Annotated in this window: 50 protein-coding genes, 2 pseudogenes and 1 riboswitch (2 of these 53 cut by a window edge); of the genes and pseudogenes, 21 read left to right on the top strand and 31 right to left on the bottom strand. The window is 66.8% G+C overall.

Annotated features, from left to right (window positions below; genetic code table 11):
- Positions 1–1861: the 5' portion of a TonB-dependent receptor gene (locus AC1RRV_RS19175; RefSeq protein WP_492861239.1), read on the bottom strand. 998 nt of this gene lie to the left of the window's left edge; 1861 of the gene's 2859 nt are visible here — the first part of the coding sequence; it begins with the start codon at positions 1859–1861; its stop codon lies off the left edge, out of view.
- A 168-nt stretch (positions 1862–2029) separates the two neighbouring features.
- On the bottom strand, positions 2030–3070 hold the full coding sequence (locus tag AC1RRV_RS19180) for a LacI family DNA-binding transcriptional regulator (protein ID WP_492861240.1): 1041 nt from the start codon (positions 3068–3070) through the stop codon (positions 2030–2032).
- 234 nt (positions 3071–3304) lie between these two features.
- On the opposite strand from AC1RRV_RS19180, the gene AC1RRV_RS19185 reads away from it, so the two are divergent.
- Entirely contained in the window at positions 3305–4372 is a 1068-nt protein-coding gene (locus tag AC1RRV_RS19185) for an alginate lyase family protein (protein ID WP_492861241.1), read from the top strand.
- Between the two features lie 54 nt (positions 4373–4426).
- Positions 4427–5041: a DUF2939 domain-containing protein gene (locus AC1RRV_RS19190; protein WP_492861242.1), complete on the top strand. Its 615-nt coding sequence runs from the start codon at positions 4427–4429 to the stop codon at positions 5039–5041.
- A 16-nt stretch (positions 5042–5057) separates the two neighbouring features.
- On the opposite strand, the gene AC1RRV_RS19195 is transcribed toward AC1RRV_RS19190, so the two are convergent.
- Both AC1RRV_RS19195 and AC1RRV_RS19200 read right to left on the bottom strand, forming a co-directional pair.
- Positions 5058–6518 carry a cobyric acid synthase gene (locus AC1RRV_RS19195; protein ID WP_492861243.1) on the bottom strand — a complete coding sequence of 487 codons (1461 nt, stop codon included), beginning with the start codon at positions 6516–6518 and terminating at the stop codon, positions 5058–5060.
- 157 nt (positions 6519–6675) lie between these two features.
- Positions 6676–8628, bottom strand: a complete 1953-nt coding sequence (locus AC1RRV_RS19200; RefSeq protein ID WP_492861244.1) for a TonB-dependent receptor plug domain-containing protein — start codon at positions 8626–8628, stop codon at positions 6676–6678.
- 146 nt (positions 8629–8774) lie between these two features.
- A riboswitch (cobalamin riboswitch) is annotated at positions 8775–8964 on the bottom strand.
- 199 nt (positions 8965–9163) lie between these two features.
- Between AC1RRV_RS19200 and AC1RRV_RS19205 the strand changes: the two genes are divergently transcribed.
- Positions 9164–10546: an MFS transporter gene (locus AC1RRV_RS19205; RefSeq protein WP_492861245.1), complete on the top strand. Its 1383-nt coding sequence runs from the start codon at positions 9164–9166 to the stop codon at positions 10544–10546.
- Entirely contained in the window at positions 10521–11333 is an 813-nt protein-coding gene (mazG, locus tag AC1RRV_RS19210; RefSeq protein WP_492861246.1) for a nucleoside triphosphate pyrophosphohydrolase, read from the top strand. Before AC1RRV_RS19205 ends, mazG begins: the two co-directional genes overlap by 26 nt.
- 3 nt (positions 11334–11336) lie before the next feature.
- Here the strand turns inward: mazG and hflX are convergent, their stop codons facing one another.
- From hflX to dusB, 8 genes are all read right to left on the bottom strand, one after another.
- Entirely contained in the window at positions 11337–12677 is a 1341-nt protein-coding gene (hflX, locus tag AC1RRV_RS19215; protein WP_492861247.1) for a GTPase HflX, read from the bottom strand.
- Between the two features lie 12 nt (positions 12678–12689).
- Positions 12690–12938 carry an RNA chaperone Hfq gene (gene hfq, locus AC1RRV_RS19220; RefSeq protein WP_013079113.1) on the bottom strand — a complete coding sequence of 83 codons (249 nt, stop codon included), beginning with the start codon at positions 12936–12938 and terminating at the stop codon, positions 12690–12692.
- Between the two features lie 153 nt (positions 12939–13091).
- Positions 13092–13955 carry a D-amino-acid transaminase gene (locus AC1RRV_RS19225; protein ID WP_492861248.1) on the bottom strand — a complete coding sequence of 288 codons (864 nt, stop codon included), beginning with the start codon at positions 13953–13955 and terminating at the stop codon, positions 13092–13094.
- Positions 13956–15344 carry a nitrogen assimilation response regulator NtrX gene (ntrX, locus tag AC1RRV_RS19230; protein WP_492861249.1) on the bottom strand — a complete coding sequence of 463 codons (1389 nt, stop codon included), beginning with the start codon at positions 15342–15344 and terminating at the stop codon, positions 13956–13958.
- Positions 15341–17584: a sensor histidine kinase NtrY-like gene (locus AC1RRV_RS19235; RefSeq protein ID WP_492861250.1), complete on the bottom strand. Its 2244-nt coding sequence runs from the start codon at positions 17582–17584 to the stop codon at positions 15341–15343. Before AC1RRV_RS19235 ends, ntrX begins: the two co-directional genes overlap by 4 nt.
- 75 nt (positions 17585–17659) lie before the next feature.
- Positions 17660–19081 (bottom strand): sigma 54-interacting transcriptional regulator, encoded by a 1422-nt coding sequence (locus tag AC1RRV_RS19240; RefSeq protein WP_492861251.1) that lies wholly within the window; start codon positions 19079–19081, stop codon positions 17660–17662.
- Between the two features lie 2 nt (positions 19082–19083).
- The gene (locus AC1RRV_RS19245; protein WP_492861252.1) at positions 19084–20214 is read right to left on the bottom strand and encodes a two-component system sensor histidine kinase NtrB; all 1131 of its coding nucleotides are present in this window, start codon (positions 20212–20214) and stop codon (positions 19084–19086) included.
- On the bottom strand, positions 20211–21218 hold the full coding sequence (gene dusB, locus AC1RRV_RS19250; protein WP_492861253.1) for a tRNA dihydrouridine synthase DusB: 1008 nt from the start codon (positions 21216–21218) through the stop codon (positions 20211–20213). Before dusB ends, AC1RRV_RS19245 begins: the two co-directional genes overlap by 4 nt.
- A 132-nt stretch (positions 21219–21350) precedes the next feature.
- On the opposite strand from dusB, the gene AC1RRV_RS19255 reads away from it, so the two are divergent.
- Genes AC1RRV_RS19255 through AC1RRV_RS19265 form a run of 3 tightly spaced genes read left to right on the top strand, consistent with a single transcriptional unit; the run spans position 21351 to position 24142 of the window.
- Positions 21351–22499 carry a bifunctional 2-C-methyl-D-erythritol 4-phosphate cytidylyltransferase/2-C-methyl-D-erythritol 2,4-cyclodiphosphate synthase gene (locus AC1RRV_RS19255; protein ID WP_492861254.1) on the top strand — a complete coding sequence of 383 codons (1149 nt, stop codon included), beginning with the start codon at positions 21351–21353 and terminating at the stop codon, positions 22497–22499.
- 36 nt (positions 22500–22535) lie between these two features.
- On the top strand, positions 22536–23027 hold the full coding sequence (locus AC1RRV_RS19260) for a CinA family protein (protein ID WP_492861255.1): 492 nt from the start codon (positions 22536–22538) through the stop codon (positions 23025–23027).
- Complete coding sequence (locus tag AC1RRV_RS19265; RefSeq protein WP_492861256.1) at positions 23027–24142, top strand: FUSC family protein; 1116 nt, start codon at positions 23027–23029, stop codon at positions 24140–24142. The genes AC1RRV_RS19260 and AC1RRV_RS19265 overlap by 1 nt, the downstream gene beginning before the upstream one ends.
- On the opposite strand, the gene AC1RRV_RS19270 is transcribed toward AC1RRV_RS19265, so the two are convergent.
- Together AC1RRV_RS19270 and lipA are read right to left on the bottom strand one after the other, a co-directional pair.
- The gene (locus AC1RRV_RS19270; protein WP_492861257.1) at positions 24139–24591 is read right to left on the bottom strand and encodes a type II toxin-antitoxin system RatA family toxin; all 453 of its coding nucleotides are present in this window, start codon (positions 24589–24591) and stop codon (positions 24139–24141) included. The genes AC1RRV_RS19265 and AC1RRV_RS19270 overlap by 4 nt on opposite strands.
- Positions 24592–24595: 4 nt before the next feature.
- Entirely contained in the window at positions 24596–25573 is a 978-nt protein-coding gene (gene lipA / locus AC1RRV_RS19275) for a lipoyl synthase (protein ID WP_492861258.1), read from the bottom strand.
- A gap of 82 nt (positions 25574–25655) precedes the next feature.
- Here lipA and AC1RRV_RS19280 point away from each other — a divergent pair, with 82 nt between their 5' ends.
- From AC1RRV_RS19280 to AC1RRV_RS19290, 3 genes are all read left to right on the top strand, one after another.
- Entirely contained in the window at positions 25656–26720 is a 1065-nt protein-coding gene (locus tag AC1RRV_RS19280) for an alpha/beta fold hydrolase (protein ID WP_492861259.1), read from the top strand.
- Between the two features lie 84 nt (positions 26721–26804).
- Positions 26805–28358, top strand: a complete 1554-nt coding sequence (locus AC1RRV_RS19285; RefSeq protein WP_492861260.1) for an AMP-binding protein — start codon at positions 26805–26807, stop codon at positions 28356–28358.
- A gap of 111 nt (positions 28359–28469) precedes the next feature.
- Complete coding sequence (locus AC1RRV_RS19290; RefSeq protein WP_492861261.1) at positions 28470–28865, top strand: DoxX family protein; 396 nt, start codon at positions 28470–28472, stop codon at positions 28863–28865.
- Here AC1RRV_RS19290 and AC1RRV_RS19295 read toward each other — a convergent pair.
- The 9 genes and pseudogenes from AC1RRV_RS19295 to AC1RRV_RS19335 all read right to left on the bottom strand — a co-directional run bounded on the left by AC1RRV_RS19295 (position 28862) and on the right by AC1RRV_RS19335 (position 36973).
- The gene (locus AC1RRV_RS19295) at positions 28862–30322 is read right to left on the bottom strand and encodes a DUF6880 family protein (protein ID WP_492861262.1); all 1461 of its coding nucleotides are present in this window, start codon (positions 30320–30322) and stop codon (positions 28862–28864) included. The genes AC1RRV_RS19290 and AC1RRV_RS19295 overlap by 4 nt on opposite strands.
- Before the next feature lie 19 nt (positions 30323–30341).
- Positions 30342–31742: a dihydrolipoyl dehydrogenase gene (gene lpdA, locus AC1RRV_RS19300; RefSeq protein WP_492861263.1), complete on the bottom strand. Its 1401-nt coding sequence runs from the start codon at positions 31740–31742 to the stop codon at positions 30342–30344.
- Positions 31743–31828: 86 nt separating this feature from the next.
- Positions 31829–32305 carry a glutathione peroxidase gene (locus AC1RRV_RS19305; RefSeq protein WP_492861264.1) on the bottom strand — a complete coding sequence of 159 codons (477 nt, stop codon included), beginning with the start codon at positions 32303–32305 and terminating at the stop codon, positions 31829–31831.
- A 24-nt stretch (positions 32306–32329) separates the two neighbouring features.
- Positions 32330–33613: a pyruvate dehydrogenase complex dihydrolipoamide acetyltransferase gene (locus AC1RRV_RS19310; RefSeq protein WP_492861265.1), complete on the bottom strand. Its 1284-nt coding sequence runs from the start codon at positions 33611–33613 to the stop codon at positions 32330–32332.
- A 12-nt stretch (positions 33614–33625) separates the two neighbouring features.
- Positions 33626–33709: pseudogene (locus AC1RRV_RS19315) on the bottom strand (aldehyde-activating protein); the annotation flags it as partial.
- Between the two features lie 75 nt (positions 33710–33784).
- Positions 33785–34060 (bottom strand): annotated as a pseudogene (locus AC1RRV_RS19320) (GFA family protein); the annotation flags it as partial.
- A 55-nt stretch (positions 34061–34115) separates the two neighbouring features.
- Positions 34116–35477 (bottom strand): pyruvate dehydrogenase complex E1 component subunit beta, encoded by a 1362-nt coding sequence (locus AC1RRV_RS19325; RefSeq protein ID WP_492861266.1) that lies wholly within the window; start codon positions 35475–35477, stop codon positions 34116–34118.
- Positions 35474–36505 (bottom strand): pyruvate dehydrogenase (acetyl-transferring) E1 component subunit alpha, encoded by a 1032-nt coding sequence (gene pdhA, locus AC1RRV_RS19330; RefSeq protein ID WP_492861267.1) that lies wholly within the window; start codon positions 36503–36505, stop codon positions 35474–35476. Before pdhA ends, AC1RRV_RS19325 begins: the two co-directional genes overlap by 4 nt.
- Positions 36506–36670: 165 nt before the next feature.
- Positions 36671–36973, bottom strand: a complete 303-nt coding sequence (locus AC1RRV_RS19335; RefSeq protein ID WP_047405705.1) for an FtsB family cell division protein — start codon at positions 36971–36973, stop codon at positions 36671–36673.
- 139 nt (positions 36974–37112) lie between these two features.
- On the opposite strand from AC1RRV_RS19335, the gene AC1RRV_RS19340 reads away from it, so the two are divergent.
- Positions 37113–37907, top strand: coding sequence for a hypothetical protein (locus AC1RRV_RS19340; RefSeq protein WP_492861268.1), 795 nt, complete (start codon positions 37113–37115; stop codon positions 37905–37907).
- 21 nt (positions 37908–37928) lie between these two features.
- Here the strand turns inward: AC1RRV_RS19340 and eno are convergent, their stop codons facing one another.
- A complete protein-coding gene (eno, locus tag AC1RRV_RS19345; protein ID WP_492861269.1) occupies positions 37929–39209 on the bottom strand; it encodes a phosphopyruvate hydratase in 1281 nt (426 codons plus the stop codon).
- A 115-nt stretch (positions 39210–39324) separates the two neighbouring features.
- On the opposite strand from eno, the gene AC1RRV_RS19350 reads away from it, so the two are divergent.
- Entirely contained in the window at positions 39325–40095 is a 771-nt protein-coding gene (locus tag AC1RRV_RS19350; RefSeq protein ID WP_492861270.1) for an enoyl-CoA hydratase, read from the top strand.
- Between the two features lie 3 nt (positions 40096–40098).
- On the opposite strand, the gene AC1RRV_RS19355 is transcribed toward AC1RRV_RS19350, so the two are convergent.
- From AC1RRV_RS19355 to secG, 4 genes are all read right to left on the bottom strand, one after another.
- The gene (locus tag AC1RRV_RS19355) at positions 40099–41091 is read right to left on the bottom strand and encodes a retropepsin-like aspartic protease (RefSeq protein ID WP_492861271.1); all 993 of its coding nucleotides are present in this window, start codon (positions 41089–41091) and stop codon (positions 40099–40101) included.
- A 120-nt stretch (positions 41092–41211) separates the two neighbouring features.
- Entirely contained in the window at positions 41212–41394 is a 183-nt protein-coding gene (rpmF, locus tag AC1RRV_RS19360) for a 50S ribosomal protein L32 (protein ID WP_010919589.1), read from the bottom strand.
- Between the two features lie 124 nt (positions 41395–41518).
- A complete protein-coding gene (pyrG, locus tag AC1RRV_RS19365) occupies positions 41519–43171 on the bottom strand; it encodes a CTP synthase (protein ID WP_492861272.1) in 1653 nt (550 codons plus the stop codon).
- A gap of 114 nt (positions 43172–43285) precedes the next feature.
- Positions 43286–43834: a preprotein translocase subunit SecG gene (gene secG, locus AC1RRV_RS19370; RefSeq protein WP_492861273.1), complete on the bottom strand. Its 549-nt coding sequence runs from the start codon at positions 43832–43834 to the stop codon at positions 43286–43288.
- Between the two features lie 141 nt (positions 43835–43975).
- On the opposite strand from secG, the gene AC1RRV_RS19375 reads away from it, so the two are divergent.
- The 3 genes from AC1RRV_RS19375 to AC1RRV_RS19385 all read left to right on the top strand — a co-directional run bounded on the left by AC1RRV_RS19375 (position 43976) and on the right by AC1RRV_RS19385 (position 47242).
- Entirely contained in the window at positions 43976–44491 is a 516-nt protein-coding gene (locus AC1RRV_RS19375) for a GNAT family N-acetyltransferase (protein ID WP_492861274.1), read from the top strand.
- 106 nt (positions 44492–44597) lie between these two features.
- Positions 44598–46388, top strand: coding sequence for a hypothetical protein (locus tag AC1RRV_RS19380; RefSeq protein ID WP_492861275.1), 1791 nt, complete (start codon positions 44598–44600; stop codon positions 46386–46388).
- Between the two features lie 695 nt (positions 46389–47083).
- Positions 47084–47242: a hypothetical protein gene (locus AC1RRV_RS19385; protein WP_492861276.1), complete on the top strand. Its 159-nt coding sequence runs from the start codon at positions 47084–47086 to the stop codon at positions 47240–47242.
- A gap of 6 nt (positions 47243–47248) precedes the next feature.
- On the opposite strand, the gene mfd is transcribed toward AC1RRV_RS19385, so the two are convergent.
- The 3 genes from mfd to AC1RRV_RS19400 are packed head-to-tail and all read right to left on the bottom strand — an operon-like array spanning position 47249 to position 51817.
- On the bottom strand, positions 47249–50716 hold the full coding sequence (gene mfd / locus AC1RRV_RS19390) for a transcription-repair coupling factor (RefSeq protein ID WP_492861277.1): 3468 nt from the start codon (positions 50714–50716) through the stop codon (positions 47249–47251).
- A 34-nt stretch (positions 50717–50750) separates the two neighbouring features.
- Positions 50751–51044, bottom strand: coding sequence for an FAD assembly factor SdhE (locus tag AC1RRV_RS19395; protein ID WP_492861429.1), 294 nt, complete (start codon positions 51042–51044; stop codon positions 50751–50753).
- A gap of 41 nt (positions 51045–51085) precedes the next feature.
- Complete coding sequence (locus AC1RRV_RS19400; protein ID WP_492861430.1) at positions 51086–51817, bottom strand: class I SAM-dependent methyltransferase; 732 nt, start codon at positions 51815–51817, stop codon at positions 51086–51088.
- Between the two features lie 123 nt (positions 51818–51940).
- On the opposite strand from AC1RRV_RS19400, the gene AC1RRV_RS19405 reads away from it, so the two are divergent.
- The 6 genes from AC1RRV_RS19405 to AC1RRV_RS19430 all read left to right on the top strand — a co-directional run.
- Positions 51941–53683, top strand: a complete 1743-nt coding sequence (locus tag AC1RRV_RS19405) for a DEAD/DEAH box helicase (RefSeq protein ID WP_492861278.1) — start codon at positions 51941–51943, stop codon at positions 53681–53683.
- Positions 53684–53798: 115 nt separating this feature from the next.
- Complete coding sequence (locus AC1RRV_RS19410; protein WP_492861279.1) at positions 53799–54566, top strand: helix-turn-helix domain-containing protein; 768 nt, start codon at positions 53799–53801, stop codon at positions 54564–54566.
- A 72-nt stretch (positions 54567–54638) separates the two neighbouring features.
- Positions 54639–54779: a hypothetical protein gene (locus AC1RRV_RS19415; RefSeq protein WP_492861281.1), complete on the top strand. Its 141-nt coding sequence runs from the start codon at positions 54639–54641 to the stop codon at positions 54777–54779.
- A gap of 79 nt (positions 54780–54858) precedes the next feature.
- On the top strand, positions 54859–55305 hold the full coding sequence (locus tag AC1RRV_RS19420) for a hypothetical protein (RefSeq protein WP_492861282.1): 447 nt from the start codon (positions 54859–54861) through the stop codon (positions 55303–55305).
- Positions 55302–55733, top strand: a complete 432-nt coding sequence (locus tag AC1RRV_RS19425) for a hypothetical protein (protein ID WP_492861284.1) — start codon at positions 55302–55304, stop codon at positions 55731–55733. The genes AC1RRV_RS19420 and AC1RRV_RS19425 overlap by 4 nt, the downstream gene beginning before the upstream one ends.
- 97 nt (positions 55734–55830) lie before the next feature.
- Positions 55831–55947, top strand: the 5' end (the start) of a protein-coding gene (locus tag AC1RRV_RS19430; protein ID WP_492861285.1) for a hypothetical protein. Its footprint extends 156 nt past the window's final position; the window shows 117 of its 273 coding nt (coding positions 1–117); it begins with the start codon at positions 55831–55833; its stop codon lies off the right edge, out of view.

Below are 55947 nucleotides of genomic sequence, written 5' to 3' on the forward strand. Positions count from 1 at the left end.
GCTTACCCGGCTCGGTGCCGTTGATCACGATACCGGTCGAGGCCTGTTCCTGCTTGACCACCTGGACGCCCAGATTGCCGCGCAGGTCGCCGACCTGGAAGTTGGCGCGGCCAAACAGGGTCGTGACCTTCTCGGTGATGTCCCAGGTCTTGTCGTAGTAGTTGGCGTCGAGGATCGGCGCCCAGTTGTAGTACTTGCGCCAGGCGTCGCCGATATTGACGCTGAGCACACTGCCGAAGCCCGCGAAGCCCAGGCTGGTCGGGTCGACCAGGTCGGCCGCGTCGACATAGACCTGCTGGCGACCGTTCTTCAGGAACAGATCGTTGTCCGAGACGGTCTTGCCCTTGTCGCGCTTGGTGTGGTTCACGCCGGCGCTGACTTGGGTGATGAAGCCGTCCATCTCGTGCTCTAGGCGCACGTCGATGGTCGAGACGTCTTCCTTGACGTGCGGGAAGCGGATGGCGCCGTCGTGGCCCCAACCGCCCCAAGGCGCGCGGTCGCCCAGCGTGACCTTGCTGGCGTCGGCGTAGTTCAGCCCCTCATCATATTGCGAGAAGCCGCTGTCGGCGACCTGGAAGCCGATGGTGTCGTAGGTGCGGCCGATATCCGGCGTGGCCGGCGTGACGCCACCGACGCCGCGGCCGTAGCCCGCGTACGTCTCCATGATCTGTTCCTTCCGCTTGTTCGACGAATAGGACAGATCGGCGACCAGCTTGGTGCGCTCGGTCAGCTGGAACTCGTTGTTCAGGCCGGCCGCGAACAGCTGGTCCATGCGGGTGTTGTAGTCGTTGCGCAGCTGCGGGACGCCGTTGTGCAACACGCCGCTCCGAGCGAATTGCGAGCCGCCCAGATCCTCGGTCTTCACGTCGGTGAAGGTGGCGTTGTCGGCCCAGCCGTTCGAGAACCACTGCGCCCCGCGCGTCGCTTCCTTCTGGCGGAACGTCGAGTAGTAGAGATCCAGGGTCGAATGGATCTTGTCGTTCGGCTGGTACTCGAAGATGCCGATCGCCGCGTCACGCTTGTTGAAGCGCGAGGTGGCGAAGAGCTCCTGGCCGTTCAACATCAGGGCGTTGTCGGCGCTGTCGGGCGTGACGGCGAAGCCGAAGGCCTCGTAGCCATAGGCCTTGTAGTGCTTCACCTGCGACGGCGAATCCAGGTGGGCGTAGCCCAGGGCGACACCGATCGTGCCGTCCGCGAACTGGTTGATGTAGCTGGCGCTGTAGCGGCCGCCCCAGTTGCTGATGTCGTCGTTCAGCTTTTTGCCGGCGGTCTTCTCGCCCCGGATGTTCACGGCCAGGGCGCGTTTGCCGTAGGCCAACGGGCGCACGGTGCGCAGGTCGGCGGTGCCCGACAGGCCCATGCCCGAGACCTGGGCGTCCGGCGTCTTGTAAATCACGACGCTGGACAGCAGTTCGGAGGGATACTGGTCGAACTCGACGGCGCGGTTGTCGCCTGAGCTGGCCTGCTGGCGGCCGTTCAGCAGCGTGGTGGTGAAGTCAGGCGCGAGGCCACGGATCGAGATCACCTGAGCGCGGCCGTTGACGCGCTGGGCGGCGAGACCAGGCAGGCGTGCGATCGACTCGGCGATCGAGACGTCCGGTAGTTTGCCGATGTCTTCGGCCGAGATCGCCTCGACGATCGAGGTCTCGTTCTTCTTGATGTTGATCGAGTTCTCGATGCCGGCCTTGATGCCTGTGACCACGATGGCCTCGACGGTGTCGTCGGCCGGCTTGGCCTGATCGGCCGTCTGGGCCCAGGCCACGCCCGGGCCGGCAATGGCCAGGGTGATCGCGGCCGCCGAGGCCGTGGTGAAGAATCGCTGGATGGACGGACGCGTGCCGCTCGTCATGCGGTTTCGCATAAAGCTCTCCCCTCTGAACTCGCCCCTGCGGCGGCGATTTCTTGTTTTTGTCGTGAGGCCCATTACGGCCGTGGAAGCGCTTCCATGGAAGCGCTTCCAATAACGTACGGGCCCGACAACGTTGTCAAGATCGAAACAATTCCGAAACAGGAACGATCGGGAGTGACGTTAGTTCGCGGCGGTGGTCTGGCGCGAAACGACGGCGTGTTCCAGCAGGTGGAACACGGGTTCGGGCGCCGAATTGGCCCCGGTCAACCTGGCGACCAGAAGTTCGACGGCGCGCTGGCCCAGCACCTTCACCGGCTGATGGACAGTGGTGAGCGGCGGCCAGACGATCGCTGCGACAGGAGCGTCGTCAAAGCCTGTAATCGACAGGTCCTTGGGGATGCTGAGGCCCCGCGCGTGAGCCGCCGAAAGCACGCCCGCGGCCATGTCGTCGTTGGCGCAAACCAGGGCCGTCGGCCGCAGCGGATGGTCCAACAACCGGGGCGCCAGATGGGTCCCGGACCGGAAGGTGAAATCACCGCGAACCATGGCGTAGTCATCCGCCCCAAGACCATGCTCGGCCAAGGCGCGTTGGAAGCCTTCCAGGCGGCGATCGGCCGAAAGGTGTCCCTCGAGCCCGGCGATGAAACCGAATCGCCGATGGCCCAGGCGCAGTAGCTCGCGGGTGATATCGTAGCCACCGCCCTCGTCGTCGACACCGACGCCATCGAACCGACCCTTGGCCGGCCCGCCGGGCGACACCGTCACGACCTTGCAGCCCTGGGCCAGTACGGCTTCGATCAAGGCGACGTCGTCGCTGTAGGGGGGCGACAGGATCAGGCCTTCGCAGCGCTGGGTCGTGATCAGCTCCAGCACCCGCTTGTGGCAGTCGGGCGTCTGATCCGGAACGTTCTGGACCAGCACCTGATAGCCCAGAGCGAGGCAGGCCCGCAGGGCGCCCAGCTCGAGGGCGGATTCGTAGTACGAGTTCGGATCGTTCTCCGGGTCTGAAGCGAACACGAAGGCCAGCAGCCGGCTGGTGCCGCCGGCCAGGCTACGGGCCTGGGGGTTGACCTTGTAGTCCAGCGTCTCGACCGCCTGCATGACGCGGGCGCGCACCTCGTCGCGAACATTGGGCCCCCCGTTGAGCACTCGAGACACCGTCACGCGCGCCACGCCCGACAGGCGGGCGACGTCGTCGATGGTTGGTCTCTTACTCGTCAAGTGGCGCTCCCCTCAGAGGGCGGGAAGATGGTCAGGAAAACGGTTCAACACAAGCGGCTCAGCCTGTTGGATCGTTCGTTGGCGGCGGCCCGAGACCCGGGACCTCTGCTGCTTCGGTCGGACCAATAGCTCCATATTGGCATGACCAATAATTGACAAGCTTCGTTACTGGCCAGATATCTTGTCGCAACGCCGACGACGTATGTCGACGAACAAGTATCCTGGGAGGCCGATTTGAAGACCGCATGGCTCGCCGCGTGCGCCCTGACCACCATCGCGTCCGCCGCGCATGCCGCTGACTACGGCTTGCTGGGGCCGACCTTCGGCAAGGGCGCGGTTTCATCGGCGCTTTCGCAGACCGTCATCTCCCGCGCCACCGCCGCGCTGGACCGACCGCCGGGCGCGATTCCGCAATTGCACACGGAAGGCACCTTGCCGGGCAAGGGCATCCGCGAGATCAGCCTGAAGGCCAAGGAAGACCAGCCGATCGTCCTCAACCTGGCCATTGCCTGGCGACTGACCGGCGATCGCCGCTTCCTGGACGCGACCGGCCGCTATCTCGAGAACTGGGCCGACGTCTACCAGATGTCGTTCAACCCGATCGACGAGACGGGCTTCGACAACCTGATCATGGCCTATGACCTTACCGAGGACGACCTCCCCGCTCCTATCCGCGCGAAAGTCGACGTGTTCTGGCGTAGGATGGCGGTCGGCTATCTCGACGCTATGGATGGCAAGCCGCGCAACTGGAACACAAACTGGCAGAGCCACCGCATCAAGATAGCGACGATGGCCGCCTTCCAGACCGGGGACGCCAAGATCATCGATCGCGCCCGCAAGGCGTTCCAGGCGCAAATCTCGGCGAACCTCCACGCCGACGGCAGCATGTTCGACTTCCACGAACGCGACGCCCTGCACTACGTGACCTACAACCTCGACCCGTTGATGATGGCGGCCTTGTCGGCTCGGGCGCACGGCCAGGACTGGTACGGCTGGAAAAGCCCCTCGGGCTCCAGTCTGCCGAATTCGCTGGAGTGGTTGGCTGCCTATGCCCGGGGCGAGAAGACCCATATCGAATTCGCCAATTCCAAGATCCAGTTCGACCGCGATCGCGCCGCCGCCGGTCAGAAGGAGTACGCGCCACACCCGTGGGACGTCTCCAACGGCGTCGGCACCTACAGCCTCGCCAGCCTGGCGGACGCGCGCTACCTGCCCCTGCGGGACGACCTCGTGAAGCGAACGGGCAAGCGTCCGCCGGTCTGGGCCGAGATCCTGCGCGCCTCGCAAACGCCCGTGCGCTGAGCCGCGTGTTGACCCTGCTCCTCCCGCCTGCGCCAATCCTGGCGGGAGGACTTGATGACTCGCACTAAACGCATCCTGACTGGCGCGGGCCTCGGCTCGATCGTCGTGCTCCTTCTGGCCGCCTATTTCGGTTCGCCGGTGCTGGCCCTGCACAGCCTGACCGCCGCGGCCAAGGCGGGCGACCGGGCGAAGCTGGAACGCGGAATCGACTTCCCGGCCGTTCGTGAAAGCCTGAAGAGCCAGCTCAAGGCGGCGATGACGCGGTCTATCGACCAGGATCCGGGGCTTCGCGACAATCCCTTCGCGGCCCTGGGGCAACTGCTGCTCGGCGGCGTGGTCGACAAGGTGGTGGACACCTATGCCACCCCCGACGCGATCGCCAACATGGTGGCGACGAACCGCGCACCCCGCGACCTCCCGGTGACGACATCGAACGCGCCGGCCGCCCCGGTTGTCGAACAACCCGGGCCAGAGCCCGCGGCCACGCCGGACAAAAAGTCCAAGACCGAAGTCCACTACGGATACCAGGACCTCAACCACTTCCGCGCCACCTACCGCGACGGCGGCGACCCGCCTGGCGACGAATTCGGCTTGGTCCTCGAGCGTCGGGGTGTGTTCAAGTGGAAGCTGGTGCGGATCGAGCTATCGCCAGATCTCGGCAAGCGCTGAGCCGCGCCAAAGGGCCCTATCGGGATCTCTCCAAGCCCGCGATAGCGGCGAGCGCGGCGATGTCGAAGGTCTGTTCCAAGGCGGCGGCGATCTCATCCAGCGCATGGTCGACGCGAGCGGCCTGATCGACGCCGTCCGAGGCCGCCCCCAGTTGGGCCAGCAGCGCCGCCCTCGCCTCGCCTCGGTCGAAGAGGCCATGGACGTAGCATCCCCGCACGCGTCCATCGTCCGAGACGGCGCCGTCGAGGGTCCCGTCGGCGAAGGTCAGCATCGGGCTGACAGCGCCGGTCGTGCGGCCGACATGCATCTCGTAGCCTTCGAAGTCGCCACCGCCGGCCAGTTTTCCAGTGACGGGACCGAGCGTCTTGTCGCCGGTCATGATCGTCTCGACGTCCAGCAAGCCAAGCGCCTCGACCGAGTCTGGCGGGCCCTCGACGCCATCAGGATCGGATAGGCGGCGGCCCAGCATCTGATAGCCACCGCAGACGCCCAGCACGCGACCGCCCCGTCGAACATGCGCCCGCAGATCGATGTCCCAGCCCTGGGCGCGGAGGAACGCCAGGTCGGCCAGAGTGGCCTTAGTGCCCGGCAGGATCACCAGGTCGGCGTCTCCCGGCAGCGGCGTTCCCGGAGGGACGAAGGCGAACTCGACCTCGGGCTCGGTGCGCAGGGCGTCGAACTCGTCGAAATTGGCGATCCGCGAAAGCATAGGAACGACAACGCGGACCTTGCGACCGCCCGCGCCCGCCAAACGGTCCAGCACCACGGCGTCCTCGGCGGGCAACCGCCGCGCCGCCGCCAGCCAAGGAGCCATGCCGAGGTCGGCCCAGCCCGTGCGGCGGACGATCTCGGCTCGGCCGTCATCGAAGAGGCTAGGATCGCCGCGGAACTTGTTGATCAGGAAGCCGCGAACCATGGCGCGGTCAGCCTCGTCCAGAACGGCATGCGCGCCGACCAGCGCTGCGATGACGTGGCCGCGATCGATGTCGCCGACCAGAACCACAGGCGCATTCACGGCGCGCGCAAAGCCCATATTAGCGATATCGCCGACCCTCAGATTGATCTCGGCCGGGCTGCCGGCGCCTTCGACGATGACCAGGTCGCTCTCGGCTTCCAGCCGGCGGAAGCTCTCGACCACGGTGTCGAGCAAAGACGCTTTGCGCTCCTGATAGCCGCGGGCCTGCCAGGTCCCAGCCATTCGGCCGCGCACGATCAACTGAGCGCCGACGTCGCTCTGTGGCTTCAGCAGCACTGGGTTCATATCGACAGTCGGCGGCGTTCGGCACGCGATCGCCTGCAGCGCTTGGGCGCGACCGATCTCGCCGCCATCGGCGGTGACGGCGGCGTTGTTGGACATGTTCTGCGGCTTGAACGGACGGACCGTCAGCCCCCGGTTGGCGAACAGTCGGCAGAGCCCCGCGACCAGCACTGACTTGCCGACGTCGGAGCCGCATCCCTGGATCATCAACGTGGCCATGCGAATCCTCCCGCGACCAGCATCAACCAGACCCGCTCGTTGAAGCGAAGGTGGAATCCGGCGACCGCCACAGATCCGGATAGGCGGCCGTCGCCTCTTGGCGACGGCCACCCTGCCGACAGGCGTCGATTGGGGGAATCGACGCCACGGCCCGGGACTAGAACCGTGCGCGCAGGCCCAGGAAGGCCCCGCGTCCCGGCGTCCCGTAGTTCAGGATGGTCTGGTAGTCCTTGTCGAACGCGTTCTCGACGCGGCCGAAGACTTCGAGGCCCTCGCTGATGGGGTACGACGCCCGCAGGTCAACCGTGGTGTAGCTGGCCACGGCCTGGGTGTTGGCGTCGTTGTTGTAGGTCTTGCCGACACGGCGCGCCGCCACCGTGGTCGAGAGCCCCACCGGCCAGCGATAGGTCGCGGACAGGTTGGCCATGTTCTTCGGGCGGCGGGTCAATTGCTTGCCGCTCGTCGCGCCAGAGGCGGATTCGGCGTCCGTGTAGGTATAGTTGCCGGTAAGGGTCAGCCCCTGGACCGGCTTCAGCTCGCCAATGAGCTCCAGCCCTTGGGCCTTGGTTTTCTGCAGATTTCGGTAGTAGCCGAAGCGGAAGACGCCGCCTGGCGTGCACAGCGGATCGGTCGAACCCGACGAACACGAGAAGAAGCGGATCTCGTTGTCGGCCTCGCGATGGAACCAGGTCGCCGAGGCGCGGGCCTTGCCGCCGAAGAAGCGCTGCTCGACACCGGCGTCCCAGCTGTCGAACTCCTCTGGCGAGAGCGTCAGATTGCCGTACTCGCTATAGAGCTCGTAGAGCCCCGGAGCGCGGAAACCCTGGCCGAAGCTGGCGCGCAACACGGTGTTCCCGTCATTCAGCGCCCAGGCGGCCGAAGCCTGGCCCAGGGTGTGCGAGCCATAGGTGTCGTGATCCTCGTGGCGCAGGCCAGCGGTCAGGGTCAGGCCCTGGGTCACTTCGGCCTGCAGTTGGCCGTAGACGCTGTCGACACCGACGCGGCCGGTTCGGAACGCCGGATTGGGGGTAAAGGTCGACGGCGAGCGGGTGCGCATCCGCGATCGCTCACTTTCGGCGCCGAACGTCGCGGTCAGGGTCTCGGAGATCGCGAAGGCGCCCTGGTATTCCCAGCGCTTGTTCTTGCCGGCCGAGTCGAAGCTCAACGGAACGGTTGGGCGTGCCGGGTTGATGTTCTGGCGATCGGTGTCGGTGTAGGCGTAGCCGAGACGATTGTTCCAGCGACCATCCAGCAGGGCGAAATTCAGCCCGCTATAGACGACTAGTTCCTCGGTGCGGCCGAACTCCGGGCTATCGACATTGAAGCCGTCGAAGTCGTTCTTGCCCTTCGAATAGACCGAGCGAACCTCGGCCGAAACGGTGTCGCTGAGCGCCACGCGGACACGGCCGGAAAGGCCCGAATTCTGGTAGCCGTCCTTCTCCTTGCCCGGCTTGTACGAGGAGAAGCCGTCGGTGGTGTAGTAGCCGCCGGCGACGCGCCAGATGATCTTGTCGCTCGCACCGCCGACACCGGCTCGCAGATAGCCGGTCTTGCGCGCGCCGGCCTCGACGTCGACCGAACTGGCGAACGGCGCGGTCGGATCGGCGGTCACGATGTTCACCACGCCGCCGATGGCCTGGCTGCCCCACAGGGTCGACTGGGCGCCGCGCAGGATTTCGATACGCGAGATATCGCCGACGAGCAGGTTGCCGCTATTGAAGGCGCCCTGGGTCGAGGACGGGTCGTTCAGCTTGACTCCATCGATCAGGACGACGGTGTGCTGGGTCTCGGCGCCACGGATGTAGAGGCCGGTGGCCGCGCCCGGCCCGCCGTTGCGGGTGAAGCTGACGCTGGGGGCCTGGGCCAGCAGTTCCGACACTGAAATCGCCTGGCTCGCCTCGATAGCGGCCTGGGTCAGTACGGTGACGGAAGCGCCGACCTTCTCGATCGGCTGGGCCGTGCGGGTCGCGGTGACGACCAGTTCGGCGACGCCGTTGGCCCCGGTCGCCCCGGCGACGTCGGCTTCCGGCGCCTTCTGGTCATCGGCCATGGCCGCGCCAGCAATGAGGACGGTGGAGAGTGCGGTTGAGCTCAGAAACGCTCGGATCATGTCTTCTCTTTCCCAGTTGAACGACCCGCGCGCCGACCGGGACGCACTCGCAAGCTGGAAGCCACGCGTACGCCCCGGACCGTCGCGCGGTCCTTTGACTGTCGTTTCTCGGGAAATCCCGTTCGTTCGGCGCACCCCGGCCGAGCGATGAACGACTGCGCCGGGCAGGTCTCCTGGCTCACGGGTCATCGCTCTTGGCGTCGCCTTCCCAGGGTTTGAAGACCCCAGTGGCATGTGACGCTAGAACTCGCCGCTTACAGTTGCGGGGGCAGCCGAGGTGTTGAACCTCGTTCCCTTTTAATCCTCTTTCGAGGAGCCTGGTGCGTGTTCAGCCCTATATGTTGCGCTGCACACCGTCAATGTGGAGCTTCCATGACCGTGGCGCCCGCGCTTGGCGCGGCCCTTTCGGTTGACGCTCGGGTCATGCGCACGGGGGCTGGCGCTCGTCGAACAATGCTCGCACACTCGTTTGAAACAGCCGTCCAACGGCTTGGTGTGCGAGCGCGATCAACAGCGCGCGGGGAGGAGTAACAGTATGTCCGACCGACGTTCGTCCTGGACGCTGGCCGCGTTCGCCGCGCCTTGCATTCCCGTCGCGGCCATGGGCCTGCCGCTGGTGGTCTACCTGCCCGAGTACTACATCAACTCTCTGGGGCTTTCCCTGGGCGCGGTGGGCGCGGCGTTCCTCATCGTCAAGCTGGTCGACATCATCTTCGATCCGATCGTCGGAGGGATGCTGGACCGCACGCGCACGCGGCTGGGCCGCTTCCGGCCTTGGCTGATCGGTGGCACGCCCCTGATGGCGGCCGGCGTCTTCGCCCTGTTCATGGCCAAGCCGGGCGTTGGCCCATTGTACCTCTGGTTCTGGTTGGCCGTGGTCTATGCCGGCTATTCGATGGTGTCCCTGTCCCAGACCGCCTGGGGCGCGGTGCTTTCCAGCGACTACCAGCAGCGTTCACGCGTCTATGGCTGGTGGCAGGCCGGCAACGTGGTGGGCATGATCCTGGTGCTTTGCCTGCCGCCGCTGATCACGGGCGTCCTGAAGGGCGACCACATCGCCAGCATCCGCGCCATGGGCTGGTTCATCGTCATCCTGGCGCCCCTGACGGTGCTGCTGGCCGTCACCACCGTCGGCGAGCCTCCCCCGCCGCCCCGGCACGGCCAGACGGGCTTGAAGCAGTATCTGAATCTGCTGACGCGTCCGTCGGTTCAGCGCCTGTTGATCGCGGACCTGCTGATGGGCCTGGCGCCCGGCATCGCGGGGACGTTGTTCCTGTTCTTCTTCGAGCGCATCAAGCACTTCGACAAGACCCAGGCCGGGGTGCTGCTGCTGATCTACTTCCTGGCCGCCCTGGCCGGCGCGCCGTTATGGCCGATCCTGGCCAAGCGGGTCGGCAAGCACCGAGCGCTGATCGTAGCCGCGATCCTCTACGCCGCGGTCCAGGTCTCGGTGGTGTTCACCCCGGCCGGCAACTCGGCGGTCGGTATGATGGTGCTGGTCCTGGCGGGCCTGCCCTACTCCGCCGCGCCGCTTCTGGTGCGATCGATGATGGCCGACATCGGCGATGAGGAGCGCTTGGCGAGCGGCGTCGACAAGACCGGCCTGCTCTACGCGATCGTCACGGGCACGGTGAAGCTGGGCTATGCCCTGGCCGTCGGCGTCTTCATCATCCTGGGCTCGCTCGGATTTGATCCGAAGGCTTCGACGCCCGTCGGGGACGCGGCCTTGATCGGACTCTACGCTTTTGCGCCGGCGGCTCTCGGACTGCTGGTCGCGGCGATCATGCTACGCTATCCGCTGGATGCGAACCGTCTTGCCGAGATCCAACGCCAACTCGCGGCGCGGGACGCGGCGACGGCTTCGTCCGCGTCCGCAGCCGAGCCCGATCCGAATGCCATCATCGCCCCCGCCGAGTGAAAACCAGCACCCGCTCTTCCGCCTTATCGAGATCATGGCGCGGCTGCGCGACCCGGACGGCGGCTGCCCCTGGGATCTGGAGCAGACCTTCGCGACGATCGCGGCCTATACGGTTGAGGAAGCCTATGAGGTCGCCGACGCCATCGAGCGCAACGACCTGCCGGAACTGAAGGAAGAGCTTGGCGATCTGCTGCTGCAGGTCGTGTTCCATTCGCGCATGGCCGAGGAACAGGGCGTGTTCGACCTCAAGGACGTCGCCGCCGCCATTTCCGACAAGATGATCCGTCGCCACCCGCACGTGTTCGGCGACCATGCCTACGATGATTTGTCGGCGCAGGTCGCCGGTTGGGAACAGCTGAAGGCCGAGGAACGCCAGGCCAAGGCCAAGACAGGGGTCCTGGACGACGTCCCGACCGGCCTCCCCGCCCTCACCCGCGCCGTGAAGCTGACCAAGCGCGCGGCGCGTGTCGGATTCGACTGGCCGACGGCCGCCGAGGTCCTTGCCAAGCTGCGCGAGGAAACCGAGGAAATCGCGGTCGAGATCGAGGCCGGCGACATGGCCAAGGCGCGGGAGGAACTGGGCGACATCCTGTTCGTCTGCGCCAACCTGGCTCGCAAGCTCGACGTCGACCCCGAGGACGCCTTGCGCGCCACCAACGCCAAATTCACCCGCCGCTTCGCCTTCGTGGAAGCAGGGCTGGCCCAGCGTGGCAAAACGCCGGACCAGTCGGATCTCGCGGAGATGGACGCGTTGTGGAACGACGCCAAGGTGGCCGAGAAGGGCTGACGCCTATTCGCCGGCGGCCTCGACCACGGCATCTGGAAACTGTCGCTCGAACCGCCCCAGAGCCTGAGTGTCCAGGCGGGCCACCAGGCGAACCTCACCGGAGGGGCCGTCATAACGGCTCAGCACGCGGCCATTGCGATAGATCCAGGCCAAGGCCTGACCGTCATGAGCCCCGAGTTGCACCTCGACTGGCGGGGAGTCGTCGATCAGACCGCTGATCCGGCGAAGCAGCGCCTCGCACCCCTCGCCCGTGACCGCCGAGACCGGCGAAGCGCCGACGCGACGGGCATGGCCTTCGATGACCTCTCGGTCCTCTTCGGCCAGAAGATCAACCTTGTTCCAGACCTCGACGAGGGTCTTGCCGCTGTCGAGCGTGACGCCCAACTCCGCCAGCACGGTCTGGACATCGCGGGACTGAGCCTCGCTGTCGGGATTGGCGACGTCGCGGACGTGCAGGACCACGTCGGCCTCCTGCACTTCCTCGAGCGTGGCGCGGAACGCCTCGACCAGTTCGTGCGGGAGATCCGAGATGAACCCGACGGTGTCCGACATGATCGCCGGGCGGCCGTCCGGCAGCTTCACGGTGCGCAAGGTCGGGTCCAGCGTCGCGAACAGCATGTCCTTGGCCAGGACCTCGGCCTCGGTCAGGCGGTTGAACAGCGTCGACTTGCCGGCGTTCGTGTAGCCGACCAGCGCGACGGTCGGATACGGGACCTTCTTGCGAGCGCTGCGATGCAGGGTCCGCGTGCGCCGAACCTCTTCGAGCTCTTTCTTGAGCTTGAGGATGTTGTCGCGGATCAGGCGGCGATCCAGCTCGATCTGGGTCTCGCCAGGGCCGCCCGTATTGCCGGTGCCGCCGCGCTGCCGTTCCAAGTGAGTCCAGGTGCGGACGAGGCGCGAGCGCTCGTATTCGAGCCTGGCGAGCTCGACCTGCAGGCGGCCTTCACGCGTACGGGCGCGACGGGCGAAGATCTCGAGGATCAGCCCGGTGCGGTCCACGACCTTCACCTTCAGCGCCTTTTCGAGATTGCGCTGCTGGATTGGCGTGAGTTGGTCGTCGAAGACGGCGACGTCGATGTGCTCGACCTCGCAGATCGCGGCGAACTCTTCGATCTTGCCCTTGCCGAACAGGGTCGCGGGCGTGACCGCGCGCAGGGGCGCGATCATCGTCTCGACGACTTCGAGATCGAGCGCGACCGCGAGGCCAACGGCTTCCTCGAGCCGGGCATTGGGATCCCGGGCTTCGAGGGCCGCCTGGCCGCGCAATTGCCGCGACGGATGGATGACGAGCGCCTTCAGGATCGGCGCTGCGTGGTCAATCGACCTGGATGTGGATTTGGACAAGCGTCTCTAAATTCAGTCGTCGGAGTCGGCGCTGGGTTCGTAGAGCTGAACGGGCTGCGCCGGCATGATGGTGGAGATGGCGTGCTTATAGACCAGCTGCGACTGGCCGTCGCGACGCAGAAGGACGCAGAAATTGTCGAACCAGCTGACCACGCCCTGCAGCTTGACGCCATTGACGAGGAAGATGGTGAGCGGCGTCTTCGACTTGCGCACGCTGTTCAGGAAGGTGTCCTGAAGGTTTTGCTTCTTTTCGGCGGACATCGGGGGTTCCCCTCTTTTGTTATCGGAGGGCCACACGCCCCCCACACACAAGGTCATGCTAGATGATTTTCCGCTGAAAGCGACACGCTCTCAGCGAAAAATTCCGCAAGTTCGCGCAACGTCGAACCATCATCGCCGAATATTGATCCGATCTCAGACGGCTTTCTGTCGCGCGCGCTCGATATAGGACCGCCGGAGGCCAATAGCTATGGGGCCGGGTTGGCCATTTCCAAGTTTCACGCCATCGACCTCGATGATTGGCGTCACCAGTGAGCCGGCGCCTGTAATGAAGGCTTCCTTGGCCGCCTGGGCCTCGGCGATCGTGAACGGCTTTTCGCTGATCGGCAGACCGGTTTCGCGGATCACCTCCATCAGGGTCGAGCGGGTGATGCCGCGCAGGATGTTGGCGTTGGTGTCGCGCGTGCGCAGCATGCCTTCGGCGTCGATGATCCAGGCGTTGGACGAAGCGCCTTCGGTCACCAGACCCATGTCGTCGACAAACCACGCCTCGATCGCGCCCCGCTCGCGGGCTGCCTGCTTGGCCAGGGCGTTGGGCAAGAGACCGATCGATTTGATGTCGCAACGTCCCCAGCGGTTCTCCGGGACCGAGATCACCGACGCGCCCTTGGCGGCTTTGGCCTCGGTGGCGGCGCGATCCAGCGACTTGGCGGTGATCACCACCGATGGGGGCACTGACGGGTTCGGGAAGGCGTGATCACGACGCGCCACGCCGCGCGTGACCTGGATGTAGCACAGGCCTTCGCGCACCTTGTTACGCCGGACAGCTTCACGCAGCACCAGGGTCAGGGCCGCCTCGCTCATCGGATGGGCGATGCGCAGTTCGTCGAGGCTGCGCCAGAGGCGGGTGAAATGCCCCTCGGCGTCGGCCAGCTTGCCGTCGAACACGGCCCAGACCTCGTAGACGCCATCGGCCAGCTGGTAGCCGCGATCCTCGATATGAACGGCGGCCTCGCCGTGGCGTACGAACCGGCCGTTCACATAGGCGAAGCGCGACATCTACTCTTCCTCTTCAGCGCGGGCGCTGGCCACGCCCAAGGACTTCAGCTTGCGGTGCAGCGCCGAGCGCTCCATGCCAATGAAATTGGCCGTGCGCGAGATGTTGCCGCCGAACCGCAGGATCTGAGCGTTCAGGTACTCGCGCTCGAACAGTTCACGGGCCTCGCGCAGCGGCAGGGCGATAATCCGTTCCGCGCCGATCGCGCCGGCATTGCCGGTGCTGGGCTGGTCCGAGGCCGACAGCATCTCGGCGGTGATCACATCGCCTGGTTCGCCAGAAGCCAGGATCAGCATGCGCTCGACGTTGTTGCGCAGCTGGCGGACGTTGCCCGGCCAGGTCTGGACCTGCAGCGTCGCTAGAGCGTCCTCGCCCAGGCGACGACGCGCCAGGCCCGTGGCTTCGCTGATCCGCTCGACGAAGAAGTTGATCAGCTCCGGGATGTCCTCGCGACGCTCGGCCAGGCCGGGCACGCGCACCGGCACGACGTTCAACCGGTGGAACAGATCTTCGCGGAACCGGCCGGCGGCGATCTCGTCGCGCAGATCGCGTGAGGTCGATGAGATCACCCGCACATCGACCTGGACGTCATTGTCGCCGCCCACCCGGCGGAAGCGTTGCTCGACCAGCACGCGCAGGATGCGCCCCTGGGTCTCGCGAGGCATGTCGGCGACTTCATCGAGATAGAGGGTGCCGCCGTGAGCGCGCTCGAACACGCCGATCTTGCGCGGACGACCGTTTTCGCCCTCCTCGCCGAACAGTTCGACATCAAGGCGTTCCGGAGCCATGCCCGCGGCGCTGACGGCCACGAACTCCTGCCGAGACCGCGTACTGGCGCCATGGATCAGGCGCGCCACCAGCTCCTTGCCAGCCCCTGGAGGACCCGAGACCAGCACCCGGCTATTGGCCGGGGCGACCTTGAGGATTAACTGACGCAAGGCCTGGGCCGGCGCCGACTTGCCGATCAGGCCATCCGGAGCCAGGGTCTGGGTGCGCAGGCGACGGTTCTCGCGGCGTAGCCCGGCAGCTTCCAGCGCTCGCTCGACGACCAACAGCAGACGGTCGGACTTGAAGGGCTTTTCCAGGAATTCATAGGCGCCGCGCTTGATGGCGCTGACAGCGGTTTCGATATTGCCATGACCGGAGATCATGATCACCGGTAGGTCGGCGTCCAGCGCCTTGACCATGTCGAGCAGTTCGAGGCCGTCCATGCCGCCGCCCTGCATCCAGATATCCAGGACAAGCAAGGCGGGCTTGCGGGCGCGGATCGCGGCCAGGGCCTGGTCGGAATCGGCGGCCGTGCGCACCGCATAGCCCTCATCCTCAAGGATGCCGGCCACGAGTTCGCGGATGTCGGCCTCGTCATCGACCACAAGAACGTCGGCGCTCATATCATCTCCTCAACGCCACTCTGGGCCGCGACGGGCAGGCGCGCGGTCGTTGGAAACTTCAAGATCACGCGGGCGCCGGGGAGCGCGCGCGCGTCGGTCAGGGCCAGGCCGCCGCCATGGTCCTCCATGATCCGCTTGACGATGGCCAGGCCAAGGCCCGTGCCCTTCTCGCGGGTCGTTACATAGGGTTCGGTCAAGCGGTCGCGATCCTTGGTGGGCAAACCCACGCCATTGTCTTCGATCGTCACGCACAGCTCGTCCTCGCTCGAGAGCAAGGTCGCGGTGATGCGGCCCGACAGGTCGGGTTCGGCTTGTCGGCGCGCGCCGACCGCCTCGCCCGCGTTTTTAAGGGTGTTCGTCAGGGTCTGGCCGATCATGCGCTCGTCGCAGGTGATCCAGACGTCCTCGCCTCCCTGAGTTTCCAGCTTCACCTCGATGTCGGCGTCCTGGAAGCGCTGGGCGAACACGGCCTGGCGCAGCATCTCGGTCAGGTTGGCCGGCTCGAAGCGCGGCGCGGGCATCCGAGCGAAGGACGAGAACTCGTCGACCATGCGGCCGATGTCGCCCACCTGGCGGATGATGGTTTCGGTACAGCGGTCGAAGGTCTCAAGGTCGCTGGCGATTTCCTTGCGGTACTTGCGGCGCAGGCGCTCGGCCGACAGCTGGATCGGAGTCAGCGGGTTCTTGATCTCGTGGGCGATGCGGCGCGCCACGTCCTTCCAGGCCGCGTTGCGCTGGGCGGCGACCAGACGTGTGATGTCGTCGAACGTGAGCACCAGGCCCTCGGCGACGTGACCGGCGGCGCGCACCCGCAGGCGACGTGTCTCGCCCTCGCGCATGATGTCGACCTCGACGTCCGTGTCGGGCCGGCTCTCCTGAAGGGCCTGCATCACCGTTTCGAATTCCGGCGCCAGCTGGATCAGGTCGACGCCCAGGGCGTCGCCCGGCAGGCCTAGCAAGGCGACCGCGCGGCGATTGACGGCGGAGACGCGGCCGAGTTCGTCGAGACTGACCACCCCTGCGCTGACGCCCGACAGCACGGTCTCGATGAACTGGCGGCGTCCCTCGGCGTCGAGACTGGCCGCTTTCAGCGCCGCCTGCTGCAACTGCAGTTCGCTGGTCATCATGTTGAAGGCGTTGGAGAGCGCGCGGATCTCCTCGGGGCCCGTGTCGGCCTCCACCCGGGCGTCAAGATCGCCGCCGGACACCCGACCGGCGGCCTCGACGAGACCGGCGACCGGCCCCGCGATCGAGTTGGCGGCCGCGATGCCTACCCAGATCGCCGCGACCAGCACGAGTAGTGCGGTTTCCAGATAGCTGAGCCCGAAGATCGCCTGGATGCGTCCGCGGCTGCGCTCGGCGTCGCGATACGACACGAGCGCGTCCTGGGTTTCGATCAGGTGGTTCAGAATGCCCTTTTCGATCGGACGGACCACATAGAGATAGGCGTCCGGAAAGGCGTTGAGCCTGTACAGCGCCCGGAAGAGGTCGTCGGAGACGAAGCGCTGGGCGCTGACCTCGCCGCTGTCGGTGGCCGCGAAGCTAGACGGCGGCGGTGCGAGGAACGGCGGCACGTCGCCGATCTCGGCGCGCGCCAGGATCCGGCCGTCGCGATCCAGGACATAGGCTGCCGCGAAGCCCGCGTCCTTGGTCTGTTCGGACAGATAGTGACCGAACGCCACTGGAGACTGGCCCAGGCTCGGCGCGGCCTGGTTGAGGATGCCGGCCATCGGACCGATGTGCTCGGAGATGTATTTCGTCTGTTGCTCGACGTACGAGTTGGCGACCTTGGCCGAATTGCCGACCACGGTCTGGACGCGTTCGCTGAACCAGCCGTCAACGCCGCGATTGACCAGCACCCCAAAGAACAGCGCCACGATCACCGCCGGGGCCACGGCCGCCAGCGAGAACAGGCCGACGAAACGCAGGTGCAGGCGGGCGCCGGCGTCGCTGGCCCGCGCGTCGATCAGGTCATAGAGGCGAAGCCCCACGACGGTGGCCACGCCCAGGATCAACACCAGGTTCAGGCTCAGCACGACCAGGATGACCGTGCTCGCGGTGCTGATGGAGTCGGTCTTCGGCGGCGAGGAAGCCAGGGCGACGCCCGCGACCGTGAGAATCACGGCCAGGGCGTACCCGCCGCCGGTCAGGTAGCGCGATCGCAGAAGCTCTCGCCACCAGGCCCGGCTGAACCGGGTCGGCGGGTCTTCCGATCCCGTCGCGTAAGCCACTGAAGACATCGTCGTAGAGTTTAGGAGCGTGTGTCCTAAATTCAACAGCTATGTGCCGCGAAAGCTTCAGCTGACCGGAGCGGTCTAACGGCGGCCGCGGGTCATCTCCACGCCCAGGTCCTGGATCTTCTTTCGCAGCGTGTTGCGGTTCAGGCCGAGGATCTCGGCCGCTCGCACCTGGTTGCCACGCGTGGCGGAGAGCGTCAGCTGAATCAGCGGGCGCTCCACCTCCTCCAGAATCCGGTCGTACAAGCCTGCTGGCGGCACGCCGTCGGGCTGGTCGGCGAAGTGTGAGGCCAGGTGGCGTTCGACCAGGGTCGACAGGGTGATCGGTCCTTCCTCGGACCGAATGGCCGGCGTGTGGTCCTGCAGCTCGCGATCGACGATGCGGGCGGTGATCAGCTCCTCGGCATAGAGGGCGCACATCCGGCGCATCAGGTTCTCGAGCTCGCGGACGTTACCGGGCCAGGGATGGGTCTTCAGGCGATCCAGGGCGCTTTGATCGATGGTCTTGGCCGGCAGACCTTCGCGCGCGGCGCGCAGCAGGAAGGTGCGCGCCAGGTCCGGAATATCCTCGGCCCGGTCGCGCAGCGGGGGCAGGCGCACCGGCGCGACGTTGAGGCGGAAGAACAGATCCTCGCGGAACAGACCCTGCTGGATCAGGCCGCGCAGGTCGCGATTTGTGGCGGCGATGATCCGTACGTTCGGGCGGCGGGCGGTCTTGGGATTGATCACCGGCTCGGTGCCGTCGATCACCCGCAGCAGGCGCGTCTGGGCGTCCAGCGGCATGTCGCCGATCTCGTCCAGGAACAGCGTGCCGCCGTCAGCCTCGACGAGCCGGCCGTTGTCGCCGTCGCCCCGGCCGAACAGCTCGACCTCGACGCGCTCGCGCGGCACGGCCGCCAGGTTCAGCACGACGAACTTACCGTCGCGACGGCGGCCCAGCTCGTGAAGGGCGCGGGCGACCAGCTCCTTGCCGGTGCCGCTTTCGCCGAGGATCAGGACCGTGAGGTCGGCCCCGACCAGGCGGGCGATGGTGCGATAGACCTCCTGCATCGGCGCCGAACGGCCGATCAGCGGCAGGCGCTCGTCGCGCATGGCGCGGGCCTGGGCCTTGGAGGCCTCGGCGTCGGCCGGTCGGGAGAGCGCCCGCCGCGCGGCGGCGGTGACGTCGTCCAGGTCGAAGGGCTTGGAGATGTATTCGAACGCGCCCGCATCGGCGGCGTTGACCGCCGTCAGCAAGGTGTTCTGGGCGCTCATCACGATGATCGGCAGCTTGGGCCGTTCCTTGCGGATACGCGGCAGCACGTCGAAGACGTTCTCGTCGGGCATCATCACATCGGTGACGACCAGGTCGCCTTCCCCGTCCGTGACCCACTTCAGCAGCGTTGTGGCGTTACCCGTGGCCCGGACCTGATAGCCCAGGCGGGTGAAGGCCTGGCTGAGCACCAGACGCACCGAGCTATCGTCGTCAGCGATCAGGATCTTCTTGCTCGCGGCGTTCATGCTCAGGCGTCTCCGAAGGCGGTTTCTGGGGCCCCGTTCTGGGGGGCGATAGGCAGCAGCACGCGGAACACGGTGCGGCCGGGCTCGGACTCGAAATCGATCAGGCCGCCATGGGCGGTGACGAGCTTGGTGACCAAGGCCAGGCCGAGGCCCGTGCCGTTGGCCTTGGTGGTCACGAAGGGCTGGAAGAGGTGATCACGCAGGCTGGCGGGAACGCCGGGGCCATTGTCGATCACCTTGATCTCGATCGGCGCGCCGCTCGCGCTCTTGCCGTCGGCTCCGCGCACCCGCACCCCTGGGCGCCAGGCGGTATGGATAGAGATCGTGCCCATGTCGTCGCCGCGCATGTGAGCGGCTTCGGCGGCGTTCTTGGTCAGGTTCAGGAAGATCTGGATCAGATGATCCTCATCGCCCCAAACCGCGGGGAGCGACGGGTCGTAGCTTTCCTTGAGCAGCAGGCCGTCGGCCACGCCGTTGGCGACCAGGGCCCGGACGCGGTCCAACACCTGGTGGATATTGACCGGCTCGCGTGGGGTCGGCGCCTGGTCGGAGAAGGCTTCCATGCGGTCGACGAGGCGGCGAATGCGATCGGTCTCGTCGACGATCAGCTGGGCCAGCGGTTGATCGACGGCGCTGGCGCCCGTCTTCAGCAGCTGGGCCGCGCCGCGAATGCCGGCCAATGGGTTCTTGATCTCATGAGCCAGCATCTTGCCCAGGCCCACCACAGAGCGCAGGCCGGCGGCGTCCGCGGCCTTGTCGACGCCCAGGACGCCCTTGACGTGCAGTGTCAGCAGCACCGAACCATCGCCCAGCGGCGCGGCGGCGCCATCGGCCTCGAACGGCGGCTGACCGAACAGATTGACCTCGACGCCGTGCTCGCGAACCAGCGCGCCCTCGAAGATCGCGCGATCCAGCAGCGAAACCAGCACCGAGCCGGGCGGCAGGGCGGCGCGGAAGCGACCTCGCGCCAGCAGCGAAAGGCCATGGCCGAACAGCGCCTCGGCCGCCTCGTTCACCGCCACCAACCCGCCGTCGCGGTCGACGACCAGAGCTGGCTCGGGACTGAGGTCGAAGGCGGCGGCCTTCAACGCCTCCGGAGCGATACCGCCCAATACGCGGGCTCGGTCGGTCATGCGGCTATTCTCCCGCCCACCAGCCACAGGTCGCGCAGGGCGACCTCCACGGCGGCGGGATCTTCAAGGCGGCACAGGGTGGCGCGGGCGGCCCGGCGCGCCTCGGCCGTCTCAGGCCAGGGCGCGGCTTCGATGTACGAGGCCAAGTGCTTGCGGAACATCTTCAGGCCCAGGCGCTCGCCGTAGAACTCGAGGCTGCGCCGGAAATGGGTGAGCGCGATGGCCAGGCGCTCCTCGGCTTGAGGTTCGGCGAATCCCCGGCCTTCGAGCGCGGCTTCGATCGCGCCGGCGATCCAGGGACGGCCGTAAACGCCGCGACCGATCATCACGCCGTCAGCGCCCGATTGCTCCAGCGCCATGCGGGCGCTGTCGCCATCGATGATGTCGCCATTGACCAGGACCGGCACCGAGACCGCCTTCTTCACCGCCGCGACAGCGGTCCAGTCGGCGACGCCCTTGTAGAACTGGTTGCGGGTGCGACCGTGCACCGTGATCGCCTTGGCGCCGACAGCCTCGGCCCGCGCCGCGATCTCCGGCGCATTCAAACTGGCGTCGTCCCAGCCCAGGCGCATCTTGACCGTCACGGGAACCTCGACGGCCGCGACGGCGGCGGCGACCAGGGCCTCGGCCAGATCGGGTTCGCGCATCAGGGCCGAGCCGCAGGCGGCGCCGGCGGCGACCTCCTTGGCCGGGCAGCCGAAATTCAGGTCGATGATCTCGGCCCCCGCCTCCTGGGCCATGCGCGCGCCCTGGGCCATGAACGCGATGTCGCGACCGACCAGTTGGATCACCGTCAGCGGCAGGCCTTCGCCCACCGCCGCGCGGCGCACGACATCGGGACGCCCCTTCGCGAATTCCGCGCTGGCCACCATTTCCGTTGCCACATAAGGCGCGCCCAGCGCCGTGGCCGTCTCTCTGAAGGGCAGATCCGAGATCCCGGTCATGGGTGCTATCCACACCCGACCAAGGACTTTGACCCCGCCAACCTCGAGCTTGTTGCTCATTTTGTAGTCATCCCCGTCGCCATCTTTTTAGGCATGTTGCGCGGCGCAGTAAAGCCCGGATCGCCAAACGGATCGCCCTTCCCGCTCGGCACGGGCTATGGACAAGCGCGGCGGTCGGACTAAACAGCGGCCATGATCTTTTCCGCCGTGATCGTCGCCGCCGGCTCGGGAACCCGGGCTGGACCGGGCCAGGCCAAGCAATGGCGGCTCCTGGCGGGTAGAGCGGTTCTGCGCTGGTCGGTCGAGGCCTTCCTATCCGCCGGCGCTTCCGATGTCGTCATCGTTACGACGGAAAACGGCGAAAAGGTGCTGGCCGAAGTGCTGTCCGGCCTGAACGGCTGGCGATCGGCGCGCGGCGGCGCGACTCGGGCCGAGTCGGTCCGAGCCGGCCTCGCCGCCCTGGCGCACCGCCCTGCCGACGAGCCGGTGCTCGTTCACGACGCCGCCCGCCCCCTCCTGACCGGCGCGACCATCCAGGGCGTGCTGAAGGCCCTCGCCGACGCGGACGCCGCCCTGCCCGCCCTGCCCGTCGCCGATACGTTGAAGCGCGCGGAGCCCGACCAGAACCCGATCACCACGTCCCGGGAGCACCTGTGGCGCGCCCAGACGCCTCAGGCCGCGCGCCGCAAGACCTTGCTCGACGCCTATGCCGCCTGGACCGGCGGCGAGCCGACCGACGACGCCCAGGTGGTCGAGGCCGCCGGCGGTCGCGTGGCCATCGCGCCGGGCGATCCGCTTCTGATGAAGCTCACCTATCCCGAGGACTTCGCCATGGCCGAACGGCTCGCCGGCGCCGCGCGCATCACCCGAGTTGGCCAGGGTTTCGACGCTCACCGTTGGGGCCCGGGCGAAGAGGTCTGGCTGTGCGGCGTGGCCATCAAGCACGACGAGACCCTGATCGGCCATTCGGACGCCGACGCGGGCCTGCACGCCCTGACCGACGCCATCCTGGGCGCGATCGGCGAGGGCGATATCGGCGACCACTTCCCGCCGACCGATCCGAAATGGAAGGGCGCGGCTTCCGACCAGTTCCTCAAGCACGCCGCCGAACTGGTCACCGCCAAGGGCGGTTCGATCGTCAATGTCGACGTGACCCTGATCTGCGAGCGCCCCAAGATCAAACCGCACCGTCAGGCCATGCGCGAGCGATTGGCGCAGATTCTCGACCTTCCGATCGACCGGGTCAGCGTCAAGGCGACCACGACCGAGAAGATGGGCTTTACAGGGCGCGGAGAGGGCCTGGCCGCATCCGCCGTCGTCGCGGTCGAGACGCCGGCCTGAACGGGCTAAGCTGGCCGCGCGAATCCGGAGAGGCTTATGTTCCCGCTGGAAATCCAGACCCTTGCCCGAATGCTGATCGACGAGGCGCGTGAAAAATCTTTGCGTCTGGTCGCGGCCGAAAGCTGCACGGGCGGCCTAGTGGCCGGCGCGATCTGTTCGATTTCTGGCGCCTCCGACGTCTTCGAGCGCGGCTTCGTCACCTACACCAACCGCGCCAAGTCCGAGATGTTGGGCGTGCCCGGCGACTTGATCGCCGACCATGGCGCGGTCTCCGAGCCCGTGGCGCGGATGATGGCCGAAGGCGCGCTGCGCGAGAGCAACAGCCACGTCGCCGTCGCCATCACCGGGATAGCCGGTCCTGGCGGCGGTACGCCGATGAAGCCCGTCGGCACGGTCCACTTCGCCGTAGCCCGGGCCAACCGCTCCGTCGTCCACCGGCACGAGCGGTTCGAGGGCGAGACCCGTGAGGCGGTGCAACTGGCGGCGGTGCGGACGGCGCTCGAAATGCTCCGTGAGGCGGTGGCCTAGTGCCGGAGACCGCGCCCAGCGACTGGAGACGCTTTACCGGCGGCAACCTCTCGCAACGGGCGCTGAAGGCCGCCGCCGCGCGCAAGACCGAGATCCGCCACGCCATCCGTGTCTCCGCCGCCGTCGGCGCGGCCTTCGCCCTGGCGACCCTGCTGCGTCTGCCGCAAGGCTATTGGGCCGTCTTCACGGCGGTCATCGTGGTTCAATCCAGCCTTGGCGCGACGATCACGGCCTCGATCGAGCGGTTCATGGGCACCGTCGTCGGGGCGCTGGCGGGCGCGGCGGCCGCCTATTTCCACGCGCGCTGGCCCGAATTCGGCGGCTTGATCCTGTGCGTGACCGTGGCGCTGCTGGCCTTCCTGGTCTCCGTGCGGCCGACGCTGAAAGTGGCTCCGGTCACGGCGGTGATCATGCTGATCGGCACGACCACCCACATGGACCCGTTGATCGCCGCGGCCCTGCGTGTCGCCGAGATCACGGTCGGCAGCCTCGTCGGCGTCGCGGCCACCCTGCTGATCTTCCCGGCGCGCGCCCATACCTCGGTGGTGGCCAGCGTCCAGACAATCGCCGGCCTGCAGGCGCACATCCTGGACAGTCATGTCCTGACGCTACGCGGGACGCCCGGCCCGACCGACTATCTCAAGGCCCAGGATGATCTGCGCGCGGCCCTGGCAAAGCTCCAGACCGCCGTGACCGAGGCCGACCGCGAGAGCGCCAGCAAGCTCAGCGACCGCTCGGTGTCCGAAGCCCTGCCCCGCACGCTCTGGCGACTCAGGAACGACACGGTGATGGTCGGGCGGACGCTGCATGAGCCCCTGCCCGCCGCGGACCTCGCTCCCGCCGCCGCCGACATGCTGGAAGCCAGCGCCCGTTTCCTGCGCGGCACGGCCGACCTGTTGGCCGGCGGCGCGCGTCCAGACCGCATCGCCTTCGCCGAGGCGCATGTGGCGTTCCAGATCTGCGTTGAGGGGCTGCGCGAGAAGGGCGTGACCCGCGATCTCGAATTCGACGACGCCGCGCGTGTGTTCGGACTGGTGTTCGCGATCGAGAACCTGTTCGCCAACCTCGGCGACTTCGAGGAGCGGATCGAGGAGACGGCCGGAAGGAAGGGCTAGGCTTTCGCGCCGTAGATCTGGCGCGCCCGGTCCTCGAAGCACTGGATCAGCTTGTTGGCGGCCTTGTCGATGTTGGCGGCCAGCAGCTTGTCCAGCATCGCCGACTTGAAAGCGAAATCGATCACGAACTCGACGCGGGTGACCTCGCCGTCCGGTACGAAGCGCCAGCCGTTGGCCAGGCGCTTGAAGGGCCCGTACAGCAGGCTGACGTCGATGCTCAGCGCCTCGCGGTCCCGGCGGACCCGGGTGGCGAACTTCTCGCGCAGAAACGAGAACCCGACCTGGGCCTCGGCGTCCAGCGTACTGACGGCGCCGTCGACGCGGCCATTCCAGGTGCGCATGCCGGTGATCCACGGCACGAACCGGGGATAGGCCTCGACGTCGCCGACCAACTCGAACAGCTGGTCCGGCGCGTACGGGAGCAAGCGCGTTACAGTATGCCGGTGCAAGGCCTTACGCCGAGCGGGCGTCGAGGGCGCGCCGCGCCGCCTGCAGCTTGGCGAAGTCATCGCCGGCGTGGTGCGACGAGCGGGTCAGGGGGCTGGACGAGACCATCAGGAAGCCCTTGGCCCGGGCGATCGCCTCATAGGCCTTGAACTCTTCCGGCGTCACGAACCGGTCGATCGCCGCGTGCTTGCGGGTCGGCTGCAGGTATTGGCCGATGGTGATGAAGTCGACGCCGGCCGAGCGCATGTCGTCCATGACCTGCATGACCTCTTCCTTGGTTTCACCCAGGCCGACCATCAGGCCGGACTTGGTGAACTGGGAGGGATCGCGCTGCTTCACGCGGTCTAGCAGGCGCAGCGAGTTGTAATAGCGGGCGCCTGGACGGATCTTCAGATAGAGCCGCGGCACGGTCTCGAGATTGTGGTTGAAGACGTCCGGCTTGGCGTCGATCACCACGTTCTCGGCGCTGTCCTTGCGCAGGAAGTCCGGCGTCAGGATCTCGATGGTCGTGCCCGGGGCGGCCGCGCGGATGGCGGTGACGACCTCGGCGAAGTGGCGGGCGCCGCCGTCGATCAGGTCGTCGCGGTCCACCGAGGTGATGACCACGTGCTTGAGGCCCATCTTGGCGACGGCCTCGGCCACGCGGCGCGGCTCGTCGGGGTCAAGCTGGGTCGGCAGACCGGTGGTGACATTGCAGAAGGCGCAGGCGCGGGTGCAGATCTCGCCCATGATCATCATGGTCGCGTGCTTCTGGCTCCAGCACTCGCCAATGTTCGGGCAGGCCGCTTCCTCGCAGACCGTGGTCAGCTTGTGCTCGCGCACGATGCTCTTGGTCTCGTTGTACTGCCCCGAGCCAGGCGCGCGCACGCGCAGCCACTCGGGTTTGCGGAGCACCGGCGTATCGGGGCGGTTCTGCTTTTCGGGATGGCGCGCCGCTCGGTCTTCCGAGCCGCGAGCCTTCAGGGTGTCGATCACCGTGGCCATGGCGCCTAAATCGGTCTTCTTGGCCTCGGGATCAAGCGCTTGATCTTGCTTAAGAGCGCGACGCGCGAAATGACTGGGCCATATGCGTCGCCGCCTGTTCGTTGTCGCCCTGGCTCTCATCGTCTCCGCCTGCGGTGACGGGGCCTCGCGCGCGCCGTTCGCCGACACCCACACGCCGCCGTCGCTGGGGTCCCGCTTCTATCCGCCGCAGGGCTGGAGCTGGGGCTTCGTTCGCAGTGGAGAGGGTCTGGTGCAGCGCTACGGCGTCACCGCGCCGCCGGTGGCGTCCCGCGCCACCGTGCTGATCCTGACCGGCTACGGCGAAAGCGCCGAGAAATGGTTCGAGACTGTTTCGGACCTTACAGCCCAAGGCTTCACGGTCTGGGTGCTGGAGCGCCAGGGCCAGGGCGGGTCCGGGCGCGCCACACCTTGGCGCGACCTTGGCCATGCCGACAGCTTCGAACCGGATGTCGCGGTCGTCCGCGCCATGACCAAGGCGGTGATCCGCCCCCGAGGCGATACGCCATTCGTGGTCATCGGCCACGCCGACGGCGGCCTTGTCGCTCTCCGCGCGGCGCAGGAAGGCTTGCCGATGGATGGCCTGGTGCTGTCCTCACCCGCGTTCGGCCTGGCCGCCCTGCCCCGATCCCGCGCCGACTTCGCCCGTTTCACGCCGGCGATGCGCACCCTGCGGCTCGGTTGGATCCGCACCCCCGACCAGCCGAACTGGCGGCGAGACACCCCAGACGACTTCGCGGGCGGGCGCACCCACGACGCGGCGCGCGGCAAGGTGCAAGCGGCCTGGATGCTGGCCAATCCGGATCTGCGCATGGGCGGACGCAGCCTGGGCTGGTTCGCCGCCTTCTTCGACGCCTCCGAGGCGGCCGCCCGCGACGCCCGCAAGGTCGCTCCGCCCGTGCTGATGCTGGACGCAGGCCGAGACACGGTCGTCACCGCCACGCCCCAGACCCGGCTCTGCGCGGCGATGAAGAAGTGCAGAGAGGTGCGAAATCCCGCCTCCGGCCACGACCCGCACATGGAATCGGACGCCGTCCGCGCCCTTTGGCTGGCGGCGATCGTCGACTTCATCCGAAGCCCAGACCTCGCCGCCGCCCTGCCCCACAAGGCCGAACCTCACGGTTCATGACTCTTTCTTGCAAAGCTGGACCTTCCCCGGCAGACTCGGCGTTTAACGAAAGCGACTTACGCTTTTCGGGGAGGTTTCGCCGGTATGGCGGTAGCTTACGATGCGCGAAATGGCCACAAAGCCATCTTCGACGCCCTTATCGACGCTCGCGACAAGTATGGCGCCAAGAAACCGATCCTGGAGGACCAGGACCGTAATCCGCTCAGCTATACAGACCTGATCCGCGCCAGTTTCGCGCTCGGTCGCAAGATCGCCGCCATGACGAAGCCCGGTGAGAACGTCGGCGTGCTGCTGCCCTCGGGTTCGGGCTCGGTCGTGACCTTCTTCGCCCTGCATGCCTTCGGCCGCGTTCCGACCATGCTGAACTTCACGGCCGGCCTGCGGAATATCAGGGCCGCCTGCAAGCTGGCCAAGGTCAAGCGCGTGCTGACCGCTCACAAGTTCATCGAACTGGGCAAGCTGCACGACATCGTCGACGCCATCGGCGCCCATGCCGAGATCACCTATCTGGAAGACGTGCGTGGCACGATCGGCCTGCCGGACAAGCTGTTCGCCGCCGCGGCAGGGTTCTTCCCGCGCCAATTCCGCGCGCCGGCCAAACCGTCCGACAAGGGCGTGGTCCTGTTCACCTCCGGCAGCTTCGGCGCGCCGCGCGGCGTGGTGCTGACCCAGGAGAACCTGGTCCAGAACGCCATGCAGATCGCGGCTCACATCGAGCTCGATCCGGACTGGGTGATGTTCAACCCCCTGCCCGTCTTCCACTGCTTTGGCCTGACCGGCGGGGTGATCCTGCCGATCCTGACCGGCATGAAGGCGTTCCAGTATCCCTCACCGCTGCATACCAAGCAGATCCCGCCGCTGATCAAGGACGCCAAGGCCTCGATCCTGCTGGCCACCGACACCTTCGTGAACCAGTACGCGCGCGCCTCGGACGCCGACGAACTGGGCGGATTGAAGTTCATCGTCTGCGGCGCCGAGAAGGTCCGCGACGAGACGCACGCTCTGATCGCCGAACGCTTTGGCGGCGTGCCCGTGCTGGAAGGCTATGGCGCCACCGAAGCCTCGCCGGTCATCGCCGTCAATAAACCCAACGACAATCGCCCTGGCACGGTGGGCGGGCTGCTGCCCGGCCAGGAGACCCGCATCGAGCCGGTCGAAGGCATCACGGGCGGCGGCCGCTTCTTCGTGCGCGGCCCCAACATCATGGCCGGCTATCTGCGCGAGGACGGCGGCGTCGACGCGCCCGAGGATGGCTGGCACGACACCGGCGACGTGGTCGCCATGACCGACGACCAGTGGATCACCATCAAGGGGCGCGTGAAGCGCTTCGCCAAGATCGGGGGCGAGATGGTTTCCCTGACCGCCGCCGAGGATCTGGCCTCGGCCGTCTGGCCCGATGGCCGCCATGCGGTGATCTCGATGCCCGACAAGAAGAAGGGCGAGAAGCTGGTCCTGGTCACCGACCGTCACGACGCGGATGTCGGCCCTCTGGTGGCCCATGCGCAGACGATCGGCGCACCGGAACTGGCCGTGCCGCGCAAGATTCTCAAGGTGCCGCAGGTGCCGGTCCTGGGCAGCGGAAAGACCGACTACGTCGCGATCCAGCGCATGGCCGAGACCGACACGCGGGCGGCCTAGACCTTCAAGGTCCGGAGGCTCTGAACAGACGCCGCCGGACTACTCCTTTCAGTTTGTGAGTAAGCGTCGAGCCGAGGGGGCTCTCTGCGTTCGCATCAAGAGGGAATAGACATGGAACGTCTCGTCGTCTGGGCGCCGCGCGTGCTCAGCCTGCTTCGCATCATCGCCGCCCTGCTCTTCATGGAGCATGGCCTCATGAAGGTCTTCCACTTCCCAGCCGCCCAGCCGGGCGTGTCGGATCCGCTGCCGCCGATGCTGGTCGCCGCCGCCTGGTTGGAGATCATCGGCGGAGGACTGTTGGTGCTGGGCCTGTTCACACGGCCCGTGGCCTTCATCCTGTCGGGCCAGATGGCCGTGGCCTATTTCCTGGTCCACGCCAGCCAGGGCTTCTGGCCCGCGCTCAACAAGGGCGAACCGGCGATCCTGTTCTGCTTCATCTTCCTCTATCTGGTGTTCCAGGGCCCCGGCGCTTGGAGCCTGGACGCCCAGATGCGCAAGCGTCCCTAGAAGGTCGCGCCCAGGGCTTCCAGCTCAGCTCGGAAGCCCTGCTTGCGACCGTGCATGGCGCGCAGGTCGGCGACGAAAGCGGCGTGGTCGGGATACTCGCCATAGTCGGCGATCATGACCGACAGCGACTCCGCCTCCAGCAGCTGGCGCGCGACCTCGGCATACCGAGCCGCGACGCCGTAAGTCAGGACATATTGGATCGAGGCGCGTAGCAGCAGCGTCGCCGCCAGCGGATAGGCGCCCTCGATCCGACGCGCGGCCTCAGCCATCAGGGTGTCGTCCGCGCCATTGATCTCGCCCGACCGAGCCAGCACCAGGCGGGAGGCCGCCGCCAGATCGGGCCATGAGACCAGGAAGGCCAGCGCCGTGTCGAAGCGCGGGAAACGCTTGGCGACCGCCTTGGCCTGATCCTCGGCCTCGACGTCGTCGAAGTCCGGCAAGCCCTTCAGATAGGCCCGCAGGCGCGGGATCGACAGCGTGGCCTCGAAGTCCGCCCAGCGACGCTTCTGGGCTTCCTCGTGGTGTCCAGAGGCTTCCAGGGCGTCGAGCATCGCCTCTTCCCAGGCGGCCCGCTCTTCGAGGCTGCTCTGGTGGCGACCGCGCTGCTCGCTCGGCGCTCCGGCCTGCAGCGTGGCCAGGGCCTCCTCGGCGCGCCCGGCGGCCAGCAGCCGTCGGGCGATCTCGGCCGAAACCAGGGGCGTGCGGCGCAGGTCGGGCGCGAAAGTGGCCTCGAAGGCGTCGACGTCGCCACTGGCGTCGGCCAGGCGGCGCAGGGCGTCCTTGTAGACCGCGGCCATGGGGTCGGGTCCCCTGAGCCGCTTGGCGTTGACGGCCAGGACTGTTTCCAGAACCTGCCGCAGGTGGGCTTGGCCCTGCGCCCCCATGGCCGGGGCCAGGGCGCCCGCCAGCGGGCCCATCTGAGCGTGGTAGTCGGTCGCCAGGAGCTTGGCGGTGCGTTCCGCCAAGGCGATGGGCTCAGGTACGGCCTTTTCGGCGATGACGCCGATCGCATCGCGGGCGGCCAGGAAGACATCGCCGATCGGTCCTTCGACCTGGCTGAGACGATCCAGGGTCGGGGACGCCAAATCCAGGAGATCCAGCATCAGATCAAGCGCGGCGGTCGGGTCATCCTCGGCCAGCCGCTCGATCATCCGCCGATGCAGGTCGAGATCGCGGGCGAAGGCCACGCGCTTGCGCCAATGGATCCGCGAGGAGGACTTGCCGATGGTGGCGAGGCGCTTGGAAACCTCCAGCGCCAGCCCCTCGCCCCCCGCCTCGGCGAACAGCTCCAGTCGCAGCACGCGCTTGACGTGACTGTCGCTGGAGAGGTCGAGCAGGATGGCGGCCAGGCGTTCGGGGCCGAGGTCGACCAGATTGGCCTCGGAGAGGGTCGTCTTGGACCCTTTCCTGACCTTGGCTGGCTTCTCGCCCGTCGTCGTCGCGGCCTTGCGCGCCATCCAGCCCCCTCAAGAGGTCCTAGATGTGCAGGACGCGGCCGTAGGCGTCCAGCGCGGCTTCGTGCATGGCTTCCGACATGGTCGGGTGGGCGTAGACGATGCCGTGCAGGTCCTCCTCGGTGGCCTCCAGGGTGATCGCCGTGACGAAGCCCTGGATCATCTCGGTCACCTCGTGGCCGATCATGTGCGCGCCGATCAGCGCGCCGGTCTTGGCGTCGAACACGGTCTTCACGAAGCCCTCGATCTCGCCGGCGGCCACGGCCTTGCCGTTGACCTTGAACGGGAAGCGACCGGCCTTGACCTCAATACCCGCCGCCTTGGCGCCGGCTTCGGTGTAGCCCACCGAGGCGACCTGCGGGTTGGCGTAGGTGCAGCCCGGGATCGGCGAGTTGACGTTCGGGGTCTTGTAGCCAGCGATGGCCTCGGCGGCGTGAATGCCTTCATGGCTGGCCTTGTGGGCGAGCCAGGGGGCGCCAGCGACGTCGCCGATCGCATAGAGGCCCGGGACGTTGGTCTTGCAGTGCTTGTCGGTGACGACGTGACCGCGATCCAGGTTCAGGCCGACAGCGTCCACGCCTTCGCTGTTCGGCGCGATGCCGACGGCGACGATGCACTTCTCGGCGGTCAGCTGCTCGATCTTGCCGCCGACGTCGACCGTGACGGAGACGCCGTCCTTGGTTTTCTCGACCTTGCTGACCTTGGCGCCGATGCGGAACTTGATGCCGCGCTTTTCGAAGGCCTTCTGGGCGGCCTTGGAAACCTCGGCGTCCTCGACCGGCATGATGCGGTCGATGGCTTCCACGACGGTCACCTCGGCGCCAAGGGCGCGGTAGAAGCTGGCGAACTCGATGCCGATGGCGCCCGAGCCGATCACGACCAGCGACTTGGGCATGGTCTTGGGCGCCAGGGCGTCACGATAGGTCCAGATCTTGTCGCCGTCCGAGACCGCACCGATGGCCGGGATTTCGCGAGCGCGGGCGCCGCTGGCCAGGATGACGTTCTTGGCCTGGACCGTGCGGCTGCCGCCGGCCTTCAGGGCGATGACGAGCTTGGGCGCCGGATTGCCCTTCTCGAGCTTGGCCTCGCCCTCGATGACCTCGATCTTGTGCTTCTTCATCAGGTAGGCGATGCCGCCCGACATGGTCTTGGCCACGCCGCGCGAGCGGTCGATGATCTTGGCGAAGTCGAAGGCGGGCTTCTCGACCGACAGGCCGTAGGAATCCAGGTGCGACAGCTGCTCGAAGATCTCGCCCGACTTCAGCAGGGCCTTGGTGGGGATGCAGCCCCAGTTCAGACAGATGCCGCCCAGGTTCTCGCGCTCGACGATGGCCGTCTTCAGGCCCAGTTGGCTGGCGCGGATCGCGGCCACATAGCCGCCAGGACCGGCGCCGATGACGACGACATCGAATTCCGTGGACATGTTCATCTTACCCTAGCTTGGACGTCGTCCGGGAGAGAAAGCCGGACGGCCTAGATCGATCGGCCTGCAAGCCGATCCGGGAGAAACTAAAGCAGCGCCTCGACCGCGACCTTGAGGTCTTCGGGCTTCACGGTCGGCGCGAAACGCTCGACGACCTCGCCGTCCTTGCCGATCAGGAACTTGGTGAAGTTCCACTTGATCGCCTCGGTGCCCAAGACGCCCTTCTGCTCCTTCTTGAGGAAGCGGTAGAGCGGATGGGCGTCGGCGCCGTTGACGTCGATCTTGCTCATCACCGGGAAGGTCACGTCGTAGGTCAGCGAGCAGAAGCTGGCGATCTCTTCGGCGTTTCCCGGCTCCTGAGCGCCGAACTGATTGCAGGGGAAGGCCAGGACCGTGAAGCCGCGATCCTTGTGAGCCTTGTAGAGCGCTTCGAGGCCTTCGTACTGGGGCGTGAACCCGCATTTGCTCGCGGTGTTCACGATCAGCAGCACCTGGCCGCGATAGTCGGCCAGGTTCACGTCCTGGCCGTCCAGCGTCTGGGCCGAGTAGTCGTAGACCGACATGGCGCTCTCTCCCCGCGTCCTGACTTAGACGATCAGGGTCAGCGGCTCTTCGATCAGCGGCTTGAAGGCCGCCAGGAACTTGGCGCCGATCGAGCCGTCGACCACGCGGTGATCGCAGGTCAGGGTGATGGTCATCACCGTGGCCACGGCCAGTTGGCCGTTCTTGACCACGGCGCGCTGCTCGCCGGCGCCCACGCTCATGATCGCGCCTTGCGGCTCGTTGATGATCGAGGCGAACGACTTGATGCCGAACATGCCCAGGTTCGAGATCGAGAAGGTGCCGCCCTGGAATTCCTCGGGCTTCAGCTTCTTGGACTTCGCGCGGGCCGCCAGGTCCTTCATCTCGTTGGAGATCTGGGCCAGGCCCTTGGTCTCGGCGGCGCGGATGATCGGGGTGATAAGGCCGCCGTCCACGGCCACGGCGACGGCGATGTCGGCGTGGTGGTGCATGGCGATGCCTTCCGGCGTGTAGCTGGCGTTGGCTTCCGGCACCTGCTTCAGGGCCACGGCGGCGGCCTTGATGACGATGTCGTTGACCGAGACCTTCACGCCCTGCTTTTCCAGCAGGCTGTTGATCTTGGCGCGCGCCGCCAGCAGGGCGTCGATCTCGAGATCGATCTGCAGCGGGAAGTGCGGGATATCGCGGAAGCTGTCCGTCATGCGACGGGCGATGGTCTTGCGCATGCCGTCCAGCGGCACGAGGTCGTAGGAGCCGGCGGGGATGCCCATCTGCTCCAGCGACTGGACCTGACGCGGCGCGGCGGCGGCCGGAGCAGCGGCGGAGGGCGCGGCCGGAGCGGCCTTGGCCGCGGGAGCGCCACCCTTGGCGGCGTCGACATCGGACTTGACCACGCGGCCGTGCGGGCCGGTGCCCTTGATGCTCTTCAGGTCCAGGCCGGCGGCCGAAGCCAGGCGGCGCGCCAGCGGCGAAGCCAGGACGCGCGAGCCGTCGGCGGCGACCGGAGCGGGCGCGGCGGGAGCCGGGGCGGCGGCGGGAGCAGCGGCCGCGGCCGGCGCGGCAGCAGCCTTAGGCGCTTCAGCCTTCGGGGCCGGCGCGGGGCTGTCACCCTCGCCCGCCAGCTTGGCGATCAGGGCGTTGACCTTGACGTTCTCGGTCCCGGCGTCGACCAGGATGGCCTCGACCACGCCCTCATCGACGGCTTCGACTTCCATCGTGGCCTTGTCGGTTTCGATCTCGGCGATCACGTCGCCGGCCTTGACGGTGTCGCCGACCTTGACGTGCCACTTGGCGAGGGTTCCCTCCTCCATGGTGGGCGACAGAGCGGGCATCAGGATGTCGATCGACATTGAGCTTCTTCCTCAAGCGTTCGGGACGGCTTCGACCAAGGTGGTCGGCGTCCATTTGGCCTTGCGACGGGCAAGGCGTTGTTCGTCCGTTTCGTCGTGATAGTCCAGCCGTTCGGGCTCGCGTCCGTCAAATCCGGGCAGGCCGGTTCCGACGATATTGAGCGTCGCATAGGCCTGGCCGTCGTCTTCGATCATCGCGGCGATGTAGCAGGCGCACTCGCGGCAGATCAGGAAATCGACGACACGACGACCGAAGCGGTAGCGATGCAACGCTCCCGGCGCGGCCGCGATGTGCAGGCGACTGTCCGGATGGCTGGTCGTCCGACCGCCCTGACGGCGGCAGAACTGGCACTGACAGGCGCGAAGCGGTAGCTCGCCCAAAGGCTTGCCCGGTTCGAGCTGCACGTGCACCGCGCCGCAATGGCAGGAGCCGTTCAGGACCGTCATCAGCGCCCCCTCGCCCGCTCACGCGGGCCGTGGCCTTCGTGAGCGGGCATCGGGATCACTTGTAGCAGACCGCCTTGGCCGCCTTGACGATCTTCTCGACCGAGGGCAGCGACAGGGCTTCCAGGTTGGCGGCGTACGGCAGCGGCACGTCTTCCTGGCAGACCCGCAGCGGCGGGGCGTCCAGATAGTCGAAGCCGAATTCCGTGATCCGCGCGACGATCTCGGCGCCGACGCCCATCGGGCCCCAGCCTTCCTCGGCCGTGACCAGGCGGTTGGTCTTCTTGACGCTTTCCAGGACCGTGGCGTGGTCCATCGGACGGATCGTGCGCAGGTCGATGACCTCCGCCGAAATGCCTTCCTTCTCCAGCTCCTCGGCCGCCTTCAGGGCGAAGCCCACCATGCGGCTGTAGGCCACCAGGGTGACGTCCGAACCCACGCGGCGGACCTTGGCCTTGCCGATCGGCACGACCCAGTCCTCGACGTCCGGAATGTCGAACTCGTGGCCGTACATCATCTCGTGTTCGAGGAAGACGATCGGGTTCGGGTCGCGGATGGCGGCCTTCAGCAGGCCCTTGGCGTCGGCCGCGTCGTACGGCGCGATGACCTTCAGGCCCGGGACATTGCCGTACCAGGCCGCATAGTCCTGGCTGTGCTGGGCGCCGACGCGCGAGGCCGCGCCGTTCGGGCCGCGGAACACGATCGACGACTTGATCTGGCCACCCGACATGTAGAGCGTCTTGGCGGCCGAGTTGATGATGTGGTCGATCGCCTGCATGGCGAAGTTCCAGGTCATGAACTCGACGATCGGCTTCAGCCCGGCCATGGCCGCGCCGACGCCCATGCCGGCGAAGCCGTGCTCGGTGATCGGGGTGTCGATGACGCGCTTGTCGCCGAACTCCTGCAGGAGTTCGCGGCTGACCTTGTAGGCGCCCTGGTACTGGGCGACTTCCTCGCCCATCAGGAAGACGCGGTCGTCCTTGCGCATTTCCTCGGCCATGGCGTCGCGCAGGGCGTCGCGGACCGTGATCTTCTTCATCGGCGTGCCGGCCGGAATTTCCGGATCGGCGAAGGTCGACGCGGCCGAGATCGGGCCACCAGCCGCGGGAGCGGCGGCGACGGGGGCCGGAGCGGCTTCAGCGGCGGGCGCCGGAGCAGCGGTCGGAGCCGAAGCGGCTTCGCCCTCGCCCTTCAGGCGCGCGATCAGGGTGTTGACCTTGACGTTCTCGCTGCCGGCCGGGACCAGGATGGCTTCCACCACGCCTTCGTCCACGGCTTCGACTTCCATCGTCGCCTTGTCGGTCTCGATCTCGGCGATCACGTCACCGGCCTTGATGGTGTCGCCTTCCTTGACGAGCCACTTGGCCAGGGTGCCTTCCTCCATCGTGGGGGAAAGCGCGGGCATCAGGATGTCCGTCACTCGGCGGCCTCCAGGTATACGTCGGTGTACAGTTCCGAGGGATCCGGCTCGGGGCTCGTGCGGGCGAACTCGGCGGCCTCGGCGACGATGCGCTTCACTTCCGCGTCGACGCCCTTCAGGTCGTCTTCCGTCACGCCGGCCTGGGCCAGGCGTTCCTTGATGTGGTCGATCGGATCGCGGGTCGTCTTGACCTCGTCGACCTCTTCCTTGGTGCGGTACTTGGCCGGATCCGACATCGAGTGACCACGATAGCGGTAGGTCTTCATCTCGAGGATGTAGGGACCCGAGCCGCTGCGGGCATGCTCGGTGGCGCGGGCGCCAGCTTCACGCACCGCGACGATGTCCATGCCGTCGACTTCCTCGCCCGGAATCCGGAACGAGACGCCGCGCTTGTGGAAGGCGGTTTCGGACGCCGCGCGCTCGACGCTGGTGCCCATGGCGTACTGGTTGTTCTCGATCACGTACACGACCGGCAGCTTCCACAGCTGGGCCATGTTGAAGCTCTCGTAGACTTGGCCCTGGTTGGCCGCGCCGTCGCCCATATAGGCGTACGAGACGTTGCCGTTGCCCTTGTAGTGGTTGGCCAAGGCCAGGCCGGTGCCGAGCGCCACCTGGGCGCCGACGATGCCGTGACCGCCGTAGAAGCCGGTCTCGATGTCGAACATGTGCATCGAGCCGCCCTTGCCGCGCGACGAACCGCCCGCGCGACCGGTCAGCTCGGCCATCACTTCGCGGGGATCCATGCCGGCGGCCAGCATGTGGCCGTGGTCACGATAGCCCGTGATGATCTGGTCGCCCTTCTGCGAGATCGACTGCATGCCGACCGCGATGGCTTCCTGACCGATGTACAGGTGGCAGAAACCGCCGATCAGGCCCATGCCGTACAACTGGCCGGCGCGCTCCTCGAAGCGGCGGATCAGCAGCATGTCCTGATAGAATTTCAGGAGTTCGTCTTTCCCGACGAAGGCGTTGACACCGGTGTCTACCGCCTTCCCCTCCGAGGCCTCAGCCTTGCGCGTACGCGCCATTCAAATCTCCCTGGCCAATCTTCATCGCGGCCTTCGTCCTGAAAGCGTTTCCCGCCGAAAAATCGTCGGTTCCGCGAAGGAAACGCCCTGATGTCTCTTCAAGATCAATCCGAGATCAAATGATCCACGGGCCGACCGGCAGCCGTTTCCAGGATAGGTGACCGGTCAGCTAGGACGCTTGACGCGGATCACATAGTCCCTCGGGTCGGCGTATCCTAGGAGAGAACGCGCACGCTCCTCCAATAGATCAGCCGACAAACTGCCGCTGCGTAATAGACGAGCGCGGGCCTCCAGGTCCATCCTCTCCGCGCGTATCTTCCTGAGTTCCTTTGTTTTTGCTGCTAGGTCCGCATTGCGCTGCGAGATCGACAGCAAGCCTCGATCGCCTGTCAAAGCGTGAAAGGCGAAGTAGAAAATCAGGAAAAAGATCGCCGCGGTCGGCAGGAAGGGTTGCAGTCGGGCGAACATCTGAGCGTCCCAAAGAGGGATTCGCAGGATCGCCGACCGTGCTTAACGCCTTCTAAATCTAGGCATTGCGAACGCCGGTCGCTCACGGACGGACCGTTCGATCGATGCTTTCAGGTGAGATCGTTTCACCCGCATCTAGATGCCGCATCGCCGAAGCCACTTCGCGGTCGCGAAGGCGGTGAAACTGGTCTCGTTTGAAACGACCGCCAAGCTTTTAGAAAATTTGTGGGTTAACCTACGCAACAACCATGTCCGCCGTTCGAAAAACCCGGGAAAGCGTCCGAGAATCGCCACGATCGGGCGCATCCTGTGGTGGAGCTTGAGAGGGATGCAGCCAATGACGTCGCGTCGAAACGTGGTTTTGAGCCTCACCGGAGGGCTGCTCGTCCCCGCCCTCGCGGTGGCCGCGGAGCCTGGCGTCGTCAAGGGACGCAAGGGCGGACCCGACATGATCAAGGGAAACCCGCCCAAGCTGGACTTCGGCAATGGCCTCCTGATCCCGATGGATGGTTCGATCTTCAAGGCTCTGTGGGAAGGCGAAGACCGGTGGATCACCTATGCCCATGCACTCTCCACACGCCAGGTCCGCGCCATGGGCCAAGCGGAAGACGCCGCGGTCGGCAAGATGAAGCTGATGCTGCTGACCTTGGCCTTCGCTCCCGATCGCCTGGAGCGGTTCGAGAATTGCGGCTGGAAGCTGAAGTCCGAGAATACGACCGATCTGGTCAAGGGAGACATCGCCCTTCCCGGCCGCCCCGTCATGCCGACGGTCGACGAGGTCAGCAACGCGATGGGCGGCGCGACGCCCGAAGGCGCGTCCATGGGCGAGCCGGCCTATCACGCCATCACCGGCTACATGGTGATGAAGAAGGACGCGCCGCTGACCTACGTAAAGCAAAAGGCGCGGCTCCTTTCGGAAGCCGCGCCTCGATAGCTTCAGCGATGTGGAAGGGTCTTAGCGACCCTTCAGCACCTTGCGGCCGACATAGACGCCCTGGTCGTCCAGCATCTGCTCGATCCGCAGCAGCTGGTTGTACTTGGCGACCCGATCCGAGCGGGCCAGCGAGCCGGTCTTGATCTGACCGCAGTTCAGCGCGACCGCCAGGTCGGCGATGGTGCTGTCCTCGGTCTCGCCCGAGCGGTGGCTCATGACGCTGGTGTAGCCATTGCGGTGGGACAGATCGACGGCGTCGATGGTTTCCGACAGCGTGCCGATTTGGTTGACCTTGACCAGGATCGAATTGGCCAGGCCCATGTCCAGGCCCATCTGCAGACGCTTGGGGTTGGTCACGAACAGGTCGTCGCCGACCAGCTGGACCTTCTTGCCCAGGGTGTCGGTCAGCAGCTTCCAGCCGTCGAAGTCGTCTTCCGACATACCGTCCTCGATCGACAGGATCGGGAACTTGGCGGCCAGACCGGCCAGGTAGTCGACCATGCCCGCGGGATCGAGCGACTTGCCTTCGCCTTCCAGCTCGTACTTGCCGTTCTTGAAGAACTCGGTGGCGGCGACGTCGAGGCCCAGGACGAAGTCGTCGCCGGCCTTGTAGCCGGCCGCTTCACCGGCCTTGACGATGAAGGCCAGGGCGTCTTCGGCCGAGCCCAGGTTCGGCGCGAAGCCGCCTTCGTCGCCGACGTTGGTGTTGTGGCCGGCGTCCTTAAGGGCCTTCTTCAGGCCGTGGAAGATCTCCGCGCCCATGCGCAGGGCTTCGCTGAAGCTCTTGGCGCCGGTCGGCAGGATCATGAATTCCTGGATGTCGATCGGATTGTCGGCGTGGGCGCCGCCGTTGATGATGTTCATCATCGGGGTCGGCAGCACGCGGGCGTTCACGCCGCCGACGTACTTGTAGAGCGGCATGCCGGCCGACTCGGCGGCGGCCTTGGCCGTGGCCAGCGAGACGCCGAGGATGGCGTTGGCGCCCAGGCGAGCCTTGTTCGGCGTGCCGTCCAGCTCGATCAACAGGTTGTCGACGCGGCGCTGGTCTTCGGCGTCCACACCCGACAGGGCGTCGAAGATCTCGCCGTTGACCGCGTCCACGGCCTGCAGGACGCCCTTGCCCAGGTAGCGGGTCTTGTCGCCGTCACGCTTTTCGTTGGCTTCGTGCGCGCCGGTCGAGGCGCCCGACGGGACCGCCGCGCGGCCGAAGGCGCCGTCTTCCAGGATCACGTCGACTTCGACGGTCGGGTTGCCCCGGCTGTCGAGAATTTCACGGGCGATGATGTCGACGATCTCGGTCATGGACTGCTCCTCAAGGCCTAAAGGCGCGGCAGCCTTTAGCCGCCAAGCGCCCCGGGCGCAACTTGACTTCCCTTTGGGGCGCCGACTGAACATCGGTCACAAACGGGAGAAACCTATGCTGGACGTCGAACGGCGCGGCCCGGTGGCCATCGTCACCCTCAACCGGCCCCAGGCCATGAACGCCCTTTCCAAGGCGCTGCGGGCGGCCCTGCACGACGCCATCGTCGCTCTGGACCAGGATCCCGACGTCAGCGTGGTGATCCTGACAGGCGCCGGCGAAAAGGCCTTCACCGCTGGCCTGGACCTCAAGGAGTTGGGCGGCGATCCCGACGCGATGAGCGCCGCCAACGATCAGGACGCTCGCTCCAACCCCGTCCGCGCGGTCGAGACCTGCCGCAAGCCGGTCATCGGCGCGATCAATGGCGTGGCGATCACCGGCGGTTTCGAGTTGGCCCTAGCCTGCGATGTGCTGATCGCCTCGGAGAACGCCCGCTTCGCCGACACCCACGCCCGTGTCGGCATCATGCCGGGATGGGGGCTGTCCCAGAAGCTCTCGCGCCAGATTGGGCTCTATCGCGCCAAGGAGCTGTCCTTGACCGGCAACTTCCTCGACGCCCGGACCGCCGCCGATTGGGGTTTGGTCAACCGCGTCGTGCCGGCGGCCGATCTGATGGCCGCCGCGCTGAAGCTGGCCGAAGACATGGTCTCGATCCCCGTGGAGACGCTGTCGTTCTACAAGTCGCTGATCGACGACGGCTACGCCCGGTCATTCGGCGAGGGCCTCACGGTCGAGCACGACCGCTCGAGCGTTCACAATCGCGAAGTCACGCCCGAGAAGGTCGAGGAGCGCCGGCGCCAGGTGATGGCGCGCGGTCGCTCTCAGTAGCCGTCAGGCATTCAGGGTCGGGGCGACCAGGCCGCCCTGCCCCAGCCGGAACAGGACCCGCCCCGCGCCGAAATCCAGCTCGACCCGCGAGAAGAGCCGCAGGACGTCGACGCCCAGCAGCGCCGCGGGGCGGTCGTTCAGCGACCAGAGGTCGAAAATGTGCAGATCCGCGAAGGCCATCGGGATGTTGGTGATCCGCAGATCGCCCATCACGATCGACGGCACGACGCGGAACTCCCCGAGCTGCATCTCGCCGCCGGCCGTCAGCAGGCGGGCCTCCTGGACGACGTCGGCGGATCGGCGACGACGGGCCGCGATGGCGCGGGCTAGGGCCATGTTGCCGATGCTCACGCCGCCGCCGGAATCGATGAAGGCCAGCGAGCGGGCCCCGGCGATCCGCGAGTCCGCCAAGGTCAGGCGTCCGAAGCGCTCGTCGGCCAGGACCGCGACCTCGCGCGGCAGTCGGCCCATGTCCGAGATAGGCTGGCTGCGACGGACCTCCAGCTGCTTCTTGCGGAAGTCCATGATGACATTGCGGCCTTCGAGGATATCGACCCCGAGCAAGCCGTCCGCGCCGACGCGATCATACGGCAGCACCGGCAGGATCGAGTCGAGGAGGCGTGCGTCGCCGGTGCGCATGTGGGCCACGCGGGCGGTCGTGCTCTGCACCGAGCCGGAGACGCCGTGGACGATGACGTCCGGTCCCGCCGGCAGATTGAGGCGTTCGGCGAGCCCCGGCGTCAGGACGCTGCGGTCCGCGCCCGTATCAACGACGAATTGGAAGGGGCCCTGGCCGTTCAGCATGACCGGCACGGTCATGCGGGCGTCCTGGTCCAAGGAGGCGTCCAGAATCAGGAGCGGCGGCTCGGCGAGCGGCGCCTGCCCCGACGGAGCCGGAGTCTGGGTTAGTGAAACCGGCGTGATCGCCTCAGCCAGCGCCGATGACGCCGTGAGCGAAAATCCCAGTCCCGCCGTGATGTTTCGGCGTGTGAGCATGGGTACCTCCCTTTAGGGAAGGCTAACACCGTTTTCCGAACGCACGACGAAAATACGACGAAAAACGCCGCCCAGCGAACCGGGCGGCGTCTTCGAAATCGTCAGAGACGAAAGGAGACCTTAGTCTTCCTTCGGCGTCAGGATCTGCTTGCCGTTGTACATGCCGGTCTTCAGATCGACATGGTGCGGACGACGCAGCTCGCCGGTGTCCTTGTCCTCGATGAACGAGTTAGCGCCCAGGGCGTGGTGCGACCGGCGCATGTTCCGGCGAGAAGGCGAAGTTTTTCTTTTGGGAACGGCCATCGAAGTGACTCTGCTCGCTGAGCGTGAAAATCGAGAGCGGCGACTCGGGAAAACCCAGGTCGCCGCGTGAGGGCGCGCTTATGCCCGAATCTCTTCCCTGATGCAAGACCCGGGAAAATGCCCCTTAAACGAGGCGTCCGTGCTCCTTCGCCGCCGCGATAAAGCTGGCGAAAAGCGGGTGTGGCGCGAACGGGCGGCTCTTCAGTTCCGGGTGATATTGAACGCCGATGAACCACGGATGGTCGTCCCGCTCGACGATCTCGGGCAGCACGCCATTGGGCGAACGGCCGGTCAATTTGAGGCCGGCGTCCTCCATCAGATGGGCGTAGCCGATATTGACCTCGTAGCGGTGGCGGTGGCGCTCGCTGATCTCGGTGCCGCCATAGATCTCGGCGACCTTCGAACCGGCCGTCAGGACCGCGTCGTAGGCCCCCAGGCGCATCGTGCCGCCCAGGTCGTCGTTAGCTCGGCGCTGGACGGTCTCGTTGCCCTTGATCCACTCGGTCATGATGCCGACCACGGGACGCTCGGTAGGGCCGAACTCGCTGGAGCTGGCGTCCGTGATGCCCGCGACGTTCCGCAGGGTCTCGATGACCGCCATCTGCATGCCGAAGCAGATACCGAAGTACGGCACCTTCCGTTCGCGAGCGAACTGGGCCGCTCGAATTTTTCCTTCAGCGCCACGTTCGCCGAAGCCGCCGGGCACCATGATGGCGTGGGCATTCTCCAGACGAGCCGCGGCCGCGCCCTCATCGCCCTCGAAGGTCTCGCTCTCGACCCAGTCCAGGTTGACCTTGACCTTGTTGGCCAGGCCGCCGTGGTGGAGGGCCTCAATCAGCGACTTATAGGCGTCCTTGAGCACCGTGTACTTGCCGACGACGGCGATGGTCACCTCGCCGTCGGGATGCTGGACAGTGTTGTCGATCGTCTTCCAGCGCGTCAGGTCCGGAGCCGGGGCGTCGCTCATGCCGAAGACGTCGAGGACTTCGGCGTCCAGACCCTGCTCGTGATAGTCGATCGGCACCGCGTAAATCGACGCGGAGTCCATCGCCTGGATGACCGCGCTGGGCCGCACGTTGCAGAACTGGGCGATCTTGCGCTTTTCCTCGGCCGGGATCTCCTGCTCGCAGCGGCACAGCAGGATGTCGGGCTGGATGCCGATCGAGCGCAGTTCCTTGACCGAGTGCTGGGTCGGCTTGGTTTTCATCTCGCCGGCCGTCTTGATGAACGGCAGCAGGGTCAGGTGCAGGTAGCAGCTCTGATTGCGCGGCAGGTCTTGGCGCAGTTGGCGGATGGCCTCGAAGAACGGCAGCCCCTCGATGTCGCCCACCGTGCCGCCGATCTCGACCAGCACGAAGTCGACCGGCTTCTCGCCTGTCTCATCCATGGCCGGCGACAGGACGAAGTCCTTGATCTCATTGGTGACGTGCGGAATCACCTGGACGGTCGCGCCGAGATAGTCGCCGCGACGCTCCTTCTCGATGATCGTCTTGTAGATCTGGCCGGTGGTGATGTTGTCGGCCTTCTTGGCCGACACGCCGGTGAAGCGCTCGTAGTGGCCGAGGTCGAGGTCGGTTTCGGCCCCGTCGTCGGTCACGAAGACCTCGCCGTGCTGATACGGGCTCATCGTGCCCGGATCGACGTTGAGATAGGGGTCGAGCTTACGAAGGCGGACCGTGTAGCCACGCGCTTGCAGCAGCGCGCCGAGCGCCGCCGAGGCCAAACCCTTGCCAAGCGAGGAAACCACGCCGCCGGTGATGAAAATGTACCGCGTCATGGGCGATCAGATTACCCGTGATTCGACGACGCCGGTGAAAAGACCTGCGTTCATCAACAAGATTAAACCCCCGAGGTTGCCCTCGGGGGTCGGTTCAAAGTCCGTCTGGGACGGTTATGGCTTGGGCTGCTCGGCCGGCGGGGCCGCCACGGTGGGCGGAGCGGCGGCGGCCGGAGCCGTCTCCGCCGGTTTAGCCGCGGCCTTCGGAGCCGCCTTGGGCGTCGCCGCCGGCTTCTTGGCGGGTTCGGCGGGCGCCAGCAGCGACGGCTGCGCGGCGGCCGGAGCCGGAGTGTTGAGCTGCGGGGTCGGCGCCTGGATCGCGCCGGCGGGCGGCAGCGAATCCAGCGAACCGGGCGCGGGAGCCACCGGGGCCGGCGCGGCGTTCAAGGACTTGGTGTCGAGGCCCTTCACCTGATCGGCCACCGAACCGCCGGTGTTGGCGCGGCCGGTCAGCAGCGTCAGCGTCAGGCTGATCACGAGGAAGACCGAGAACAGGATCCAGGTGATGCGGGTCAGCAGGTCGCCGGCGCCGCGCGCGGTCATGAAGCCCGTGTTCCCGCCGCCCATGCCCAGCGCGCCGCCTTCCGAGCGTTGCAGCAGGACGACCCCGATCAGACCGAGGCAGACGACGATGTTAATGGCCAGCAGGACGCCGATGAGCATGACGAAGTTGTTCTCGATGCGGGCGCGGGCGAAATGCCGCGTTAAAAACGAAGCGGCCCCTCTACCACTAGAGCCGGCTCCGCGCCATAGCTGGGAAGCGCCCTCCCAAACGCAAGCCCCAAAGTCGAGCTTACGGACCGCATGATCCTCGAGACCGAACGCCTGACCCTCACGCCCCTGACGGTCGACGACGCGCCCCTGATCTATCCGTTCCTCAGCGACGCCGAGGTGATGTCGAATCTTGACCAGGAGCCGATCGAGGATCCGGACGAGGTCGCCAGCCGCGTGGCCGCCCAGGTGGACGAGATGATCGCGGGCGACGCCGCCTACTGGACGATCCGTCATACGCTCAGCGGCGCGTTCCTGGGCTATTGCGAGTTCATCGACATCGACAAGCGCCACGACCGGGCCGAAATCCGCTTCGTCGTCGACCGCAAGGGCTGGGGCCAGGGCTTCGGCTCCGAAGCCGTCGGCGCCCTGCTCGCCCACGGCGCCGGCAGCGGCCTCAAGAGCCTGGTGGCCAGCACCCACGTCGGCGACAACCGCTCCGAACGCTTGCTGCAGAAGCTGGGCTTCAAGGCCGAGGGCTATCTGAAGGGCGCCGTCCATCGCGACGGAGAGCGCCGGGACCGCCGACTTTACGGTTTGCAGCTCTAGATTTTTGGGTGCGGCGATCGGTGTTATCGACCGGCAAGGTTAACAAAGGCATGTTGCCTGTTAACCGTCGCGCCACGAATCGGCCGCGTCTGGAACGGAGAACCCGATGCGCTCGCCCGCCGACATGGATATCGTCCAGATCGATATCAGCACCAAGTGCCACCTCGCCTGCTCGAACTGCACCCGGCTGATCCCCCACCAGACGCAGCGCGCGGACATGGCGCTTGAGACCTTCGAGCGGTCCGTCAAGAGCATGGAGGGCTGGAACGCCCCCAACAAGGTGATCGGCGTCATCGCCGGCGAACCCACCCTGCACGGCAATTTCGAGCAGATCTCGCGCCGCTTCGCCGAACTGTGGGGCGGCGACAACACCTCGAACGGCAAGGCGCCGATCAAGGATTTCAACGACTTCGCCAATCAGCGCCTGTTCGACCGCTCGAACGGTCGCGGCCTTTGGACCAGCCTGGGTAACGGGTTCTACAAGAACTACGAGACCATCATGGAGGTCTACAGCCACTTCAACACCAACACCCACGAGACGGCCGGCCAGCACCAGGCCCTGTTGATCTCGCGCAAGGACTACACCCAGGCCACCGGCATGTCGGACGCCGAGTGGGAGTACAATCGCGACAACTGCTGGGTCCAGAAGCTCTGGTCGGCGACGATCAACGACAAGGGCGCCTATTTCTGCGAAGTGGCCGGCGCCATCGACCGGCTCTATTTCGGCGGCAAGCACGCCTGGCCGGTCGAGCAAGGCTGGTGGCAGCGCACCCCGGATGATTTCAAGGACCAGCTGGACCTCTGCAACTATTGCGGCCTGGCCCAGCCGGGTCCGTCGCAGCTGGACCTGCTGGACCGCGACATCATCTCGGCCGAGCACAAGGCGATCCTCAAGAAGCTGGGCAGCCCGGCGATCCGCAAGCGCGCCTACGAGATGTTCGACCCGGAACTGCACATGCAGAAGCGCCAGGTCGAGACGCGCGACAACTATGTCGGCGACGCCAGCTCGGGCCGCCGCGTCGGCATCGGTCACAACTCGACCAAGCCGCGCAAGCTGGCCTGCGTCCTGACCTCGGTCGGCTACGGCGACGACCTGGCCCTGACCCTGCCCTCCAACATGCGCGAGTTCGACGAGATCATCGTCGTCACCTCCAGCGACGACCTGCGCACCCAGGAGGTCGTCAAGGAGAACGGCGCGACCCTCGTGATCTCGGACCGCTGCTTCGAGGACGACCAGGCCTTCAACAAGGGCAAGATGCTCAATGACGGCCTGAAGACCCTGAAGGACGCCGACTGGGTGGTGTTCACCGACGCCGACATCCTGATGCACGAGGGTCTCTACGAGATCTTCATGTCCCACTCGTGGAACCCTGGCTGCCTCTACTTCACGGGCCGGATCGACAGCCAAAAGGTCGAGGGCAAGGACAGCGAGAAGACCAATTTCGAGCCGAACGGCTATTTCCAGCTGTTCAACGCCCGCGCCACCGCCATCCGCGACAGCTGGCCCAATGTGGTCAACGAGAACTTCTGCTCGGCCGGCAGCGTCGACAGCTGGTTCTACCAGCAATGGCGTCGCGACAACCTGTTCGGCATCAGCGACATCCCGGTCCGCCACATCGCCAGCGCGCGCCTCGGCGAGAACTGGAACGGCAAGGAGCCCAAGCCGCTCAAGTGGCGCCAGTTCGGCATCCTGACCGTCAACGGGGTCACCCCCCTGCTGCCCGCCGAGGGCGTGCCCGACACCGTGCGCCTGACCGACACCCGCTACGGCGAGACCGTCACCTGCGCCCGCGACGACATCCCCACCCACGTCCAGATCGGCCCCGAGGGTAATCTGATCTTCCTGGGCAAGGACATCGGTCACATGCACATCCACGTCGCCTACTGGGCGGACTGAGACCTCACGGCTCCGCCGCTTCACGCGGCGGAGCCGCTGAAGTTCCGAAAGGGACGCGGAGCGCCCGGGCGACGCCCGGAGTGTGGGTAGTGAATACCGTTTCGACGAAGACCGAACGCTCCGCGCGGCCGTTATCCGGTGAGCCCTCGACGCGCGGGGTCTTAACCCGCTTCCGAAAGAGGCCCCCGACGGGCGGGCCGGGGCGACGACCCCGGTCCCGGAGTGCTCGGGCGATTTCAGCCCGGGCCCGTTGCTCTCATCAGCCCGACATCCCACGTCGTTTTTGTGTTCCAGGGTCGACTACCTCAGGAGGGATGCGGTTGCGGGCATGACCCCGCGCCGACGAGCGCTACCCGCTCGACCACCCCTGACAGCCGTCACGATCGCCGGCCGGACGTCCCTTCCAAGCCGTCAGGTGGGATTAGTATTGCGGGCGTTTTGAACGCGGATGATTGGGCGGCGCGTAAAATCGACAAGTCGTTGGTTTTGCTTGGTTCTACTTTGTGAATTCCGAGGACCGAGCACTACCAATCCCCAACACTCGTCATCCCAGGCGGCGTAGCCGACTCTGGCCCCAGGGGACGGCGCGGCCCCCTCGCCCTCTCTGAGAGACGGGATTATCCCCGTCCCGGTCGACGGTCTCGGAGCCAAGCCCTCGCCCACGGGTTCTCTTCAGGGCAGCAGAGGCGATCATCATGCCCCACGAACCGACCAAGGCGCCCGAGCCCGCCAACGAGAATGAAGCTCATCCCGCCGGCCTGGAGGCGCCGCCGCCACCGGAGCTGGATCCGACCAAGAAGACCAACGCGACGCACGATCCCACCGCGACCGACCCGGGCAACGGCGCCGACTGAAGCGCCCTACTCCTTGGCCAGCCTGGCCAGCACGCTGAGGATCTTCTCGGCCGCGTCGAGGCGCTGGGCAGGGGTGTCCCACTCGCCCTTGATCACGACCTTCTGGTCCGGGCGGACCTTCCAGATCAGATTGTTCTTGCCGACGTACTGCATCAGCCCCAGCGGATTGGCGTAGGTGTCGTTGCGGAAGCTGGCGACCGCGCCCTTTGGACCCACGTCGATCTTGGCGACATTGGCTTCGCGGCACAGGCCCTTGATGGCGACGACCTTGAGCAAGGAGTCGGTCTCGGGCGGCAGCGGGCCGAAGCGGTCGATCATCTCGGCGGCCAGGGCCTCGCGGTCATTGGCCTGCTCGGCGTCCGACAGGCGGCGATAGAGCGACAGGCGCACATTCAGGTCGGGCACATACTCGTCGGGGATCATCACGGCCGAGCCGGTATTGATCTGCGGCGACCAGCCGCGATCCTCCAGCAAGGCCTCCTGGCCCTGGCGTTGACGCAGCTCGGCGACGGCGTCCTCCAGCATCTGCTGATAGAGCTCGACCCCGATCTCCTTGATGTGGCCGCTCTGTTCGTCGCCCAGCAGGTTGCCGCCGCCGCGCTGGTCCAGGTCGTGGCTGGCCAGCTGGAAGCCGGCCCCCAGACTGTCCAGCGACTGCAGCACCTGCAGGCGCTTCTCGGCCGACAGGGTCAGTGATTTCTCGACCGGAGTCGTCAGATAGGCATAGGCGCGGGCCTTGGAGCGACCGACGCGGCCCCGGATCTGATAGAGCTGGGCCAGGCCGAACATGTCGGCGCGGTGGACGATCAGGGTGTTGGCCGACGGGATATCCAGGCCGCTCTCGACGATCGTGGTCGCGAGAAGCACATCGTACTGGCCCTCGTAGAAGGCCGTCATCACGTCTTCCAGCTGAGTGGCCGCCATCTGGCCGTGGCCGACGACGTACTTCACCTCGGGCACCTGGGTGCGGAGGAACTTCTCGATGTCCTCCAGGTCCTTGATGCGCGGTACGACATAGTAGGACTGGCCGCCGCGGTACTTCTCGCGCAGCAGGGCCTCGCGCAGCGTCACCGGGTCGAACGGGCTGATATAGGTGCGCACCGCCAGGCGATCGACCGGCGGGGTGGCGATGATCGACATCTCGCGAATGCCGCTGAGCGCCATCTGGAGGGTGCGCGGGATCGGTGTCGCCGTCAGGGTCAGCATGTGCACGTCGGCGCGAAGCTCCTTGAGCTTCTCCTTGTGCTTGACCCCGAAGTGCTGCTCCTCGTCGACGATGACGAGGCCCAGGTCCTTGAACGACACCTGCTTGGACAGGATGGCGTGGGTGCCGACCACGATCTCCAGCTGACCGTTGGCCAGGCCCTCGCGGGTTTCCGAGGCTTCCTTGCCGGTGACCAGGCGCGAAAGGCGCGTGATCTTGATCGGCCAGCCCTGGAAGCGGTCCTTGAAGGTCTTGTAGTGCTGGCGGGCCAGCAGGGTCGTCGGGCAGACGATGGCCACCTGCTTGCCGCTCATCGCCACGACGAAGGCCGCGCGCAGGGCGACCTCGGTCTTGCCGAAGCCGACGTCGCCACAGATCAAGCGGTCCATCGGCTTGCCGGACGACAGGTCCTCGAGCACATCATGGATGGCGCTGAGCTGGTCGTCCGTCTCCTCGTAGGGGAAGCGGGCGCAGAACTCGTCGAACACGCCCGACGGCGGGTCGGTCTCCTCGACATGCTTGAGTTGGCGAGCGGCGGCGATCTGGATCAGGCCCTCGGCCATGATCCGCAGACGCTCCCTGGCCTTGGCCTTGCGGCCCTGCCAGGCCGCGCCGCCCAGCTTGTCCAGCTGGACCGTCTCGGGATCGGCCGCGCCGTAGCGGGTCAGGAGGTCGATGTTCTCGACCGGCAGATAGAGCTTGGCCTCCCCGCCATACAGCAGGTCCAGGCAGTCGTGCGGCGCGCCCTGCACGTCGAGGGTCTTGAGGCCCTCGTAGCGGCCGATGCCGTGGTCGATGTGGACGACGAGGTCGCCGGGCGTCAGCGCTGAAGCCTCGGCCAGGAAGTTGGCGGCGCGACGCTTCTTGCGCGGTCGGGCCAGGCGGTCGCCGAGGATATCGGTCTCGGAGATGACCGCCAGTTGGTCGGTCTCGAAGCCGTGGTCCAACGGCAGCACGACGCGCTGCGGCGTCTTCGGGTCATTGGCCTTGGCCGCCTGCCAGTAGCCGGCATAGGGGATCTTCTTCAGCCCGTGATCGGACAGCATGGTCCCCAGGCGCTCGGACGAGCCCTCTGACCACGAGGCGAACAGCACGCGTTTTCCATTGCCCGCGAGATCGCGGGCGTGGGTTGCGGTGGCCTCGAACAGGTTGACGCTGTCCTGGGCCCGCTCGGCGGCGAACACCCGGCCGAGCTTCGCGCCCAGGTCGACCACGTCCAGGCCTTGCGGCTGGAACGGTGTGAACTTGCGGTGCGTGCGGTCGGAAAGCTCCCGCTCCCACTCCGCGACCGTCAGGTACAGGGCTTCGGGCGGCAACGGGCGATAGGCCGACTTGCGGTCGGCCTGGGCGCGAGCCTCGTAGGCGTCAAGGATCATGGCCAGGCGCTCGTCGCGAGCCTCGGCGGCCTGGTGGTCGACGCCGATCAGGGAACCGGCCGGCAGATAGTCGAACAGGGTCGCCATCCGCTCGTAGAACAGCGGTAGCCAGTGTTCGAGGCCGGCCCGGCGCCCGCCTTCGCTCACCGTCGCATACAGCGGGTCGTCCCCCGGCGCGCCGAACTCGGCGACATAGCCCTTGCGGAACCGCGAGATCCCTTCGGCGTCCAGCAGGGCCTCGCTGACCGGCAAGAGGTCGATCTCCCTCAGCTGCTTGGTGGAGCGCTGGGTCTCGGGATCGAAGGCCCGAATGCTCTCCAGCGTGTCGCCGAACAGATCGAGGCGCACCGGCTCCTCGGCGGCCGGCGGATAGACGTCGATGACCCCGCCCCGGATCGCGAACTCGCCACGCTCGGAGACGGTGGAGGCGCGGGCGTAGCCATTGACGGCGAAATAGCGCTCCAGGTCCTTGATATCGACCACATTGCCGACCTTGGCGCTGTAGGACGCGCGCAGCAGCACATCCTTGGTCGGCACGCGCTGCAGCAGGGCGGGCGCGGCGATGACCAGGATGGCCGGCTTCGTCTCACCCAGGCCCCGGGCCAGGCGCGCCAGGGTCGACATTCGGGTCGCCGAGACCCCTGGGGACGGACCGATCCGGTCGTACGGCAGGCAGTCCCACGACGGAAACAGCACGCCCTCGATCTCGGGCGCGAAGAACTTCAGGGCGTCGATGAACGCGCCGGCGCGGGCGGTGTCGCGGGCCACGAACGCGGTCAGGCCGCCACGGGCGCGGGCGATGTCGGCCATCACCAGCGTGTCGAAGCCTTCCGGCGCGCCGGCCAGGGTCAAGCCACCGGCGGCCTTGGCGATCTGTTTGGCGTCGTAGGCCATCAAGTCTCTTTAAATCTAGGTCAGGTGATCTAGGTCAGGCGCCGTCGCCGGCGGGACGCGAGGCGTGCGCCTCGAACCGGAACGCACGGATCATCGCCAGGACATCGGTCTCGAACTTTTGAGGCGTCGGCTCCTGGCCGACGATCCAGGCGTAGATCTCGCGATCCGACTCTTCGAGCAGGGTTTCCAGGGTGTCGAACTGCTCTGGCGTGAGGTTCGGGCCATGGACGTCCGCGAACGGGCCCAAAATCAGGTCCGCTTCCCGGAATCCGCGATGCCAGGCGCGGAAACGAAGGCGCCGAAGGCGGGAGTCGTGGTCGATGGTCATGCCCGGGCGGATATAGAGCGGCGGTCGTCGAGGCGCCAGTATTACGGCTTGCGCCATTCCATGATCACGTACCAGGGCGCTCGCCGATATCTGTCAGCACGCTCGGGATCGCCGCCGACGGGCGCGGGCTCGTCGAAATGGGTCAGGACCAAGCCCGCGCCCAGGAACCACTGCATGTAGTCCTTCAGCGGACGATGCCAGTTGATGATCTCGATGCCGCGCCAGCGCTGCCACGAGGCGCGGGGCTCGAGATAGTGGTCGATGGCGAAGTGGGTCTTCCGCCCCAGCAGGTTCCTCTGCCAGCCGTCGTTGGCGCGGGCGCTCGAAAAGCCGGTCAGGTTGGCGACCAGCAGGGTCCCGCCGGGCTTCAGGACCCGCGCCATCTCGGCGATCGCGCGGCCGGCGTCTTCGATATCGATCAGCGACAGGCAGGCGACGACCAGGTCGAAGCCGGCGTCGGCGAACGCCAGCGCCTCGGCGCGGCCTTCCACATACTGGCCTTCCGGATCCTTCGCCCGGGCGACTTCCAGCAGTTCGACCGTTGGGTCCAGGCCGATGGGATCGAAGCCCTCGCGGCGCAGAATCCGGCAGAACCGCCCTTCCCCGCAGCCGACATCCAGCGCCCGGCCAGGCGTCAGCAAGCGCAGGCGCTCGGTCATCGGCGCGTCCAGCACATACCGGCGGCCATAGTCGCCGTGATCCCCCATATCGGCGACCCAGGCTTGGGCCGAGGCTTTCCAGCCGTTGTCGCTCATCTTCCGAATACCCCCTATCGCCTTGTGGCGATTGACTTTGCCGTCTTTCGGCCTATTTATCCCCACCTTCGGAGCAGGTCTGGCGAATCCGCGCCGCCCGCTCGCCCAAGCACGGGCGGCTCCGATCAGATCCAGCGTGTAATGACAGAATTTTCCGACCTCGGGCTCTTGCCCACGACCCTGCAGGCGGTCGCCGACACCGGCTATACCACTGCGACCCCCATTCAAGCCCAGGCCATTCCGGTCGCCCTCGCGGGCCAGGACGTGCTCGGCATCGCCCAGACGGGCACCGGCAAGACCGCCGCCTTCACCCTTCCGCTGATCGACAAGCTGCAGTCGGGCCGCGCCAAGGCCCGCATGCCGCGCGCCCTGGTCATCGCCCCGACCCGCGAGCTGGCCGACCAGGTCGCCGCCAGCTTCGAGAAGTACGCCAAGGGCACCAAGCTCTCCTGGGCGCTGCTGATCGGCGGCGTCTCGTTCGGCGACCAGGAAAAGAAGCTGGACCGTGGCGTCGACGTGCTGATCGCCACGCCCGGCCGCCTGCTCGACCACTTCGAGCGCGGCAAGCTGCTGATGACCGGCGTGCAGTTCCTCGTCGTCGACGAGGCCGACCGCATGCTGGACATGGGCTTCATCCCGGACATCGAGCGCATCTTCAAGATGACGCCGCCGAAGAAGCAGACCCTGTTCTTCTCGGCGACCATGCCGCCGGAAATCACCCGCCTGACCAAGCAGTTCCTCAAGGATCCCGTGCGGATCGAGGCGGCGCGCCCGGCGACGACGAACGAGAACATCACCCAGTTGCTGGTGAAGGTCCCCTCCTCCGATCCCAAGGCCAAGCGCCTGGCGCTGCGCGCGCTGATCGAGAAGGCCCAGATCGAGACCGGCATCGTGTTCTGCAACCGGAAGACCGAAGTCGACATCGTCGCCAAGTCGCTGCGCTCGCACGGCTTCGACGCCGCCGCGATCCACGGCGACCTCGACCAGAGCCAGCGCATGAAGACCCTGGCGGACTTCCGCTCGGGCGCGCTGAAGATCCTGGTCGCCTCGGACGTCGCCGCGCGCGGCCTGGACATTCCGGCCGTCAGCCACGTCTTCAACTACGACGTCCCGCACCACGCCGACGACTACGTCCACCGCATCGGCCGCACCGGCCGGGCCGGGCGTTCGGGCGTGACCTACATGCTGGTGACCCCGGCCGACGACAAAGGCTTCGACAAGGTCGTCAAGCTGATCGGCTCGACGCCCGACGAAGAGAAGCTGGACCTCGACTACTCCAACGCCGTGACCGTCAAGCGCGACGGCGACCGTGACCGCAAGCGGGGCGGTCGCGATCGCGATCGTGGCGAACGCGGTGATCGTCCGTCGCCGCGCGCGCGTGGCCGCGGTCGTTCGGAAGACGCCGTCGCCGAGGCCGCGCCCGCCGAAACGGTCGAGGCCGCCACGGTCGAAGCGCCCGAAGCCGGTGTCGCCGAGGAGCGTCCCGCCCGCGAGCGTCGCCCGCGCCGTGACCGCAACCGTGACCGCGAGCCTCGCGCTGACGCCCCCGCCGCGGCGGAAGCCGTCGAAGTGGCTGAACGGCCCGAGCGCGCCGAGCGTTCGGAACGTCCTGAACGCGCTGAACGTGCACCTCGGGCCGAGCGTCCTGCGCGCGCCGAGCGCCCGGATCGCGCTGAGCGCCCCGCACGTGCTGAACGTCCGGAGCGGACCGAGCGTCCCGAACGGACCGAACGCCCTGAGCCGAGCGAACGCCCGGAACGCTACGAACGCCCGGTTCGCGGCGTCCAACCCATCCGTGGCCGCGAGGACGACGACGATCGTCGCGTGGTCGGGTTCGGCAACGACGTCCCGGCCTTCCTGGCGCGCCCGCCGCGCGGGAAGTAAGGCGTCGAGCCTTCGACGTCCCAGACAAATGGAAAGCGCCGGGCGGGATCGTCCGGCGTTTTTCGTTTGAGGGCTCGGTTCCGCTTTCCGTCCAAGCCGCTAGGATCACCCTGCTATGGAGCGACTGGCGCGGGTGAAGATCGTCGGCTGGCAAGGCGCCAGCTTGTGGCTGCTGCGGACGCCGCCGCCTGAGCCGGACAAACCGCCCCGCAACGACTTCCACGCCCACCATGCCATCCAGATCGTCTTCAGCCTGGGCGGGACTTTCCAGCTCCGCACGGCGGACGGGACACTGGCCGGCGATTGCCTGGCGATCGCCCCTGACACTTCGCACCAGTTCGAGGCTCAAGGCGCCTACGCCATCCTGTTCGTGGAGCCCGAAAGCCGGGCCGGAAGGGCCATCGCCGCGGCGCTGTTCGGCGAGAATGATCTCTGCGCTCCGCCTGCGGCCCTGATCGCCGGTCTCGACGAACACCTGAACCGCCTGCGGGAAGCGCCGAACGACGAAACCCTGATCGCCACCGGACAGGCCCTGGTCGATCACCTGGCGAGTGGCGTGGGCCACAGGCCTGTCGACCCAAGGATCGCGACGGTGATCGCCTGGGCTGGCCGCGAATGGCAGGACCCGATCCGGCTGGCGGACGCCGCCGCCCTGGCGGGCCTGTCGCCGAGCCGCTTCAGCCACCTGTTCGTCGAGCAGACCGGGCTGTCCTTCAAGACCTACCTGCTGTGGATTCGACTGAACCGTGCGCTCGGCCCGATGGTCGACGGCGCCAACCTGACCTCGGCGGCCCACGAAGCCGGTTTCGCCGACTCCGCCCACTTCAGCCGGACCTTCCGTCGGATGTACGGCGTCGCGCCGATCAGCCTGGAACTTGTCTAGCTGTTGCGTTCAAGCGGACCACCCAGCCGGCCCGCTAAACATCGGATCATCCACTCACGAAAGGACGATCCGATGATCGAAGACACCCAAACCCAAGCCGTCGCCGAAACCCAGGACGCCGGCCCCTGCAACCGTCCGGGCTGCGGCTGTGGTCCGGACTGCCGCTGCGGCGACGCCTGCGTCTGCACGCCGGCCGAGAACTGCGCCGCCTGATCGGCCAGGAGCGGGCGTCGACGCTCATCGCGCGCGGCGCTCGCTCACGCCTTCCCGACAACCGAGACCTGGATTTGGAATGATCGGCGCGACCCATCTGGCGCTTCTGGCGTGCGGCCTACTCTTCCTCACGGGCCTGATCACGGGCGTGTGGAAGTACCACCACATGATCACCGACGAGACCGGCGCGGCGCCGGTCTATGTCGACGTCTGCCACCGCGCGGCCCTGATGTACGCCTTCGCGTGCCTGGTGCTGGCCGAGTTCGCCCGCAAGAGCATCTGGCCCGAAACTGTCAATGTGCTGGCCGTCGCCATTCCCGTGGCCTTCTTCGCCCTTGCCGTCGGAACCTACGCCGTCCACGGCGTGCTGCGGGACACCGACAACCAGCTTCGCCGGCCCCATCGCCTCGGACGCGGGACCGTTCATGGCGGCGTCGTCGGCCTCTTCATGTACGCCCTGATCGTCGGCGAGATCGGCGGTTTTGTCGTGCTGTTCGCGGGCTCGGTGGAGGCCTTGCTACGATGAGCGCCCTTCCCGCCCTCGCGATCGGCGCGCTGGCCGCCCTGGCCGTCTGCGGGTTCACCCGCGCCACCGGGCTCGACCGTGATCGCGCCGTCTACCCCGTGATGTTGATCGTGATCGCCTCGTATTACCTGCTCTTCGCGGTGATGGGCGGATCGGTGGCGGCGCTTGGCCAGGACGGGCTCGTCGCCTGTGTCTTCCTGGCGGCGGCGGTCGTGGGTTTCCGGAGCAGCCTCTGGCTCATCGTCGCGGGACTGGCCTTGCATGGCGCCATGGACATGGTCCACGGCCAGTTCATCGTCAATCCAGGCGCGCCGACTTGGTGGCCGCCGTTCTGCATGGCGTTCGACGTCGGCGCCGCGATCTGGCTCGCTATTTCGCTGTCATCGGTCGCGCGAGGAAACCGCACCGAGACCCTCACCGACCAATAGCCCAGCTCGCGGAACGCTGTTATCGTCCTTCTCGTTCTCGGCTTGATCGCGCCGAAGCTCGGCCCGGTCGCGCCCAACAAGAATGGGAGGACTGCCTTTGGCCGCCATCGAACCCGAACTCGACAAGCAAGCCATCCTCATCGCGCACGAGAAGACCTACCACGCCTTCGCGGTGCTGCTGCGCTGGTCCATGCTGGGCCTGGCCGCGAGCATC

This window comes from Caulobacter sp. GW821-FHT11E10 (assembly GCF_058808375.1).

Excerpts from the sequence above, each read along its gene's own strand:
- AC1RRV_RS19190 (WP_492861242.1), top strand. The coding sequence starts at position 4,427 with ATGACTCGCACTAAACGCATCCTGACTGGCGCGGGCCTCGGCTCGATC.
- AC1RRV_RS19195 (WP_492861243.1), bottom strand. The coding sequence starts at position 6,518 with ATGGCCACGTTGATGATCCAGGGATGCGGCTCCGACGTCGGCAAGTCA.
- AC1RRV_RS19200 (WP_492861244.1), bottom strand. The coding sequence starts at position 8,628 with ATGATCCGAGCGTTTCTGAGCTCAACCGCACTCTCCACCGTCCTCATT.
- AC1RRV_RS19205 (WP_492861245.1), top strand. The coding sequence starts at position 9,164 with ATGTCCGACCGACGTTCGTCCTGGACGCTGGCCGCGTTCGCCGCGCCT.
- mazG (WP_492861246.1), top strand. The coding sequence starts at position 10,521 with ATGCCATCATCGCCCCCGCCGAGTGAAAACCAGCACCCGCTCTTCCGC.
- hfq (WP_013079113.1), bottom strand. The coding sequence starts at position 12,938 with ATGTCCGCCGAAAAGAAGCAAAACCTTCAGGACACCTTCCTGAACAGC.
- AC1RRV_RS19225 (WP_492861248.1), bottom strand. The coding sequence starts at position 13,955 with ATGTCGCGCTTCGCCTATGTGAACGGCCGGTTCGTACGCCACGGCGAG.
- ntrX (WP_492861249.1), bottom strand. The coding sequence starts at position 15,344 with ATGAGCGCCGACGTTCTTGTGGTCGATGACGAGGCCGACATCCGCGAA.
- AC1RRV_RS19235 (WP_492861250.1), bottom strand. The coding sequence starts at position 17,584 with ATGTCTTCAGTGGCTTACGCGACGGGATCGGAAGACCCGCCGACCCGG.
- AC1RRV_RS19240 (WP_492861251.1), bottom strand. The coding sequence starts at position 19,081 with ATGAACGCCGCGAGCAAGAAGATCCTGATCGCTGACGACGATAGCTCG.
- AC1RRV_RS19245 (WP_492861252.1), bottom strand. The coding sequence starts at position 20,214 with ATGACCGACCGAGCCCGCGTATTGGGCGGTATCGCTCCGGAGGCGTTG.
- dusB (WP_492861253.1), bottom strand. The coding sequence starts at position 21,218 with ATGAGCAACAAGCTCGAGGTTGGCGGGGTCAAAGTCCTTGGTCGGGTG.
- AC1RRV_RS19255 (WP_492861254.1), top strand. The coding sequence starts at position 21,351 with ATGATCTTTTCCGCCGTGATCGTCGCCGCCGGCTCGGGAACCCGGGCT.
- AC1RRV_RS19260 (WP_492861255.1), top strand. The coding sequence starts at position 22,536 with ATGTTCCCGCTGGAAATCCAGACCCTTGCCCGAATGCTGATCGACGAG.
- lipA (WP_492861258.1), bottom strand. The coding sequence starts at position 25,573 with ATGGCCACGGTGATCGACACCCTGAAGGCTCGCGGCTCGGAAGACCGA.
- AC1RRV_RS19280 (WP_492861259.1), top strand. The coding sequence starts at position 25,656 with ATGCGTCGCCGCCTGTTCGTTGTCGCCCTGGCTCTCATCGTCTCCGCC.
- AC1RRV_RS19285 (WP_492861260.1), top strand. The coding sequence starts at position 26,805 with ATGGCGGTAGCTTACGATGCGCGAAATGGCCACAAAGCCATCTTCGAC.
- AC1RRV_RS19290 (WP_492861261.1), top strand. The coding sequence starts at position 28,470 with ATGGAACGTCTCGTCGTCTGGGCGCCGCGCGTGCTCAGCCTGCTTCGC.
- AC1RRV_RS19295 (WP_492861262.1), bottom strand. The coding sequence starts at position 30,322 with ATGGCGCGCAAGGCCGCGACGACGACGGGCGAGAAGCCAGCCAAGGTC.
- lpdA (WP_492861263.1), bottom strand. The coding sequence starts at position 31,742 with ATGTCCACGGAATTCGATGTCGTCGTCATCGGCGCCGGTCCTGGCGGC.
- AC1RRV_RS19305 (WP_492861264.1), bottom strand. The coding sequence starts at position 32,305 with ATGTCGGTCTACGACTACTCGGCCCAGACGCTGGACGGCCAGGACGTG.
- AC1RRV_RS19310 (WP_492861265.1), bottom strand. The coding sequence starts at position 33,613 with ATGTCGATCGACATCCTGATGCCCGCTCTGTCGCCCACCATGGAGGAG.
- pdhA (WP_492861267.1), bottom strand. The coding sequence starts at position 36,505 with ATGGCGCGTACGCGCAAGGCTGAGGCCTCGGAGGGGAAGGCGGTAGAC.
- AC1RRV_RS19335 (WP_047405705.1), bottom strand. The coding sequence starts at position 36,973 with ATGTTCGCCCGACTGCAACCCTTCCTGCCGACCGCGGCGATCTTTTTC.
- AC1RRV_RS19340 (WP_492861268.1), top strand. The coding sequence starts at position 37,113 with ATGCCGCATCGCCGAAGCCACTTCGCGGTCGCGAAGGCGGTGAAACTG.
- eno (WP_492861269.1), bottom strand. The coding sequence starts at position 39,209 with ATGACCGAGATCGTCGACATCATCGCCCGTGAAATTCTCGACAGCCGG.
- AC1RRV_RS19350 (WP_492861270.1), top strand. The coding sequence starts at position 39,325 with ATGCTGGACGTCGAACGGCGCGGCCCGGTGGCCATCGTCACCCTCAAC.
- AC1RRV_RS19355 (WP_492861271.1), bottom strand. The coding sequence starts at position 41,091 with ATGCTCACACGCCGAAACATCACGGCGGGACTGGGATTTTCGCTCACG.
- rpmF (WP_010919589.1), bottom strand. The coding sequence starts at position 41,394 with ATGGCCGTTCCCAAAAGAAAAACTTCGCCTTCTCGCCGGAACATGCGC.
- pyrG (WP_492861272.1), bottom strand. The coding sequence starts at position 43,171 with ATGACGCGGTACATTTTCATCACCGGCGGCGTGGTTTCCTCGCTTGGC.
- secG (WP_492861273.1), bottom strand. The coding sequence starts at position 43,834 with ATGCTCATCGGCGTCCTGCTGGCCATTAACATCGTCGTCTGCCTCGGT.
- AC1RRV_RS19375 (WP_492861274.1), top strand. The coding sequence starts at position 43,976 with ATGATCCTCGAGACCGAACGCCTGACCCTCACGCCCCTGACGGTCGAC.
- AC1RRV_RS19380 (WP_492861275.1), top strand. The coding sequence starts at position 44,598 with ATGCGCTCGCCCGCCGACATGGATATCGTCCAGATCGATATCAGCACC.
- AC1RRV_RS19385 (WP_492861276.1), top strand. The coding sequence starts at position 47,084 with ATGCCCCACGAACCGACCAAGGCGCCCGAGCCCGCCAACGAGAATGAA.
- mfd (WP_492861277.1), bottom strand. The coding sequence starts at position 50,716 with ATGGCCTACGACGCCAAACAGATCGCCAAGGCCGCCGGTGGCTTGACC.
- AC1RRV_RS19395 (WP_492861429.1), bottom strand. The coding sequence starts at position 51,044 with ATGACCATCGACCACGACTCCCGCCTTCGGCGCCTTCGTTTCCGCGCC.
- AC1RRV_RS19405 (WP_492861278.1), top strand. The coding sequence starts at position 51,941 with ATGACAGAATTTTCCGACCTCGGGCTCTTGCCCACGACCCTGCAGGCG.
- AC1RRV_RS19410 (WP_492861279.1), top strand. The coding sequence starts at position 53,799 with ATGGAGCGACTGGCGCGGGTGAAGATCGTCGGCTGGCAAGGCGCCAGC.
- AC1RRV_RS19415 (WP_492861281.1), top strand. The coding sequence starts at position 54,639 with ATGATCGAAGACACCCAAACCCAAGCCGTCGCCGAAACCCAGGACGCC.
- AC1RRV_RS19420 (WP_492861282.1), top strand. The coding sequence starts at position 54,859 with ATGATCGGCGCGACCCATCTGGCGCTTCTGGCGTGCGGCCTACTCTTC.
- AC1RRV_RS19425 (WP_492861284.1), top strand. The coding sequence starts at position 55,302 with ATGAGCGCCCTTCCCGCCCTCGCGATCGGCGCGCTGGCCGCCCTGGCC.